The 57671-nt window shown below is 40.1% G+C and carries 49 protein-coding genes (2 of these 49 cut by a window edge); 20 read left to right on the forward strand and 29 right to left on the reverse strand.

Features of this window, described 5'->3' with window-relative positions:
* Both H6G41_RS04060 and ftsZ read left to right on the forward strand, forming a co-directional pair.
* Nucleotides 1-73, forward strand: partial view of an FtsQ-type POTRA domain-containing protein gene (locus tag H6G41_RS04060; protein WP_190743845.1) — the end only. 773 nt of this gene lie to the left of the window's left edge; 73 of the gene's 846 nt are visible here — the last part of the coding sequence; its start codon lies beyond the left edge, outside the window; it ends in the stop codon at nt 71-73.
* A 1351-nt stretch (nt 74-1424) separates the two neighbouring features.
* Nucleotides 1425-2717, forward strand: a complete 1293-nt coding sequence (gene ftsZ, locus H6G41_RS04065) for a cell division protein FtsZ (RefSeq protein ID WP_190743847.1) — start codon at nt 1425-1427, stop codon at nt 2715-2717.
* Between the two features lie 497 nt (nt 2718-3214).
* Here the strand turns inward: ftsZ and gshB are convergent, their stop codons facing one another.
* The 4 genes from gshB to hflX all read right to left on the reverse strand — a co-directional run bounded on the left by gshB (nt 3215) and on the right by hflX (nt 8397).
* Nucleotides 3215-4204 carry a glutathione synthase gene (gene gshB, locus H6G41_RS04070; protein ID WP_190743849.1) on the reverse strand — a complete coding sequence of 330 codons (990 nt, stop codon included), beginning with the start codon at nt 4202-4204 and terminating at the stop codon, nt 3215-3217.
* A 120-nt stretch (nt 4205-4324) separates the two neighbouring features.
* A complete protein-coding gene (grxC, locus tag H6G41_RS04075; RefSeq protein ID WP_190743851.1) occupies nt 4325-4597 on the reverse strand; it encodes a glutaredoxin 3 in 273 nt (90 codons plus the stop codon).
* 455 nt (nt 4598-5052) lie between these two features.
* The gene (locus H6G41_RS04080; RefSeq protein WP_190743853.1) at nt 5053-5883 is read right to left on the reverse strand and encodes an exosortase-dependent surface protein XDP2; all 831 of its coding nucleotides are present in this window, start codon (nt 5881-5883) and stop codon (nt 5053-5055) included.
* Between the two features lie 786 nt (nt 5884-6669).
* Nucleotides 6670-8397, reverse strand: coding sequence for a GTPase HflX (hflX, locus tag H6G41_RS04085; RefSeq protein WP_190744095.1), 1728 nt, complete (start codon nt 8395-8397; stop codon nt 6670-6672).
* A 191-nt stretch (nt 8398-8588) separates the two neighbouring features.
* Between hflX and H6G41_RS04090 the strand changes: the two genes are divergently transcribed.
* A complete protein-coding gene (locus H6G41_RS04090; protein WP_190743855.1) occupies nt 8589-8780 on the forward strand; it encodes a DDE transposase family protein in 192 nt (63 codons plus the stop codon).
* 19 nt (nt 8781-8799) lie between these two features.
* On the opposite strand, the gene ctpC is transcribed toward H6G41_RS04090, so the two are convergent.
* From ctpC to H6G41_RS34575, 3 genes are all read right to left on the reverse strand, one after another.
* A complete protein-coding gene (ctpC, locus tag H6G41_RS04095; protein ID WP_190743857.1) occupies nt 8800-10083 on the reverse strand; it encodes a carboxyl-terminal processing protease CtpC in 1284 nt (427 codons plus the stop codon).
* Between the two features lie 145 nt (nt 10084-10228).
* A complete protein-coding gene (ispG, locus tag H6G41_RS04100; RefSeq protein ID WP_190743859.1) occupies nt 10229-11455 on the reverse strand; it encodes a (E)-4-hydroxy-3-methylbut-2-enyl-diphosphate synthase in 1227 nt (408 codons plus the stop codon).
* Nucleotides 11456-12005: 550 nt separating this feature from the next.
* Nucleotides 12006-15137 (reverse strand): LamG-like jellyroll fold domain-containing protein, encoded by a 3132-nt coding sequence (locus H6G41_RS34575; protein WP_199316029.1) that lies wholly within the window; start codon nt 15135-15137, stop codon nt 12006-12008.
* A 430-nt stretch (nt 15138-15567) separates the two neighbouring features.
* Here H6G41_RS34575 and H6G41_RS04125 point away from each other — a divergent pair, with 430 nt between their 5' ends.
* Entirely contained in the window at nt 15568-16608 is a 1041-nt protein-coding gene (locus H6G41_RS04125; protein WP_190743861.1) for an isochorismatase, read from the forward strand.
* A 286-nt stretch (nt 16609-16894) separates the two neighbouring features.
* Here H6G41_RS04125 and H6G41_RS04130 read toward each other — a convergent pair whose 3' ends face one another.
* Nucleotides 16895-17773 carry a M23 family metallopeptidase gene (locus H6G41_RS04130; protein WP_190743863.1) on the reverse strand — a complete coding sequence of 293 codons (879 nt, stop codon included), beginning with the start codon at nt 17771-17773 and terminating at the stop codon, nt 16895-16897.
* A 239-nt stretch (nt 17774-18012) separates the two neighbouring features.
* On the opposite strand from H6G41_RS04130, the gene H6G41_RS04135 reads away from it, so the two are divergent.
* Entirely contained in the window at nt 18013-19221 is a 1209-nt protein-coding gene (locus tag H6G41_RS04135) for an HhoA/HhoB/HtrA family serine endopeptidase (RefSeq protein ID WP_190743865.1), read from the forward strand.
* 88 nt (nt 19222-19309) lie between these two features.
* Here H6G41_RS04135 and H6G41_RS04140 read toward each other — a convergent pair whose 3' ends face one another.
* The 3 genes from H6G41_RS04140 to ispD all read right to left on the reverse strand — a co-directional run bounded on the left by H6G41_RS04140 (nt 19310) and on the right by ispD (nt 21316).
* Nucleotides 19310-19654 carry a DUF760 domain-containing protein gene (locus H6G41_RS04140; RefSeq protein WP_096644047.1) on the reverse strand — a complete coding sequence of 115 codons (345 nt, stop codon included), beginning with the start codon at nt 19652-19654 and terminating at the stop codon, nt 19310-19312.
* A 207-nt stretch (nt 19655-19861) separates the two neighbouring features.
* Nucleotides 19862-20404: an SMC-Scp complex subunit ScpB gene (gene scpB, locus H6G41_RS04145; RefSeq protein WP_190743867.1), complete on the reverse strand. Its 543-nt coding sequence runs from the start codon at nt 20402-20404 to the stop codon at nt 19862-19864.
* 231 nt (nt 20405-20635) lie between these two features.
* Entirely contained in the window at nt 20636-21316 is a 681-nt protein-coding gene (ispD, locus tag H6G41_RS04150; RefSeq protein ID WP_190743869.1) for a 2-C-methyl-D-erythritol 4-phosphate cytidylyltransferase, read from the reverse strand.
* Nucleotides 21317-21385: 69 nt separating this feature from the next.
* On the opposite strand from ispD, the gene H6G41_RS04155 reads away from it, so the two are divergent.
* On the forward strand, nt 21386-22327 hold the full coding sequence (locus H6G41_RS04155; RefSeq protein ID WP_190743872.1) for a glycosyltransferase family 9 protein: 942 nt from the start codon (nt 21386-21388) through the stop codon (nt 22325-22327).
* Nucleotides 22328-22774: 447 nt separating this feature from the next.
* A complete protein-coding gene (locus tag H6G41_RS04160; RefSeq protein WP_190743874.1) occupies nt 22775-23536 on the forward strand; it encodes a hypothetical protein in 762 nt (253 codons plus the stop codon).
* A 105-nt stretch (nt 23537-23641) separates the two neighbouring features.
* On the opposite strand, the gene H6G41_RS04165 is transcribed toward H6G41_RS04160, so the two are convergent.
* The gene (locus H6G41_RS04165; protein ID WP_190744099.1) at nt 23642-24115 is read right to left on the reverse strand and encodes a CRR6 family NdhI maturation factor; all 474 of its coding nucleotides are present in this window, start codon (nt 24113-24115) and stop codon (nt 23642-23644) included.
* 1436 nt (nt 24116-25551) lie between these two features.
* On the opposite strand from H6G41_RS04165, the gene H6G41_RS04170 reads away from it, so the two are divergent.
* The 3 genes from H6G41_RS04170 to H6G41_RS04180 all read left to right on the forward strand — a co-directional run bounded on the left by H6G41_RS04170 (nt 25552) and on the right by H6G41_RS04180 (nt 28947).
* Complete coding sequence (locus H6G41_RS04170; protein ID WP_190743876.1) at nt 25552-25998, forward strand: Fur family transcriptional regulator; 447 nt, start codon at nt 25552-25554, stop codon at nt 25996-25998.
* A gap of 383 nt (nt 25999-26381) precedes the next feature.
* Entirely contained in the window at nt 26382-28190 is a 1809-nt protein-coding gene (locus tag H6G41_RS04175) for a DUF3685 domain-containing protein (RefSeq protein ID WP_190743878.1), read from the forward strand.
* Between the two features lie 31 nt (nt 28191-28221).
* On the forward strand, nt 28222-28947 hold the full coding sequence (locus H6G41_RS04180; RefSeq protein ID WP_190743880.1) for a diacylglycerol/polyprenol kinase family protein: 726 nt from the start codon (nt 28222-28224) through the stop codon (nt 28945-28947).
* Between the two features lie 2 nt (nt 28948-28949).
* On the opposite strand, the gene H6G41_RS04185 is transcribed toward H6G41_RS04180, so the two are convergent.
* The 5 genes from H6G41_RS04185 to H6G41_RS04205 all read right to left on the reverse strand — a co-directional run bounded on the left by H6G41_RS04185 (nt 28950) and on the right by H6G41_RS04205 (nt 33562).
* Nucleotides 28950-29504, reverse strand: a complete 555-nt coding sequence (locus H6G41_RS04185) for a hypothetical protein (protein ID WP_190743882.1) — start codon at nt 29502-29504, stop codon at nt 28950-28952.
* 136 nt (nt 29505-29640) lie between these two features.
* A complete protein-coding gene (locus H6G41_RS04190; protein WP_190744102.1) occupies nt 29641-31149 on the reverse strand; it encodes an NAD(P)/FAD-dependent oxidoreductase in 1509 nt (502 codons plus the stop codon).
* 142 nt (nt 31150-31291) lie between these two features.
* Nucleotides 31292-32371, reverse strand: a complete 1080-nt coding sequence (gene cobD / locus H6G41_RS04195) for a threonine-phosphate decarboxylase CobD (RefSeq protein WP_190743883.1) — start codon at nt 32369-32371, stop codon at nt 31292-31294.
* A gap of 26 nt (nt 32372-32397) precedes the next feature.
* Nucleotides 32398-32682: an HU family DNA-binding protein gene (locus H6G41_RS04200; protein WP_009457351.1), complete on the reverse strand. Its 285-nt coding sequence runs from the start codon at nt 32680-32682 to the stop codon at nt 32398-32400.
* Between the two features lie 385 nt (nt 32683-33067).
* The gene (locus tag H6G41_RS04205) at nt 33068-33562 is read right to left on the reverse strand and encodes a pentapeptide repeat-containing protein (protein ID WP_190743884.1); all 495 of its coding nucleotides are present in this window, start codon (nt 33560-33562) and stop codon (nt 33068-33070) included.
* A gap of 191 nt (nt 33563-33753) precedes the next feature.
* Here H6G41_RS04205 and gcvT point away from each other — a divergent pair, with 191 nt between their 5' ends.
* The 3 genes from gcvT (at nt 33754) to gcvP (ending at nt 38541) form a co-directional block, all read left to right on the forward strand.
* The gene (gcvT, locus tag H6G41_RS04210) at nt 33754-34893 is read left to right on the forward strand and encodes a glycine cleavage system aminomethyltransferase GcvT (protein WP_190743885.1); all 1140 of its coding nucleotides are present in this window, start codon (nt 33754-33756) and stop codon (nt 34891-34893) included.
* A gap of 145 nt (nt 34894-35038) precedes the next feature.
* On the forward strand, nt 35039-35428 hold the full coding sequence (gene gcvH, locus H6G41_RS04215) for a glycine cleavage system protein GcvH (protein ID WP_190743886.1): 390 nt from the start codon (nt 35039-35041) through the stop codon (nt 35426-35428).
* A 188-nt stretch (nt 35429-35616) separates the two neighbouring features.
* On the forward strand, nt 35617-38541 hold the full coding sequence (gene gcvP / locus H6G41_RS04220) for an aminomethyl-transferring glycine dehydrogenase (protein WP_190743887.1): 2925 nt from the start codon (nt 35617-35619) through the stop codon (nt 38539-38541).
* A gap of 63 nt (nt 38542-38604) precedes the next feature.
* Here the strand turns inward: gcvP and H6G41_RS04225 are convergent, their stop codons facing one another.
* Both H6G41_RS04225 and H6G41_RS04230 read right to left on the reverse strand, forming a co-directional pair.
* Nucleotides 38605-39474 (reverse strand): NAD(P)-dependent oxidoreductase, encoded by an 870-nt coding sequence (locus H6G41_RS04225; RefSeq protein ID WP_190743889.1) that lies wholly within the window; start codon nt 39472-39474, stop codon nt 38605-38607.
* A 345-nt stretch (nt 39475-39819) separates the two neighbouring features.
* The gene (locus H6G41_RS04230) at nt 39820-40563 is read right to left on the reverse strand and encodes a tetratricopeptide repeat protein (RefSeq protein WP_190743891.1); all 744 of its coding nucleotides are present in this window, start codon (nt 40561-40563) and stop codon (nt 39820-39822) included.
* Nucleotides 40564-41262: 699 nt separating this feature from the next.
* Between H6G41_RS04230 and H6G41_RS04235 the strand changes: the two genes are divergently transcribed.
* A complete protein-coding gene (locus tag H6G41_RS04235) occupies nt 41263-42615 on the forward strand; it encodes a pentapeptide repeat-containing protein (RefSeq protein WP_190743893.1) in 1353 nt (450 codons plus the stop codon).
* A gap of 213 nt (nt 42616-42828) precedes the next feature.
* Here H6G41_RS04235 and map read toward each other — a convergent pair whose 3' ends face one another.
* Nucleotides 42829-43602, reverse strand: a complete 774-nt coding sequence (map, locus tag H6G41_RS04240) for a type I methionyl aminopeptidase (RefSeq protein WP_190743895.1) — start codon at nt 43600-43602, stop codon at nt 42829-42831.
* A gap of 18 nt (nt 43603-43620) precedes the next feature.
* Nucleotides 43621-44625, reverse strand: a complete 1005-nt coding sequence (locus tag H6G41_RS04245) for a Gfo/Idh/MocA family protein (protein ID WP_190744104.1) — start codon at nt 44623-44625, stop codon at nt 43621-43623.
* Between the two features lie 542 nt (nt 44626-45167).
* On the opposite strand from H6G41_RS04245, the gene H6G41_RS04250 reads away from it, so the two are divergent.
* Entirely contained in the window at nt 45168-45461 is a 294-nt protein-coding gene (locus tag H6G41_RS04250; RefSeq protein ID WP_190743897.1) for a 2Fe-2S iron-sulfur cluster-binding protein, read from the forward strand.
* Between the two features lie 194 nt (nt 45462-45655).
* Here the strand turns inward: H6G41_RS04250 and H6G41_RS04255 are convergent, their stop codons facing one another.
* Entirely contained in the window at nt 45656-47323 is a 1668-nt protein-coding gene (locus H6G41_RS04255; protein WP_190744107.1) for a SpoIID/LytB domain-containing protein, read from the reverse strand.
* A gap of 110 nt (nt 47324-47433) precedes the next feature.
* Here H6G41_RS04255 and H6G41_RS04260 point away from each other — a divergent pair, with 110 nt between their 5' ends.
* The 4 genes from H6G41_RS04260 (at nt 47434) to H6G41_RS04275 (ending at nt 50039) form a co-directional block, all read left to right on the forward strand.
* Nucleotides 47434-47697, forward strand: coding sequence for a ParB N-terminal domain-containing protein (locus H6G41_RS04260; RefSeq protein ID WP_190743899.1), 264 nt, complete (start codon nt 47434-47436; stop codon nt 47695-47697).
* A 79-nt stretch (nt 47698-47776) separates the two neighbouring features.
* The gene (locus H6G41_RS04265) at nt 47777-48268 is read left to right on the forward strand and encodes a Dps family protein (RefSeq protein WP_190743901.1); all 492 of its coding nucleotides are present in this window, start codon (nt 47777-47779) and stop codon (nt 48266-48268) included.
* Between the two features lie 110 nt (nt 48269-48378).
* A complete protein-coding gene (gene grpE / locus H6G41_RS04270; protein ID WP_190743904.1) occupies nt 48379-49083 on the forward strand; it encodes a nucleotide exchange factor GrpE in 705 nt (234 codons plus the stop codon).
* 626 nt (nt 49084-49709) lie between these two features.
* Nucleotides 49710-50039, forward strand: a complete 330-nt coding sequence (locus H6G41_RS04275; RefSeq protein WP_190743906.1) for an STAS domain-containing protein — start codon at nt 49710-49712, stop codon at nt 50037-50039.
* Here the strand turns inward: H6G41_RS04275 and H6G41_RS04280 are convergent, their stop codons facing one another.
* From H6G41_RS04280 to H6G41_RS04305, 6 genes are all read right to left on the reverse strand, one after another.
* The gene (locus H6G41_RS04280) at nt 50040-51176 is read right to left on the reverse strand and encodes a PP2C family protein-serine/threonine phosphatase (protein ID WP_190743908.1); all 1137 of its coding nucleotides are present in this window, start codon (nt 51174-51176) and stop codon (nt 50040-50042) included.
* 153 nt (nt 51177-51329) lie between these two features.
* On the reverse strand, nt 51330-52097 hold the full coding sequence (locus H6G41_RS04285; RefSeq protein ID WP_190744109.1) for a DUF1350 family protein: 768 nt from the start codon (nt 52095-52097) through the stop codon (nt 51330-51332).
* 117 nt (nt 52098-52214) lie between these two features.
* Nucleotides 52215-53234 (reverse strand): UDP-N-acetylglucosamine--LPS N-acetylglucosamine transferase, encoded by a 1020-nt coding sequence (locus H6G41_RS04290; protein ID WP_190743910.1) that lies wholly within the window; start codon nt 53232-53234, stop codon nt 52215-52217.
* Nucleotides 53235-53703: 469 nt separating this feature from the next.
* A complete protein-coding gene (locus H6G41_RS04295) occupies nt 53704-54312 on the reverse strand; it encodes an FHA domain-containing protein (protein WP_190743912.1) in 609 nt (202 codons plus the stop codon).
* Between the two features lie 3 nt (nt 54313-54315).
* A complete protein-coding gene (locus H6G41_RS04300) occupies nt 54316-55005 on the reverse strand; it encodes a hypothetical protein (RefSeq protein WP_190743913.1) in 690 nt (229 codons plus the stop codon).
* A 9-nt stretch (nt 55006-55014) separates the two neighbouring features.
* Complete coding sequence (locus H6G41_RS04305) at nt 55015-55917, reverse strand: hypothetical protein (protein WP_190743914.1); 903 nt, start codon at nt 55915-55917, stop codon at nt 55015-55017.
* Nucleotides 55918-56131: 214 nt separating this feature from the next.
* Here H6G41_RS04305 and H6G41_RS04310 point away from each other — a divergent pair, with 214 nt between their 5' ends.
* Complete coding sequence (locus H6G41_RS04310; RefSeq protein ID WP_190743915.1) at nt 56132-57322, forward strand: glycosyltransferase family 4 protein; 1191 nt, start codon at nt 56132-56134, stop codon at nt 57320-57322.
* Here H6G41_RS04310 and H6G41_RS04315 read toward each other — a convergent pair.
* On the reverse strand, nt 57283-57671 hold the end of the coding sequence (locus H6G41_RS04315; protein WP_190743916.1) for a glycosyltransferase family 4 protein. The gene runs 775 nt beyond the window's last position; 389 of the gene's 1164 nt are visible here — the last part of the coding sequence; its start codon lies beyond the right edge, outside the window; its stop codon occupies nt 57283-57285. The genes H6G41_RS04310 and H6G41_RS04315 overlap by 40 nt on opposite strands.

A 57671-nucleotide genomic window follows, 5' to 3' on the forward strand; every position in this document is an offset into this window, starting at 1 on the left:
CATCCAAAATCCCGATAATCCTTTAGTACAATTGAACCATAAAAAGTTAAAAGTCAATTTCCGCACTCCTTAACAATATCTTCCAGACTGAATACACATCAGGTTCTGAAGTAATGAAAAATTTTATGGTGATTGATATATTTATTATTTTTTTAGATTCCCATACCGCACACAGCAATTGGGGTTAACGGCTCAATAACATGAGAGGGAAATTCACAAAACCTGCTTTAGTAAGTAAAAGCAACGCTGTTTTTAGCCTAACATTTAGTCATAAGGTAGAAAATTTTCGCAAGACTGATGGTGGATTCTGGCATGGATATGCTTTTTGCCTACGCAATTTTTCCAGATATCCAGGTTCTCCAACAGCACAATTTGTGAGTTTCTCATTAATATCTAACTTATAAAAACAGGATACGGGTGTAGATACTCAAATAATGGCTTACCGCAGAATCAACGCTGAGTAATGCTATAAATCATGGGTACAAACATATTTCCCAAGAGGGGTTGCAACTTCCTTGGTGTATCGAGAAACTGTGCTTTGGGTGTCGTCAGCTTTGTTTGGTGAAAACTTGGCGTAAATTTTCTCATTACCCTCAACTATCTGAAGTTTGACATATGTTTTGCGATATTTGTGCCAGCAACACCAGTAACGATTTCTATAAGGTAGAATATTTCTCCAACCAATGTCAGTTAACAAGCTAAACAGCTAATCAATTGGAGTTTGCTATCAATTGACAAGTAATCTAAACACAGGTTAAGTAGAGGGCAAATTTTGTGTAATCAGGTGCAATCATCGCCAATGGTGAAACCTATTAAAAATATTCTCAAATCAGACAAAATACCTGATGATGTGTCTTTACAAGTTGTGCTGTCTGAGTGTAATTTTGGGTGTAGAGCCACTTGTATTGTAAGTTCATGTATATTTAGATACTTACATATTTGTGAGTCAGTCAAATTTAATATTGGTAAGAATTTATTTAACCAGTATTTTTCTTTGAAAGGAGATTATAAAATATACAAAATTAACATTGTTAGGGTGGCGATCGCCAGAAAAAAAATCAATACTGTAAGTTGTAAAATTAGTGACCGATATAAATTATTAGTAATCACGGGGGAAAACCATTGGAAACAGCAAATTCAAACCAAGCTCAATTACCAACCTAACAGTGAAAATATTAATCATTGCCTGAAGTTATACAGATCATTTTTAAGTAAATATAGGTATACTTCTCTAGAACTAGTTGTGCGATCGGCTGCGTTCTTGGCTGATGCCGTAGCGAAATTTCGCACTGACAATCCTGTTAGGGTTGGAAGTAGTGAGAACAATAAAGAACACTGTCATGATTTATGGCAGTGTCAAACTATAGTTGACTCTTAGGTGAGTAACACCTGAAAAAGTCGTTTATCTACCTTTCACAAATCCAATGACACTTGATAATAACCAAGGGCTTACCTATAAAAATTCCCAATCAGTGGGACAGTCAGGGTTCTCACTGGCTGTTAACTCAACCAATCCTTTTAATCATTCAGGGCTAAACTTTGGACAGAATCATGACGGTAAAAAGATGACCGCTGAAAATAACCGCATTGGTGAAATTGTTCCAGGTAGAGTTGCCAACATCAAAGTGATTGGTGTGGGTGGCGGTGGTGGTAATGCTGTTAACCGTATGATTGAGTCTGATGTCAGTGGCGTGGAGTTTTGGTCAATTAATACAGATGCCCAAGCTCTTACCTTAGCTGGTGCTCCCAGCCGGTTGCAAATTGGGCAGAAACTGACTCGCGGTTTAGGTGCAGGCGGGAATCCTGCTATTGGTCAAAAAGCAGCAGAGGAGTCAAGGGACGAAATTGCTACAGCTCTAGAAGGAGCTGACTTAGTATTTATCACGGCTGGTATGGGAGGTGGTACGGGAACTGGTGCAGCGCCGATAGTTGCAGAAGTAGCTAAAGAAATGGGTGCGCTGACTGTTGGCGTAGTGACACGTCCCTTTGTCTTTGAAGGAAGACGCCGTACTAGTCAAGCAGAGCAAGGAATTGAAGGTCTCAAAAGTAGAGTGGATACCCTGATTATTATCCCTAACAATAAACTCTTAGAAGTGATCCCCGAACAAACACCCGTACAAGAAGCTTTCCGCTATGCAGATGATGTCCTGCGTCAAGGGGTACAAGGCATTTCCGATATCATTACGATCCCTGGCTTAGTCAACGTTGACTTTGCTGATGTCAGAGCAGTGATGGCAGATGCAGGCTCGGCATTGATGGGAATTGGAGTTAGTTCTGGGAAATCACGAGCTAGAGAAGCAGCGATCGCGGCTATTTCTTCGCCATTATTAGAATGTTCTATTGAAGGAGCTAGAGGAGTTGTTTTCAACATTACTGGTGGTAGTGACCTCACCTTGCATGAAGTCAATGCTGCGGCGGAAACAATTTATGAAGTAGTTGATCCCAACGCCAATATTATTTTTGGTGCAGTGATTGATGATAGGCTCCAAGGTGAAGTCCGGATTACTGTAATTGCAACCGGTTTTACAGGTGAACCACAAGCAGCACCACAACAAACAGTTGCCAATACAAGAGTCACAACACCTCCAGCTAGAAGACCTGTTTCACAACAGCCACCATCTGCTAGTCCGCCTGCGCCAATCCCAGAACCCAAAGAAAAACCTGTCTTAGATATTCCCGATTTTCTGCAACGGCGACGCAACCAACCAAAAAATTAAGCGATCGCTTAATTGTAAATTTGAGATGGAATTGGAATTCTCAGGTCGAACTCAAGACTGTATATAAAGGGTTAGGTGTCAAGTTTATTCCAGCCAAGGATAAGCTATTTCGCTTCTGGCACTAAAATTGCTCATTAGTGACGAAATTACTCAACCCTAAGCACAAACCTCATGAACATGGGCAGGAGTCTACTGGCTCAGGTGTCCTGAATCCTGTTTGGGATAAAACAGCGAAGATGTAAATTATCAACTAAGGTCTCTGCTGATTTTGATCCCATAAGTATTTGTCTGAAATTCGGGAAGACTAGCCCAACTTCAAATGCTCTCACTTGTATAAATTCTCGCTGTGAATCAGTAAATTACATAGGTATAGGCTTCCCGTAGAGTAGAAGGCAAAGAAACTAAAAACTAAAGAAACTAAATTATTTTTATTAATATTCAGTTTTCAGTTTTCATTAGTGATTTCTCTACGTCTTCATATCTCCCCACTCACTTTTTCATACTTGTGATGTCTGAAGTTGTAGAGTTTGTTCAACCCATTGAACTACTTGATGACCAAGGTTAGTACCATCTAGTCTGTCGATTTCGCGAACTCCAGTGGGACTAGTGACGTTAACTTCAGTTAGATAACCGCCAATAACATCAATACCTACAAAAATTAAGCCGTCTTGGCGTAACTTTTCTGCTACTTGTCTACAAATTTCTTGCTCTCTGGGGGTAATTTCAGTTTGAGCAACTGTACCCCCAGCAGCCATGTTATTGCGAAAGTCGCTACCACTAGACAAGCGATTGAGGGCTCCTATTGGTTCACCATTCAACAGAATTATTCTCTTATCTCCCTCTTTTGCTTGTGGTAAGTAGGTTTGCACCATAACTGGTACTCGACCTTGAAAAGTACTTAGTTCCACAATAGAGTTAAAATTGCGATCGCTTGGTTGTAAAAATAAAATCCCTTCCCCAGCTTTGTTACCTAGTGGTTTGAGCACAGCCGCGCCTTTTGTTTCCACAAATTCACGGATAACCTGCTTATCAGCACTGACAATAGTTTCGGGAATTACATCGGTAAACTGGAGGGCATACATTTTTTCGTTCGCACCTCGGATACCTTTGGGACTGTTAATAACTAAGGTTTTGTTTTGGTCGATGTAATCCAAAATGTAAGTTGCATAGAGGTAAGCATCATTTACTGGTGGATCTGTCCGCATAAAAACAGCATCCATTGTTTCCAAGCAAGTCAACAAGCTTTCTGCATTGCTCAACTTGTACCAAGGATTTGCTGCAAAATAGCGTCCTTCCACCAGTTGAACTGGAGTAATTTCTACGCGCTGTAAAATAGCCCAGGCTTTTCCCTCTACTACACTCAACAGATTAGCCTGCGTTATCCACACTTCATGTCCGAGTATTTGCGCTGCTTCCATTAAGGCAACACTAGTATCGTGACATGGATCGAGCTGATGGATGGGATCGATGATAAAAGCTAGTTTCACGCTTTTTGCCTCAAGCACCAGGAAATTTAAAGTTATTCAATTTACATTATCCCTTGATGTTCAGACTGATTTCCACTTACTGACGTGGTAAATAAAGCGTAATTTTCATAAATCATGGATCTATACGCTATTGGCAGAGGTAAGCAACTCATCAAGCTTGCCTTGACGTTCTAAAGCATGAATGTCATCACAACCACCAACATGATAGTCGTTAATGAAAATTTGAGGCAAAGAGCGTCTTCCATTTGCTCTTTCAGCCATTTTATCCCTTGCTTCCTCATCACCATCGATGCTGTATTCAGTAAATTCAACACCCTTTTTATTTAGCAAATTTTTAGCGCGGATACAAAATGGGCAAGTCCTCCAGGTATAAATTTCTACTTTTGCCGCCATAACTTCCTCGATTAGTTTTAATATTCTTAATTTTAGACCTTTGCTACTATATACTGCCCTTGAGTTACGTTAAAAGTCACAATAATTTTATTCCTACACAAATAAAGGTTAGTCAATAGTCGATAGATTGTTAGCTATAGACTCTTGACTAATTGCATCTTTGCACCAGGTTTATTAATAAATTGATGTTATTCCAGTTTAAATAGTTGTAGCCTCAGCAACTATACGGTGATTACTCAGCGATATTAATTCTATTTCAGTATTAACCGCTATCATCAATCTAGTTATCTAGTCGTAAAAGTTACGACAAAAGTTATGTTCCACTAAATGGTTAGTGATAAAATTGAAAATTTTAATTACCATTTGATTGTTAAAGCCCAGCAAAAAATAGATAGGCTGGGCTTTGTCCAGCCTGTAATTTTGAAAGCGTCTTTTTCTTACTCACAGAGTATAATTTAAACTTTTGCTAGGCGCTTCTTGTTCAAGACTTTGAGCGCACTCATTGCTACTACCGCCAGGGCAGCAGTTGTACTAGGTTCAGGTACACTTCTAGCGATGACTTTGAAATCAGGGCCGTTGTAAGTTGTTTTAGCACTTACTTGAATGCCTTTAATGCCTTTGATAGCTTGTTCATCGTTTAATCCTAGTTGCTTGAGGCTTACCCCCCAAGAACCAACATTTTGAGCCTCAGTAATTTCCATTGTGTCAATCTTGTAACCTGCATTTTGCTGATTCTGCTTCTGCTTCAGGTTCAGAAGATTCCCAAGTAAATTGCCATTTTCATCAATTGCTTGAATATCCAAATCACTGTTCATACCCCGTTCCCAAAAGAATAGGTTATCTAAACCAGAAGCATCTTGCCTAATAGTAGTGTCAAACCAAAGGTTCATTGTAAAAGCCCCTTTGTCTTCAGTATCAATAATGTTGTTGAGATTATTGTTACCTAAGTAAGCAGCAATTTGATCTGCCTTTGGATCTTCGGAGACTTGTATATTCTTGGGTGTAGAAGCATTATCACCTCTATCTGTACTGGCTGCACCACTATTACCACCGCTGTATGTAGTATTTTTCAGATCAGTAACCCTATTAACAAAGGTAAAATTAGAAAATGTCTGGTCTTTTCCTTGCTTATCTTTTTGAGTAATAGATTGTAACAAAATATTTGCTTTAGGGTCGTTAGATTGACTAACATTTGTTTTAAAATCTGCTGCCTGAGCAGATGGAACAAGCACTAAACTAGTGCCAAAAGATATCAGAATTAAAGTAGAGATGCGTTTAATATTCATAGGATTTGTTGTGCTTTTAAAGCCTTTAAATTTCAGGTTTTGTTTTCCAGAGCGTAAAATCTAATCATTTTACCTAAATTATCCAAAAAATTAGCAAATTATTACTATTTATTGCCGAGTTTTTGAATTTTTCGGGTTTTTACCAAATATCTGCGGCTAATGAGTGTTGAAAAATTACAATTAGGTGAGCGATAAATATAAATTGCCACACCTAATTCTCAATAGTCTATAGGTTTTGAAATTTTTATTAAAAATTTAATTTAGACATTTCTAACTATCGGTTTTTAGGGATAGTTTTCGATTTAAGTATGATTAACTAGTATTTTTTTATTTAAATAAATTAAGTAAATAAACAGATATCTTTTCCAGAAGGTTGCTACAATGGCAATATTTCGATATTTAAATCATTAGATTTAGTTACAGTCAGAATTCCTAAAAAGAAACTACTGGTAAAACTAAATTTCAGAAATTCGGAAAATACATAAAAGCAAGTTATTGAGTCGAAAATGATATAACTTACTTTTTACTATTTCCTGAAGTAATACGGTTTAGTTAGCGTCAAAAACCTTAGACCGTGTAGGTGAACGAAACTCAACATTTTTGACGCTGTGTTGGGTTAAACGACGTGAAACCCAACCTTGTATATGAAAAATAGTAGTAGACCCTACCTTGAGAAAAATTTAGCAGAAAACACCGGATACAGTGGGTGAAGTAATAAAAAATGCCGCAGTCAAATATAACTACGGCATTTTCACTAAAAAACAATATTTACTAGATTTTTAGTATTTAGCGAGAGTCAACGGCGTATTGAATCAGCTGGGTTAAACGATGCCGTAGGGTTTCCAATCCTAAGCGCTGGCTAGCAGAAATAAATACTGCTAGAGGAAACTCTTCTCGCGCTAAGGCTAGGGTTTCACTACTGACTCGATCGATTTTGTTAAAAGCCACTAATGCTGGGCCTGGAGTCACTGGCATTTGAGCTAGGATTTCTCTAACTGAGCGAATATGACTCAACCATGCTGGATGGGACAAATCGACTAGATGTAGTAAAGCATCAGCTTCTGTGACTTCTTCTAAAGTAGCGCGGAAAGCATCCATTAATGGGGCTGGCAATTCGTGTATAAATCCCACTGTATCGGTGACTAGAATCTCTTGAGTTTCACCTGTCTCAGCATGGGGAATTACTAGACGGCGCGTGGTCGGGTCAAGAGTCGCAAATAGCTGGTCTGCTGTGTACACTTCAGCATTAGTCAGGGCATTAAGCAAGGTGGATTTGCCAGCGTTGGTATAACCAACTAAAGCCACTGAGGGAACTTCTCGGTGCTGTCGGCGTTGGCGTAAACGGGAACGATGGGCTTGCAACTGGTTGACTTCTTGTTGCAATCGCGAAATCCGGCGCTGAATCGCACGGCGTTCAGTTTCCAGTTTGGTTTCACCAGGTCCTCGAGTACCAATACCACCACCTAAGCGAGACATGGCTTGCCCTCTACCAGTTAGGCGAGGCAGCATATACTCTAACTGTGCCAGTTCTACTTGTAATTTCCCAGCACGGGACTGAGCGCGTTGGGCAAATATATCCAAGATGACTTCGGTGCGATCGACTACCCGAACGCCAATTTGGGCTTCTAGGTTGCGGACTTGGGCGGGTGAGAGGTCACGGTCAAAGACGACGAGAGTGGCCCCTAAAGTTTGGGCAGTTAGGGCGACTTCTTGGACTTTACCTTCTCCGACTACTGTTTGGGGATGAATTCGCGATCGCTTTTGTTGCACTGTTTGTAAAACATCGCCTCCAGCTGTATCTACTAAGCGTGCCAATTCCGCTAGGGTATCGTGGAATTCTAGGTGACTCTTTTCATCTGTCATCACACCCACAATTAGCACGCGATCGTGGTCGATATCTACTTGCTGGGCAACAAATTCTCGCTGAAATTCAGCTTCTAGATTTTCTACTAAATCAAGAAAATCTTGCTGCGTCAGTTCATCCAAACTCAGAGGCGATGATAAACTCCATCTGGGAGATGGGACACCACTAGACCCAACTGCAAGCAAAGCCTGAGATTCTTGGGGTGTCAGGTGAGCTAAATAAGCTTCTTTGACGTATCCAGTAGCGCCTCCGCCTCTGCGGGTAAATCCCGTTCCCGTAATATTTAGTACTACTAGGGCATCTAACCTTTGCATAGCCATAGCAGTCAGCGCCGCTTCATTGGGCGGTTCTGGCTTCAAATGAGTGGCTATACAGCGAATACCGCTAAGTCGTTCTGCACCATAACGGGGCAATTCTAGCGGCGGGATTTGCGTTTGACGTGGCGTGCCTACCCCTACGCGAATCACTTGTCCGCGACGGTTGAGGTAGGCACAAATAGGCTGATTGATTTCTGTACTGATTGCTGCCAGTCGCTGGGAAAACTCGGACGTACTGATGCGATCGCCCGGTATGCGCTGGTGATACAGCCGCTGTAGTTGTTTCAGCTGGCTGGACTTTAAACCTTGGAGATTTCCGTAGATAGTCTCTATAGGCGTTTCTTACCAGTTAAATGGTACCCCGAATCCTTCTATTGTTTATTTTACAACATCCCAAAAACTGTAAACTCTATCTTCTGGCGTTTGCATTGTGCTTTAATGGCATCTAGTTTGGGTCTTAGGACTGGGGATGTGAGGCAGACAAGAGGTTAAAAAAGACAAATGCCGTATTAGAAATTATGTTTATGACTGAGTTAACTGAAGAAATCTGGTATATTGTCAAGCGTCCTGCTGGTTATTGCGAGATAGTCACCAATTTAGATGGTGGGGAAGATAAACCAGAAATTATTGAACAGTGGGGCCCCTTTACTTCTCAAGGAGAAGCGATCGCTCGTCGGGTAGGATTAATTAGGGCTGGCAAATGCCAACCCCAATAAAGTACAAAATTTACAATTTTTAATTTTTTCCAGTTGTAGTCGTACTCTGAGCGGTAATTTGCTTGCCTAATACTTCCACTGCTTTAGCAAATTGAGGATCTTCTTGTGTTGCCAGTTTATCTCGCTCGTTGAGCCATAACTCTTGTCTTTGAGCATCGCTCAACTCGACCTTAACATCAGGATCGATTCCATGCTTATTAATATCTTTACCGCTGGGAGTATGATATTTAGCAATTGTTACTGCTAATCCGGAGCCATCTTCGAGTGGACGGACTGATTGTACTAAGCCTTTACCAAAAGTTTGCGTTCCTACTAAAGTAGCGCGTTTGTTATCTTGCAAAGCACCAGAGAGAATTTCACTCGCACTAGCTGAACCTTTATCAACTAAAATTACCAACGGCTTATTTGTCAAAGCACGTCCGTTAGCAACTTCCCGTTCTTGTTCGCCTTGGCGGTCAATAGTGGAGACGATTGTACCTTTATCTAACCACATGCGGGCAATTTCTACACTGGAGAAGAGTAAGCCACCTGGATTACCACGTAGATCCAAGATGTAACCAACAACTTGTTTGGATTCTAAATTTTTGATGGCACTTTGCATTTCCTTGCCAGCATTAGCGCTGAATTGATTCAGCCGAATGTAACCAACATTGCCTGCTGGGGTTTGTTTTTCGGAGAATTTAACTGGATGGATTTCAATCCGTGCTCGTTGGATTTCAAACTCTTTGGTTTGTCCGCTGCGCCGAATCGTCAGTTTTACCTTGGTTCCGGCTTCACCGCGAATTAAGGATACAGCTTGGTTAGTATCCATTCCCTTAGTACTTTTGCCGTCAATTTGGAGAATTTCATCTTTGGCTAAAATCCCAGCTTTAAATGCTGGAGTATCCTCAATTGGGGCAATCACAACCAGCTGTTTGGTTTTTTCATCTTGACTAATTGTGATACCGATACCTGTGAGTTCTCCAGAGGTATCAACTTGCATATTTTTAAATTCTTCCGGGTCCATAAACCGGGTGTAGGGATCGTCTAGCTTCTTCAGCATTTCCCGGATGGACTTATATGCTTCCTTCTTACTACTGTAATTTTTATTTAAATACTCTTTGCGTACAGCTTGCCAATCTACTTGATTAAAAGTAGCGTCTACGTATTGGCGCTGAACTACTTGCCAAACCTCATCTATCAATTCCTTGGGACTGTTATTTAAAGCCTGACCTCGTGAGTGAATGCCAAGGCTTGTAATAGCAATAGTTGAGAGCGTCACTGCCGTAGCACCCAAAACCAGCCTACTTTTTGTAATCACCATAATGACAGCTGCGCCAGAGGAAAATTTTGTATAGTCAGTATGCTCAATCTAACACAGGGTATCACTGTAACAGAGGAGCATGTATTCTTATTACAGCAAAATACTTGGCAATCCGGCGACCATTGTGGTCGCCATTATTAAAATCTTAAGGATCTACCCAGCGTCCATCAGACTTGATGAGGTTAATTAATTCCTCTACACCCTGGTCTTCTGGGACTTTTTTAATTTCTTCTCTACCACGATATAAAGAAATATAACCGGGAGTTTTGCCTACATAGCCATAGTCCGCATCTGCCATTTCTCCAGGGCCATTTACAATACAACCCATCACTGCTATGTCCAACCCTGTTAAGTGCTTAGTTGCTTCTCGAACTTTGTGCAGTACTTCTTCGAGATTAAATAAGGTACGTCCACAGGAAGGACAAGCGACGTATTCCACCATTGTTTTCCGCAATCCCAAAGCTTGGAGAATGCTATAGCAGACGGGGATTTCTTTTTCTGGTGCTTCTGTTAGCGAGACACGGATTGTATCGCCAATGCCATCAGCGAGTAATGTGGCAATACCAGCAGTAGATTTAATCCGCCCATATTCTCCATCCCCTGCTTCTGTGACACCCAAATGTAGGGGATATTCCATACCAAACTCATCCATGCGCTTGGCCATGAGACGATAGGCAGCTACCATGACTGGTACGCGGGAGGCTTTCATGGAAATTACTAAATTGTGGAAATTTAGCGATTCACAAATGCGGATGAATTCTAAAGCTGATTCCACCATCCCCTCTGGGGTATCGCCGTAGGTAAATAACATTCTCTCTGCTAGAGAACCATGATTTACCCCGATGCGCATGGCTTTACCTTGATCTCTTAAGGAGACCACTAAAGGTTCTAAGGTTTCGCGGATTTTTTCGCCAATTTCATCAAATTCTGCTTTGGTATATTCACTTCTATTGGCATTTGGCTTTTCAAACACATACAAACCGGGATTAATGCGTACTTTCTCAATGTGCTTGGCAACTTCCAAAGCAATTTTCATACCGTTGTGATGCACATCAGCAACGATGGGTACGTCTTTGTAGGTTTTAATGAGTTTTTGTTTAATTTCCGCTAAAGCTTTGGCATGGGCCATACTGGGCACAGTAACGCGGACAATTTCGCAGCCAATCTCGTGTAGACGACGAATAGCTGCTACAGAACCATCGATGTCTAGCGTGTCTTCATTAATCATTGACTGGACTACTACAGGGTAGCCACCACCAATGGTGACATTTCCCACCTTTACCGGACGGGTTTTACGGCGCTTGATTGTTGTATCAAAGGTGAGTTCGCTAGATGTGGTGTTTACAGTTGTAACTGTGGGCAGAGTTTGCATAACCTCATTAGGTAAATTTGCTGTAGCGAAAATATCAAATTTCAAGTTCTCTGTTTTTCAGATTGCCACAGTTGGGGCGATTTTAGTCAACGCGGTAGTAAAAAAATAAGAAAGAGAGACAGAAGCAGAAATAAAGAAGATTTATCGATTTTTATCTCAACGGAAAATAGAGGATTTACCGAGCTTTTTTACTAGTTGGCGATCGCTCTGTTACTGAGTGATCAATGCTATCATTAATCGCAATTATTTTATCAAATCAGCTTTCATAAGCTTTATCTATGAGATGCATTAAGGCGCAGCTTTAATTACTACGGTATTTCTTGAGTATATAATTAACCAACTCGATCGCTAGAGTTTAAATCAGTGAATAAATATGATGAATTTTCAATAGTGAAGTTCCGATCGTTTAGTTGATTTAAAGATAAATTAATCATTAATTAAAAGAATACAAATATACTACTAAAAGTGGGAGAAAGAGAATCGTATATAAAAAGCGATCGCACTCACACATAATGCGATCGCCTGATAATTTCTGACCTATTTGCAGTATCTAACCAACACAGTAGTTGTAAGGAGCTTTTTCACCTGCTCGATCAACAATTGCCCAATGTTGCTCACTATTTATTTGATCGGCAATCAGCTCAAAAATCCAGCTAGTTTCGGTAGTTTCACCTCCTTCTAGCTCATGTCCCCTCTTTGCTGAGTACAAAATAATTTTGGCATTGGGTTGATTTACATAAGAACGCAACACTTCCATCGTTGTTGCTTTATCTGCATTCGGCGGTAAACCATCATAACCACCTGGATTGCCTAGCATTAAACTTAAAGGACTGCCGATATCATTCTCATCTTCAAGAAAGCTGCGGAGTGCTAGTTTTAAGGCTTCTGTAAATGTTACCTTACCACCCAAAGCAGTTTGTCTAATAATGGCACTGGGGCTAGCTTCAACAACTAATTGGGGTACGCCTAATTCAGCTTTAATACCGGCGATACTGTTAGTACCATAAGCCCAGGTAGAAACATTATTACCCTGAGCATCAAAAAGTTTGCCTTCATCCCCTGAATCTTTCCAAAGAGCTGTCGAACTACCAAAACTGAAACCACCTGATTCTGGGTGAACCTGATTGCTATAGACACGGAAACTCTTACCGGGCTGTAACAAAGTCCCTTTGCTAAAAGTGAACACTTGCTTATTGCTACCAGCAGAAGTGACTCGCCAACCTGACAAATCTGCTGGTGTAGTTCCTTTGTTGGTAATCTCGATATATTCGTCGTCTTGAGTTCGCTTAATCTTGCCTTTGTACAAAATCTGGGAAATGAATACATCACCTGTAGCCACAGCGGTTGGTTCTGGTTCTGTTTCTGTGTCCGCAGTTGGTGTTTGTGGTTGTGGTTGAGACGGAGTAGAGATTACCTGAACAGGTCGGCTATAAACCCCTAAACGAATTAATAAATCTTGCGGGCCGCCATGAGCACCGAAAAAGCCGATAATTTCATGACCCTCAGGCGCTTCTAAAACAAAGGGTTCGACTTCTTGCTTACCACTTCCGCCACCAAATACTTCAGACTTGACTCCTTTTTGGGTTTCAAACTGAAGAGTAATAATTTCTTCTTTGGGATACCCTGGTGCTTGTCTCCCCCAGCTACCCGTAATTTTAGTAATGTAATCTCCAGGTGCTAAGGATACTTGCACCTTGTTACCTCCACCACTACCGACAGAAGTTGTGCTGTAGATTTCTGCTGGACTAGAAGCGACATCTTCATATTCAACCTGGAGTGTACCAATAGCCCAAGCTACCATCATGGATACAGTTTTGATTCGCGATTTAGGAGAGTTATTTTTGGGCAGAAATTCAAAATCTTTGGCTGCGATTGAGCCGCCTTTTGGCCCTTGTTTTACCAGCGCTGCTTCTGCGTTCCCATTAGATATGACTTCTAGCATCCACTCGTTACCGATACCTGTGTGCCAAGTGGTGACACCCTGTGCTGTATCAGGACGATGTAAATAATCTCCTTTCCAAGATTTCAGCTTAATTTTGTTGTCGCCAATGAACTCGACAATCCACTCATTACCGATACCTGTATTCCAGGTGGTGACACCTTGTGCTGTGTCAGGACGATGTAGATAATCTCCTTTCCAGGACTTGAGTTTAATTTTGTTGTCGCCAATTAATTCTACAATCCACTCATTACCAATACCTGTATTCCAGCTAGTGACATCTTGTGCTGTGTCAGGGCGATGTAAATAATCTCCCTTCCAAGATTTCAGCTTGATTCTGCTATTCGTGAGTAGATTTATTGGTTGAGACGGTTTGATAGGGATTAGCTGTTGTTGCCAAGTGGCACTATGAATTGTACCGTTTTGACCGCAACCAGTTTTGTCAATAACTGTAGTACCAAAACCTTCATTTAAAGGCCAATAACCAACTAGACTAACTTCATTTCCTATGAGTCGGCTATGCATTTGCTGTTGAATTTGTTCTTGGCTGCGAGCAATATTCCAGACCCTAACTTCGGACATTTGACCATCAAAGTAACCATCATTTGACCAGTTACTTTTACCGATGTAGTTTTGTGTCCGGTTAATTGTCTCTGGAAGTTGTAGCTGTCCACTTTGGATTAATTGACCATTTTTGTAAAGTTTGCCAACCCCAGACTTATCAATAGTTGCAGCTAAGTGCATCCATTTCCCGGTTTCTAGCACTTCAGCGCTGGTCACTCGTTTTTCTCCAGCACTAGTTTTGACATCAATTGCTATTTGTTTGGTTGTGCCGGGATTAGCAAAAACAATATTATTTTTTCCGGCTCCATTGCCAAAATCAATGATTCTCGACCAATGTTTAAAGCTGTTGTATCGTACCCATGCTTCTACTGTAAATCCCTGAGAATAATCGATGTTTGTCCCTGGTAAAGAAACATAATCATCCTGACCATCAAAGTTGAGGATATGTTGCCGCAGTGCCGCAGGAAAATCATAAATGTCTTTGATATTTGCCTCAGACAATGGGCGATTATAAATCCGCACATCATCAATAACACCTTTGAAAAACTCAGTATTTGAGCCGTGTGCAGCACCAATTCGTAGTGTTAAGGAATTAGTTTTGATGGCTTCACTATTATGTTTTCCGGTACCATCAAGACGACCATCTAAATAAAATGTTGATACACCTTTAGAGAAAACTACGGCTACATGATGCCATTCATTTAAAGAAAATACAGTACTAGCAGAAACATTTTGCTGCCCTCCAGTGAGACGCAATTTTCTGCCAGTGCTGCCGTCATAGGTGTCGAAATTATAACCATCGTTCACACCAGCCGTTGTTTTATCAACCAGTCTGTATCCTCTTGATGTGTTGTCTTCTGCTTGTTTAATCCACAGAGAAATAGTGAAATTTTCAGTTAGGTTTAGTAGATCATTATGGGCAATTTCAATATAGTCATCAATCCCATCAAATTGATAAGCATTGTTAGGATTACCAAATCTATCGCTGGTGAGTGTAGCGCCGTAAACAGTTCCATGTAAGCTATGACCGCTGGTATCCTGTGCATTACCATTAAATGGATAATGAGCAATTAATCCTTGTTTGAGTAGTTCTCCTGCAAGTTGTTGAAACTCTGCATTACTCAATACCCATTCATCAGATTTACCTAGGATTTTGCTCTGATTTTCAGCTGCTTGCATATTATTTCTCTGATTTGTTGAGTTGAATAACCTATTGAGAATCAGTTATTGTTGCGATATTTTTGACAGTCTGACTCTCAAATATTAGTGAAAACTTATAGATTGCAATTTTCACTTACACGAGTTTATGCGCTGAATCATAAATATGTTTCAGTAAAATTACTGAGGATATCAATTTTTAGAAAAACTTAATATCACAAGGTTTTTAGCTGACTTAATCAAATTAAAAGCCTAAAATGAGAACAAAAATCATACAATAAATTTACTTGTATTTATACTGAGTTAAAATTTCTATACAATCAAAGTTAGTTAATCAAAGCTCGGTAAGTTAAAACAGCGATCGCTTTTGTTGTTGGAGATGTTGCGGCTAGTTTGTTTCACCATAGAAATAGGCCGCTTTCCAAAATTGTTACCTTAATCTCATCTCAATATGAATACTCAAACCACCAGCCTACTCCCAATTCCGCCACACTTTCACCCCGATAAAGTAGGCGAAGTTTGGCGTGTACCCTACCAAGAAATTGCAGCCCAAGCTGAAGTATGGGCAAAACAACATCAAATTTCCCCAGCATCTGTTGATAATCACCGGATTTGTTTACTTTTAATAGATGTTCAAAATACTTTTTGTATCCCTGAATTTGAATTATTTGTAGGTGGTGAATCCGGTAAAGGTGCAGTAGAAGATAATCGGCGTTTGTGTGAATTTATTTATCGGCATTTAGGGGTAATTACAACAATTACACCAACGATGGATACGCACACAGCAATGCAAATTTTTCATCCAATTTTCTGGATAAATTCATCTGGCGAACATCCAATAGCAGCAGCGACAAGTATTACCCCAAAAGATATAGAACAAGGTATTTGGCAAGTTAACCCCGCAGTTGCTAACAGTATTACTCGCGGCGATTATGAATTATTAGCAAAACATGCTTATCACTATGTTAAACAGCTTAGTCAAGATGGTAAATATCCCCTGACTGTGTGGCCTTATCATTCTATATTAGGGGGTATTGGTCATGCTTTAGTCTCCGCAGTAGAGGAAGCAATTTTCTTTCATTGTATTGCCCGTCAAAGTCAAACTCAATTTGAAATTAAGGGCGATAATCCCTTAACAGAAAATTATTCGATCTTACGTCCAGAAGTATTAATAGGTTTTGATAAAAATCCGCTGGCTCACAAAAATACAGCTTTAATTCAGCAACTGTTAGAGTTTGACGCTGTCATTATTGGTGGACAAGCTAAAAGTCATTGTGTTGCCTGGACAATTGACGATCTATTAACAGAAATTCAACAAGTAGATGTTAACTTAACTAAAAAAGTTTATCTGTTAGAAGATTGTACTTCTCCTGTGGTTGTTCCTGGGGTTATTGACTACACAGAAAAAGCTGATGCAGCCTTTAATCGGTTTGCCGCAGCCGGAATGCATGTTGTCAAATCTACCGAAGTTATGCAATTAATTCTGAATTAAATTAGTTAGATATTTATCTATGAATTAAGAGTTAGTAATAACTTTTAATTCTGTCTTTAATAGATAAATTATCTTGCAGGACACAACATTGTTGTGTCCCTATAACTCAATACGGTTCAGTTAAGGATAATTGTAGGTTGGGTTGAACGAAGTGAAACCCAACAAACTCCTGGAAATGTTGGGTTTCGTTCCTCAACCCAACCTACGCAGCTTAATATTTTTGGCGCTAACTGAACTGTATTGCCCTATAACTCTGTCGCAATTTTATTACAAATTGATATAAATCTTATTTCTTTAAATAAGCTTTTGGATCTTGAGCCACCCAACCAACAGATGAACTAGATCGCATTTCAAAATGTAGGTGAGGTTGTTTTGCGGTAGGTTGTCCAGTAGTACCAACGCTTCCTAACAAGTCTCCTTTGTTGACTTGCTGACCAGCAGTTACCTTGATACTGTCGAGATGGGCGTAACGGCTTTGGAGTCCGCCACTATGATTGATGATGACTAACTTGCCATAACTACCCTGTTCGCGGGCAAAGGCGACGGTTCCAGGTGCGATCGCTTGCACGGGTGTACCTACAGCTGCAAACAAGTCTATCCCACTATGGAAAAAGACTTCACCAGAATTAGGATTAATTTGCCAGCCATAAGGTAACGCCACAGTAGTAACGGCTGGTAAAGGATAGCCACTGATTTGGCTAGGCTGCTGATTCGATGGGGGAGGAGTAGTGAGAACGCGATTTGAGGAACCATTTACCCCAGGAACAAAGACAATTGTAGGATTTTGTTGACAACCATTAATTTCAAACATGGCGTCAGCACGAACTTTATACTTAGCTGCTACCTGTCGCCAAGTTTGACCTTGAGGCACTTCTACAACAATTCCATTGTATGGAGCAATCTGAAGTTCGCTACCAACAGTTACAGTGCCGTTTTTCACATTAGGATTCATACTGATAATAGTTGCCGGATTGAGATTATAGCGTTGGGCTATACTCTCTAGCGTTTCGCCACGAGCAACTACATGGCGCTGGAACCGAGATAGGGCAGGAGTCGGGCAACTCTCTACACCAGCCTTAGCACTTTGCCCGCCTGAGAGTATAAATCCTAGCCCCAAAGTGCTGATTAAACCACAGATAAACACTAGACGGTAGGGACGAGTCATGTATACCAGGAAAGAGAGGGTCAATTTTAAATTTTAAATTAGGTACTGGGGAGTAGAAGTGGATAGGGGGCTAGTAGTTCCCCATAACTTTGATGAAGGGCGATCGCGAGAAATTAAAATTACTTAATATCTACCGAGTCTTTCTTTACTGTTGTTTCAAGTTGATCTGTCCACTTGCTGTCTGCTTGACTAAACTTAGAAATTAGCAACTGCATTGCTGTCCTGAGAGTGAAATTATTATGAAGTTATCCGTAAAGCAACTGGCTGTCTATATATCTTTACTGTTAATTGGTGGTGGTGCAGGTTTGTTAGGTAGTCGTTATTTCCTGCCAAAACGTTACTCTTTTCAGGAATTAAAAAATGTTACAGCAGCTTTACCTCCAGAATCCGTAGCACCTAGTCCGGTTACAGGGTCAATAGGCGCGACTGGGGGCGATAATGTGAATTTTATTGCTACGGCTGTGCAAAAAGTCGGCCCGGCTGTGGTGCGAATTAATGCTACCCGTAAAGTCGCCAATCCGATTTCTGATGCTTTAAAAAATCCGCTACTACGGCGATTTTTTGGTGAAGATGAGCAACCAATGCCAGAAGAACGAATTGAACGCGGTACGGGGTCAGGATTTATCTTAAGTGCTAACGGCGAATTATTAACTAATGCTCACGTAGTGGCTGATACAGACACAGTACAAGTTACCCTCAAGGATGGTCGGACATTTGAGGGTAAGGTTTTAGGGGTTGATCCGGTAACTGATGTGGCTGTGGTGAAAATTCCTGCGAGTAAATTACCTACTGTCAAGCTAGGGACTTCGCAAAACTTGATTCCCGGTCAGTGGGCGATCGCAATTGGTAATCCTTTGGGTTTAGATAATACTGTGACAATTGGCATTATCAGCGCTACCGATCGCACTAGCGCTCAAGTTGGCGTTCCCGAAAAGCGAGTTAGCTTTATTCAAACTGACGCAGCAATTAACCCTGGTAACTCTGGCGGCCCTTTGCTCAACGCCCAAGGAGAGGTGATTGGTGTTAATACTGCGATTCGGGCTGATGCTCAAGGTCTTGGTTTTGCTATTCCCATTGAAACTGCTGCAAGGATTGCGAATGAACTTTTTACCAAAGGGCGTGTCGAACATCCTTTTTTGGGCGTGGAAATGACCGATTTAACTCCCACGAAAAAGCAGCAGATTAATCAAGAAAATCAGCTTAATATCCAGCAAGATGCTGGTGTTGTCATTAAAGGTACCCTAGACGATTCCCCTGCCAAACAAGCAGGACTACTTCCTGGCGACGTAATTCAAAAAATTAACGGCAAGCCAGTTAAAACCTCGGCCCAAGTGCAGAGGCTAGTCGAGTCGAGTTCCGTGGGCGACATCCTAGAAATCGAAGTCAACCGCAACGGCAAAACCCAAACATTCAAAGTGCAATCAGGGGCTTATCCTCAGAAAAAGTAACTAGGAGGATGTGAGAGGACAAGAGAGACACAATGTTGACAGTTAACAGTTAACAGTTAACTGTTGACAACTAACAACTGACTCTTGTCTATTGATTAGACAAATGATCTAACTGCATCCTCTGTTCCATCTGGCGTAGGAAATAGCCTGTCATCATTGCTGATGCTAAAAGACCCGCTAGGTTTTCCCGATCAGTTGTGATTTGCACGTTGAAATTTTCTGGGGGTAGCATTCCCACGAGTCCTTGGACGTTTTGCGAAATAATTTGCTTAATTTCGGGGCTTACGGACTGGGCAACGCGAGCTAAAACTTCAGGCGACTGATGCTGTAGGTATTTCAGCAGCTGATTGGGATTTTCCTCAAAGTAGTCGTTTAGAAGCTGATTGGCTTGTTCCTCAGAGTTGTCATTAAGAAAGTCAGGATTAAACTCCATTGGCAGTGTTTTGTAGCTTAGTTGCTGATTCTACTCTAAACCATAGTACAAGGGTAGTGCATTCCCCACGGGTATAAGCCCTCAGCTCTATCTTGGGGTAGGCTGAATTGGGCAGAGGAGCAGGGAGCAGGGGGAAAAAATTCAAAACTCAAAATCTCAGAAATGCCCAATGCCCAATGTCAAAAATATACCTCACAACCACACAAATTATTCTGCTACTGCCTCGGCTTCCAGTTCTAAATTTAGCTCTAATTGTTGTTCTTTTTGATTTGTGGCTAATATTTGAGGCAGTTGCTCGATTTGAAAATACTGATGAAATTTCGGCGTGACTTGTAACGAATAAGACCGAGAATCGCTGTCTCGGCGTTTTTTGACAAAACCAAGTTCCACTAGTTCGGGAACGTGTTGATATACTCCTGAACCACGCAGGTTAATTAAGTCGCTTTGCAGTATGGGGCTATTAAGGGCGATCGCGGCTAAAGTCCGCAATGCACCTAAGCCCAATTCTACAGGGATGAGAGTTTGTACTAAATCGTGAAAATCAGACCGCAATTGCAAACTATAACCATTTGCTGTCTCTACGACTTCTAAAGCGCTATCGCGGCGGGCATATTCGTCCATCAGTTCAATTATGCCTTCCTCGACTGTAGCGCGATCGCACGCGGCATACTCGGCGATTTCACCGAGCGACAAGGGCTTACCCTTCAAATAGAGAATTGCTTCTATCTTAGTCGCTGTGGCTGTAGTCATTAGTCCAGAGTCAATAGTCAATAGTCAATAGTCAATAGCAACTGACAAGTGACCAAAGAGGAGTTAGAAGTTTGAGGGATTATATCATTGACAATATGATTTGACAAGGGCATAGGGCATAGGGCATTGAAACAATTTTGGATTTTGGATTTTAGATTTGGAATCCAAAATCGCAAATCTAAAATCTAAAATTCCTTGTCCCCCTTGTCTTCCTTCCCTAGCCCCTAGCCCCTAGTCTCTGCTTTTGAGAATAAATTCTGCGATCGCTAAATCTTGGGGAGTAGTCACTTTCAAATTAGTCTCCTCACCTGGGACTATTCGCACTTCCATACCACACTTTTCAAATAAAGCTGCATCGTCAGTTACTTCCCAACCTTCGCGCACGCCTTGGGCGTGGCATTCTTTTAATAACTTCACATCAAATCCTTGAGGAGTTTGTGCCGCCCATAATTGGCTGCGGTCGGGGGTACTTTGGATTATGCCACGTTCATCTACAACTTTGATAGTATCTTTGACGGGAATAGCAGCAATTAAACCCGGACAGTGGCGAATTGCTTCAGCACAGGCATTAAGTAAATCTGGTGTGGCTAGACATCTCGCGCCATCGTGAATTAAAACTTGCTCTGCGGCGGCTGGTAGCGCCTGCAAGCCATTATAAACTGACTCTTGCCTGGTATAGCCTCCTTGAATGAATTCCACGGGTTTAGTCAGCTTTAAATCAGCGATAATTGCCCGAAAATCATCCCAATCAGTGGGTTGGGAGATAATCCCAATCCAAGTGATGCTAGTTGCCGCTTCGGCGGCTTTGAGAGTCCAAGTAATTAGCGGTTGCGATCGCACTTTGAGTAGGAGTTTATTGCGATCGCTCCCCATTCTTCGTCCTATACCCGCAGCTGGAATTAGTAAATACACAGAATTCTTCAATCTTTTGGCTATATATTTTCCCCTAAAATAGGGAGCGAGTAAGCGTCAATAAATATTATGCGAGTAGTAGCCCTTGTACCAGGCGGAATTGGCGAGCAAATTCTTTTGTTTCCGACTTTAGACGATCTGAAGCGTTCTTATCCCAATGCGCAGATCGATGTCGTAGTGGAACCCCGGTCAAAGGCTGCCTACCGGGTGAGCAAGTCAGTTAACGAAGTCATAAACTTTGATTTCAAAGATCGTAATAGTTTGGCAGATTGGAGCAACCTGGTGGGCATGATTCGCGATCGCGAGTACGATGTCGCCATTACTATAGGTAGAAGTTGGTTAGTCGGTCTTTTACTTTGGTTAACGGGAATTCCCACGAGAATTGGCTACCAAGGTAAAGGAGCGGTTTTTCTCACCAAAACTCTACCTTTCAACCCTTCTCAATATTTGCCAGAACTCTACCATCACTTGCTACAACCCTTGGGGATTCAGTCTTCTTGTCCAGAATTAACAGTGAATGTGCCAAAACCAGATATTGAGTGGGGACAAAAGGAACAACAGCGCTTAGGAGTTAATGAGACAGGTTATGTGTTAATTCATCCTGGTTCTAGCCAGTTATCGCCCATCTATCCTGCAAATAGCTGGCAGCAAATTATTCAAGAATTTCAACAAAAGCAGCCAGATTTGCCAATAGTCCTCGTGCAAACAGCGGAGGATGAACAGATTGTGCGATCGCTGTTGGAATCTTGTCATCATCTGAAGGTAACTGCCCCTGGTAATGTTGGTAAGCTGGCTGCGATCGTTGGTGGTGCTAGTTTGATGCTGACTACTGATAGCATAGCCCTGCAACTAAGTGTTGCAGTTCAAACCTATACTATCGCCTTATTTGCCGATATGGAGCCAGCACAGCTATTACCTAAGAGCGAGAAATTCTTGGGAATCAAATCTTCTACAGGTAAATTAGCAGATATTTCACCCAAAGTAATTTTAGAGAAAGTTTTGGGTGGCTAAACCAGCCTTTAGCCCCTAACTAATCATCTGTTGATGTTATAAAATCCGCTACAATGTAGCGGATTTAAGTTTATGTAGTAATATTTATTTTCGTTTATTCTCAAAAATCTGCTTACACATAAGGGAAAGCCAAAAAATAAATTATTCTGCTTTAAGTCGTTGGCTCTAAAAATTTATCAAACATCGTTAGCTTCGCCAAACTTTTGGGAAAGATAAAAATTGGATTCCTCCAATCCTCATATTTACGTTAAAACTAAAGACTAGCAACCTCAGCCTTAATCACTGAGGATACGTGGCTTTTGGGCGATCGCATTTTATCTCAAGCAACAAATTCGTTCAGCATATCAGTGAATCCAACGCCCTAAATTAGTGTTCCTTAGTCACTCTATGGTCTTTAGGTAGGTGCATGTACCACGACTTATGTTGATCTATCAAAAGGAAAAATAAATGGCGATTCGATTGCATGGCTTTCTTAGCAGTCCCAAGCGTTACATTCAGATTGAAAGTCAGCCACATCATATAACTGGAATTTTTAAACGAATTCTCCACTTTCAACGTTTGTATGGTTGCAAATTTTCTGACATTCATAATGCTTATTACGAATATGAAGCAGACGGAACTATAACTTTTTATCAAGCGCAAACAGACAAAACTTGTGAGTCAGGTATTTGGACGTATCTTGTATTTGAATGTTTAGAAGGTGAAGAAAAAATATTCCGCGATACTTTAATTGAGACCAACACCAGCCCTTTACAGCAAATCCTAGCAGGTCAAAAATTGACTCAAATTGCTGTAGATATTAACGAATACCTCAAATATAAAGATAATGAATGCGAATATTTGGATATTCAACTGCCTTATGACTGGAAGAATCAATTAGGTAATGAAATCGCCTATTTATTGCTAGAGGAAATTAAAGCTTTTAAATCTTCATCTGTATTTACAGAAGATGTAGGTAAAGAATATAGACAAGCAAGTTTAGATGGATTTATTCAAGCAGCACAAGAAATTTTAGCCAAAAATGGTACACTAGCAGATTTTGAATCTGCCCAATATGAAGTGCTAAATACAATTCAGACTTATGATATTGCTAACTTAATTATTGCATATAACGATTATCGGATATGGCAAGCTGCCTTACCCAGTAAATCGAAGGCAGTTGAATTTGCTTTTAATACGGCGTTAAGTTTGATATGTCGGATTAATTAAATATAGTCCATAGTAAAAATTACATGATATTGCATGTAAAGCAGTAGAGGCAAGGCAGTGCCTTGCCCTGAGAATTATCTGTACCTCACTGGCAATTTACTAGATTTAAAAAGCCTCAAAAAAAGCATCATCTAATTCATAACCAAGCATTTGCGCTAAAGATTTTAGTCGCGATTGCACGGGGAGATCTTGCTGTTTTAGCCAATCACTTAAAATAAAAATTTTGTGCATCAAAAATATTTCTAAGGCTTCAGGATTATACTGAATACCTTCTTTAGCGCTAAATTGATGGGGTACAAGCATGGCAGTATGGCGGGCAAACTCGCCTGCTTTCCAATCTAACAAAAAAGGTAGCCAGGGATATCTGGCGTCTAGACGGACAAACCACAGCCGCACCTCCGGAATCTCGGAAATTTCTCTGGGGTCTCCTGGCTCTAAATCGTATTTAATATCAAAGCGCAGTTGCTGTTCTTGGGATGCGATCGCGCCCTCTTGCAATAATTTTTCAATCACCGTTGAGGCGGGCGACAGATCCAGATGGTTAATGGAATCAGTATTGATGGCGATCGTGATTGTCATTGACTCAGCAGCTACTTTTTTTATACTCAACTGTAGGCTCGAGAATCCACAGTAGCAGCTTTTAGGTAGCGTTGCTACATTTGCCTCCATTTTTATGGGCAAAATTAAAGACGCGAAAAATATCGCGTCCTATAATGTCTTTGTCTATTTGCCGAAATTTAAAGAAAAATTCTTTGCTTAAGAGTTACTTGCATTCATTGTGCTTCTAGTCCTCCTGTGGGAAAGATAGTTAGTCTATAGCTCAAAACTAAATTTTGTTACCTTTGCTCTCTGTTCGCTCTTAGAATATGCCATTAACAATCACGCTTTAATTATTCATACTTCCAAGGTATAAACTCTGCGTGCATACATCTGTCCATTGTAATTTTTTTGATATAGTTAGTTACTCCATAAAAATTACACAGTAAATACTGAAAGCGCGGCTAACTGATTTATTAATAAGTTCAATTCCTGCTTTCTGTATTTACCTGTTAGACATTATGTAAATATGCGGAAGTTATGTTAATACGTGAATATGCGGAAATTTTGCGGATTTTGCCAATGGTTTCCGTGTTAATTACATTACGATTTTCGATTTGAGATGCTATGCCGAAAAAATTATTTTCTTTGTGTAGAGTAATTAGTTTATTTTCCGGAGAGTATCATGCAATTTGATTTTTAGGAAACTAATATCAAAATGTTTAGTACTAATACATGGTCAATAGTCAATAGTCAATAGCCAATGTTTAAGAAATTCTAGACTGTAGGATTTTGTACGGTTATTTTTAATTAAATATTAGGTATCTAAAATAACTTACTAATAATAATTACTGTATTTACCTTGGGTTGATTGTTAACTGCGCCGCACTGAAGCTCACTCGAAGTGTTAACCATCAACAGTCAACAATAGCAATGAAATATTTTTTGACTTGGAAGTCAATAACAGGCATATTCTTTGAGGCGAGGCTCCTATTCAGGACTTTAATCTTAACCAAAATGGTTAGAGCCGCTGAGGATAAATTCAAAGTTTTGATGTTTGTCATGCTTGCGTTAGTTCCTATGCAGAGACAGCAGCCGACAAGGCTATCTTATGTAGGTTGGTACGAGTATCCTATGTTTCCTATATTTGCCTGGTTACATGTTAGGGTTTGTTGGCATAGAGATTTCTAGCAGATCTCCTACTTAACAGATGTTTACTCTGCACGCGCAACACATCAGACCTTAGGTGGACATTACCAACCTATTTAAGCTAAAGTTGTAATGAGTTTGTTTTAGATTAGGAAGAGCAAAACGACCTCAACAAATAAACAATCTTCAGCTTGACTTGTAATTACCCCAGCGATTAACAGCAACTACACACTCAAGATCAAAAGTAGTAAAGTCCTCGCATATAAGTAAGAATAATCAATTTACCTTAAATGGGGAAAATTACCCCAACAGTTAACAAACTTAAAAATATGCCAAAACAAGCAGTAACTACAAAACCAATTCGTTCTTTAGAAGATGCTCTTGAGCAGTGTCAGTTGCTAGGAATGCGTGTTAGTCGCCAGCGTCGCTTTATTCTCGAATTGCTTTGGCAAGCTAACGAACATCTATCTGCTAGAGAAATTTACGATCGCCTGAACCAACAAGGTAAAGATATCGGGCATACTTCTGTCTATCAAAACTTAGAAGCGTTATCCAGTCAAGGTATCATTGAGTGTATTGAACGTTGTGACGGGCGTTTATACGGTAACATCAGTGATTCTCATAGTCATGTCAACTGTTTGGATACGAATCAAATTCTCGATGTTCATATAGAACTACCAGAAGAATTTATCCGTCAAGTTGAACAGCAAACTGGAGTGAGGATTACTGATTACAGTATTAATTTTTATGGTTACCGCAACACCCAAGCAAGTTGATTGTCACAATTGAGGTAAATGGCATCTTGAATTGTTGAGGTGTATTGGTGCGTTATGCTATGCGTTGACACAACGCTAGTCTGACGGTAGTTGCTACCCTATAAGTATTTTAGCTGTGGGAATTTTCATAAAAATCAGATAGACGTTTGTGTCCATAAAGAGAATTTAGGGAGATAAGCGTCATTTATTTTTTGCTGACTCGATTGTGGATTTGAGATTGATCCCTGACTTGAATGTATAGGGGTGAATCAGCAATTTTTAATTCTCTGTTTTGAATTTCCAATTGAAAATCAAAAATTTACAATCTCAAATTCGGTGACAATGAGGAGTGTCAAGGTTGTTGTCTAGCTGGGGAAGAACAGGTTTCTGTTTTTAAGCAAACTATGAGCGATCGCCCTCTGAGATTATTATTAGTTGATCAAGACCCAATTTTTCGTTTAGGGCTGCGGGTAGCATTGGTGGAAATGCCAAATTTGCTCATAGTAGCTGAAGTAGAAACAGATACCGCTGCTTTACAAGTTTTAGCAGAACTAGCCAAACAAGATCCAAACCAAGTAAATTTAGTGGTCTTGGAATTAGTTAATCATCGTTCCCCTAAGTTACAACAGCAAGGCTTACACCTTTGTGGACAACTCAAAACCTTGTATCCTTATCTGCCCATATTACTTTTAACGGCTGTTACAGAACCAGGGTTACTGTTAGCAGCAAAGGCGGCTGGTGTAGATGGTTACTGTCCTAAAGGTACTCCTGTAGCTGAATTAGTGGCGATTATGCAAGAAGTCGCTCAAGGTGGTTCTGCTTGGTTGGAAGCATTAGAAACTCAGGATTCAACAATCAAAAATCAAGATTTAGCAATCAGCAATCAGCAATCGGTACTCCCATTCGCTAAACTGCGAAATAATTTGCGTTTGTCAGGAATTACTTACATTGAAACCAGCCTCAGCGAGGTGACAGCAAAATTGCAAGTTCCTGGCTTAGCACTGATGGAGCAAGCAATTCTCGCTGGTAGGCGTAGAGAATTATTAGCAGCACGTTGGTTACTCAATCGGATGTCCGTTTCACAATCCGAAAGGGAACCAGAACAACAGCGATTTATGCCATCTTCTGTGCAATTACCATCAGCAGTTAATTCTGCAATTAGTGCCATTACTCCATTGGACGCAGAACAGTTACGAACTGTACCACCTTTACTTAGCCCCAGGGCATTGCAATCTAATTTATTTTCAGCTTGTATTAGTAAGTTGCAATTGCCTTTAGTCAATGTCACCGAGATTCCTTTAGAAATAGATATTTTGCGCGAAGATAAAAAGCGAGAATTACTTTATCTGATTTTACAAAAGCTGGCGCAACAATTAGATGACCTCAGGGCAGCGCAAATTTCCTATGATAAATTATATGATTTAAAGGAAACAATATTACGTGATTTATGGCAAGTGAGCCTGACAGATTTTTTTGGTAAATTTACGCGGGTGCAAATAGGCGATCGCTCTTTGGAAATTGTCAATTTTTTACTACAAAATATTGAAATTATTCAAAAAGAAATTCTCAATAAAATTCCTTTGATAATAGAGTTATTTGCCCATTTACTATTTCAAAATGATTTACAAATTGATAATAATTCTTACCCAGCAGGTAGCCCAGAAGCCCATTCACAAGCATTAATAATTGTAGAAAATTTGTTAATTCAGGTAGCTAATGGAGTAGTACAGCCGCTACTCAATTCTTTTGCAGATTTAGAAGTAGTTAAACAAGGATATTACGATCAGCGGTTGATTTCCACGAGAGAAATTGAAAGATTTAGGAATAATTTATCATGGAAATATCGATTAAATAATTATGTAAATGAGCCAAAGGCAATTTTTGAAAGCCGTTATGAAATATTTGTTTTCGCACCGCGTGGGATTGCAAAAACCTCAATTTATGCACCCCGCGCTCAAGAGTTAGCACAACTAGCAAATATCCCTTTGGTGGTAACTTTGGTATTAGAATTCCGTGATGCGATCGCACCTCAAATTCAATCACTCTTAGGTATTGTTGGCAGTGGAATTGTTTTTGTTCTCACTCAAGTTATTGGACGAGGGTTAGGTTTAATTGGTCGGGGAATTCTTCAAGGTATTGGGAGTGTTTCATTAACAGAAAAAGGCGTCAAGCGTAAAAGCGATAAAGGATCGAGAACAGGAAATAGGGGATGAGGAAATCAAAATAGAATCAGGGATACAGGAAATGAGTAATGACTGGATTGGCTATAGCGATTTTATTGGATTAGCAATATCTTATAGTTATGCGATCGCGCTACTTTTATTTGGTGAAGCACTGGGTAGACTGTTTCATGTCCCGCCAAATTTAACTCGTAAAATTATCCATGTTGGCGCAGGAATATGGGTATTTGGCGTACTCCTGCTGTTTAACCGCTGGGAAATGGGAATTATTCCCTTTGCTAGCTTTATTGGTGTCAATTACTTGCTTTACCGTTACCGGATTATCCGTGCAATGGATACTGACGATAGTTCACCAGGTACGGTATATTTTGCAATTTCTGTAACATTGTTGTTTGCGTTATTGTGGCGACCCTCTGGCCCTGTAGATTATGTCCCAATTGCGGTAGCTGGAGTTATGGCGATGACTTGGGGAGATGCGCTAGCAGCATTAATAGGGAGGCGCTTCGGTCAACATAAGTACCAAGTACTCAATTCTGTTCGTTCTTGGGAAGGTTCATTAACAATGTTTCTCGTCAGTACAACAGCGATTTTTTTAGTATTAATCTTACTACCTACCTCTTCGCTCAGTCCCCTAGCAGTAGCTTATGGAGTTGATAAAGCAGCCTTGGCGGCTTTAGTTAGCGGTGCTTTAGCTACATTAGCTGAGGGAGTGTCACCTCATGGTACAGATAACCTTAGCGTGCCTTTAGTGACAGCAGGTGTCATCTGGGTGATAATTAATAATTTGTAGTTTTATGCAAAAGGTTTTTCGGAAAAATTCACTTGAGACATAACTTGTGTACGTATTGAACTAGCAGCCTTCTCTGCAATTTCTTCCCTATCAGAATCATTCAGCAGTTTTGTAAGTAAGAATTTGAGAACTTCACGGTTAGAGATAAACTCTTCACCGTATAATTCATCTTGTAATAAAGTAGCTTCTAAGTAGGGTATTAGTTCAGATGAAGGAGATAGCAAACGCTGTTTAATGCAAGTCATTGCAGTTTCTGTTGCGGCTTTTGTACCTACACCTAAGTTCCAAGTTTCAATTATGAGTCTGATTTCTTTGTTCAGCGATATACGCAACTTTGATAAGCGCTCAAATAAAGATAAGTTGAAGATTAAAGGTGGTAGTGCATTAACCCAATTCAAACCAGCATTATCCAAACCAGCTCTAAGAGTGAAATTTTCTTCATCTTCAATCCAAACAGCTTCATTGAGCCATCCTTCACCAAAAAGCAAATTTACAGCTTCTTGAGTTGTGATTAACTGGTTTACCTCAGAATTATTATTTTGCTGTTTAGGATTCATGAATTTTTACCTTATCTGATTCTTAATGCACCTTAATAAAAATAAACTAATACCGATTAAATTAATTACTGTAACATCTGGATTATCTCAAATTAGGGGATAAATTCCCATAATATCCAATTTGGCTGGGCATTTATTAAATATTCCAATCCCGGCGGAAATGGAAGAAACTTTCTATAAATTCTTGTCTAGCAAGGTCACTATTTAACTTTTGCTTGTGCCATTCTTGTACAGATTGTTCGATAATTTCTGTAAAACTAGGATAGATAGGTGAAAAATTTTCTAGCTGCTGAATTTTCAAATTTTGAGACATTGCCAAAGCGATTATATTAATTAGTTCTCCTGCATCTGTACCAAATATTTCGGCTCCTAAGATTTCGCCGTTGCGGAATAAGATTAATTTACAAATACCTGTAGTTTTGTTATGAATTTGGGCTGCTGCTACTGCTTTAAAATATTGTCGTAAGACTAAAATTTCTTGATAATGATATTGCTGCTTTGCTTTTTTCTCTGTTAAGCCTACTCGTGCTAATCTCGGCTGAGAAAATATCGCTAAAGGTAAACAACGATAATTAACTCGTGAAATTGGCAGAAATAGAGCATTATTTAATGCTGTTCTGACTTCATATTTGGCAACATTAATAAAATCATAGCCCCCAATTACATCACCACAAGCATAAATTCGCGGATTGGTAGTTTGCAGTTTATTATTGACTACTAAATGACGCTGATACCATTTGACATTTACTGCTGCTAAATTGAGACCTTCCACATTTGCTTGCTGTCCAGTTGCTACTAAAATTTCATCAGTCTCAATAGCTTTATCTCCCGCTTGAATCCACTTTTTATCTTCAATTCGCCTCACCTGAGTTACTTGGGCTTGAGTGATAATACGTACACCGTCAATTTCTAATTGTGCCTGAAGTAACTTAGCGATTTCTGGATCAATACTCGGTAAAATTTGCGAACCCTTGACGACAAGTGTGACGTTGCAACCCAACCGTGCTAATGTTTGAGCGATTTCTATGCTTTGGGGTAAGCCACCAAGAATCACCCAATTTTTTGGTGGTGTTGGGGTGGGAGAATTGGGGCTGTATTTTCCTCGCCCGTACAGGAGGAATTGCCAAATGTTGGATAAGGTAAGGTAGCCGGTGGCTAACAATCCATCAATTTCTGGAATGCTTGGACGGGAACCAATGGCTAGTAAGTAGTTACGGGATCTTAGAAGGCGTTGGCTTAGCCCGGCGCTAGCATCGCCAATAGCAAATGCAAGATGGGGTGAAGATTGAAATTGACCATTGTCACAAATTACATCCACTCCTAAGGCAGCTAGGTTAGTGATAGAATGCTGTGCCTCTATATTGGAGGCGACACCTTGGGCATATAACATCGCCTCTGGCAAGACTACAGATATTGGCGATTTTTCTGGAGTTTCCCACTGTGAGCCAGGAATACTTAAACCAACTGATTCACGCAGATGTTGGGCTAGATTACCAATTTCGCTAATGGCTTGGTGATAGTAAAACCCATAATTAAGTTTGGGTTCCACCAAGGCAACTTTAGCGTGTAGTTGCTTAGCAACTAACGCTGCATAGCGTGCAGTCAGACTGCCACCAATAATTACAACGTCATATTCAATAGGCATGGGGCATTGGGCATGGGGCATTGGGCATTGGGTATTTGTCTCCGTCAATTAATTAGGAATTATGAATTACGAATTATTTAGTTAGTGGCCAGTTGAAAGTTAGAGGTAACTGGCCATTAACTGTTGATAACTGACGCAAAACTCAACACTCAGCAGTTATTACTGAGTTTAACGCTGTGAGTAGGCGTTGGTTATCGGCTTGAGTACGTACAGCAGTGCGGAAAAAGCGATCGCCCAGTTCTTTAAAACTTAAGCAATCGCGAATTAAAATTTGGTGATACGTCAGTAATTGCTGCTGCAACTGCGTAGTTGACTGATTTGACTCGATCAGCAAAAAGTTGGCAGCGCTATTTTTTGGTTGTAATCCTGGAATTGTCGCTAAACCTCCAAGGAGTTGAGTTCTTGCAGGTGGTAGCCATAACCAGGTTTGTTGTTGAAATTCCCTATCTTTGAGTGCAGCAATCGCCGCTGCTGCTGCCAATGTATTGACAGGCCAGGGGTCACGCCACAACTGCCATTTTGATAGGCGGTCGGGATGAGCGATCGCATATCCCAGTCTTAGCCCAGGCAGACTGTAAAATTTTGTGAGCGATCGCAACACTACTAAATTTTCATATTCCTGTACTAGCGCTATGAGACTTTGTTCCTCTTCAGGCGACAAGAAGTCCATAAACGCTTCATCTACCACTACTAAGGCAAATTGATCCAGGTAGGGAAGAATTGCTTCCCGTAAAAAAAGCTTTCCCGTTGGATTGTGGGGATTGTTGAGAAGTAATCCTTTGTCCCGAAAATTTTGATTTCCTTTGTCAAGGAAAGATGACAAATGAGCTTCCGATTCCCAAGAAACGGGAAACTCCAGTACTTGAGCGTTATATGCCGACAAAGTCCGGTAGTAGTCGCCAAAGGCTGGAGTTATTAAAACGGTTGCGGCTAATTGAGCTAATTCTCGGCCAACTAAAGTAAGTAATTCTGCTGAGCCATTACCCGGCAGAATCCACTCAAAAGGTAGTTGATGGAAGTGACTGAGAGCGAGCCTCAGTTCACTGTAATTAGGATCTGGATAGTGCCTAAGATTACCAATTTGGGATTGAATAGCCGCGATCGCGCTATTCGGAGGCCCCAACGGGCTAATACTGGCAGAAAAATCCAGAATAGCAGCAGGGGGACAGCCAGCCAGTGCTGCTGCCCAAGCTAAATTGCCCCCATGTGCTCTTTGCCGCATCAAATCAACGTTCCTAGAACTAGAACCTACGATTTTGGGGGTGCAACCTTTTCCCTAAACAACTTCCCAGCAGAGAAAGCCGGAACTTTGGTAGCGGGAATTTCCATCTTTTCGTTGGTTTTAGGGTTACGACCTTCACGGGCTTTGCGTTCCCGTGATTCAAAGGAACCAAAGCCTACCAGTGTTACCTTATCGCCAGAAGAGACAGCTTCAATGATAGTTTCCAAAGCCGCAGTCAGAACTGCATCGGCTTGCTTCTTGGTCACACTAGCCTTTTCAGCTACCGCATCAACTAATTCACCTTTGTTCATAAATCAAACTCCTTGAGGTTTTCTTGAGATTCAGTACAGATGCACCTTGAAGCATCCCTACGGAAATCTCTGTTTGTAGGAATACAAAAGTCATCCCTTGGGAGCATTTTTACTCAAAATGGCTGCAAATCCCATCGGCTCGACTTTTCAATGAATCATTCTAAGGTGTAGTAGCCTGATGTGGATATATGAAACCGTTAATTTATATAGATTTCAGGATTTTTTGTGTTTTGAGGGTGATTGTTTCCCGCGAAACCACCCCTTTTGTAGGAATAAATACTTAGTAAAAACCCTTGTGTCGGGGGCAGGGGGATGAGGGAAGGGAGATAGGGAGGACAAGAGAGATAAATTAAGAAATGCCCAATGCCCCATGCCCCATGCCCATTTACCTACAGCCTAACGATTCACGAGTATCTACGCCAGTTTTAGGATTAACGCCGCTAGCTTTAGCGCAAAGTTTCTTAACTTGGATTCCGTCTAAGACGGCGTTGGTAAAATCTGCGCCTGTGATGTTCACTTCGTCAAAGGTAGAACGCAACATCATGGCTTCTGTGAAAATCCCATCGCTTAAGTCCGCACCCCTAAACTTTGCTAAGTAGGCGATGCCATTACTAAAATCGACACCATGCAGACTGACTCCCTGCAAAACTGTACCGTTAAATACGACACCCCGGAGGTCAGCATTGCTAAAATTGGCATTTTCTAAATTGAGGTTGGTAAACTCTGTGCCAATGAGACTTTGCCCTGAGTAATCCTTACCTGTGAGTTCGTCGCCAGCAGAACGGGTAATACTGGAAGAACTTGCAGCTTGCGCTGATAAGGGAAATAAAAAAAGAACCATAGCTAAGACCAAACTAGCTAGTATTTGCCTATACTTCATAACTTTTGCTTAATAAATCTCAACACTTCTGCCATTAACTATTAAACCCTACTGGACAGAAGTATGAAAAACACCACATTCTTGCTGAAGCAGTTTTTCGTCATCGAGAAAAGTTACCAATGCTCAATACCTAATGCCCATCTCGTAGGATAGATAGATGTTGAAGTGCGATCGCAAACAAAAAAATAGCTGTGGCTAAACAAGAATCAGAAATCGCCTCATTTTTGGCGAGAACTCCTTTATATCAACTGGGTGTGGAACTGAAAGCACGGCTCACCAGTTTTGGTGGTTGGGAAATGCCGGTACAGTTTGCTGGCATTACCAGCGAACATGAGGCTGTCAGAAATGCAGCCGGAATGTTCGATATTTCCCACATGGGTAAATTTACTCTCAAAGGTGAAAACCCGATTTCTCAACTACAAGCTTTAGTTCCCTCAGATTTAAGTCGTCTCAAACTAGGTCAAGCACAATACACAGTATTGTTAAATCCTCAGGGCGGAATTATTGACGACATTATTGTTTATTACCAAGGTGAAGACAGCACTGGTAAACAACAAGTGGCAATTATTGTTAATGCTGCAACCACAGGTAAAGATAAAGCATGGCTATTGCAACACCTTGATTTGAAGACAGTGGAATTTCAAGACCTGTCACCAGATAAAGTTCTACTAGCTTTACAAGGGCCAAAAGCCGTTAGTTATCTCCAGCCTCTTGTAGAAGCAGATTTAAACCCCATTAAAGCTTTTGGGCACCTGCAAGCACCAATACTAGGAAAAACAGGCTTCCTCGCCCGTACAGGCTACACTGGCGAAGATGGATTTGAGATCATGGTTGATCCAGAAGTGGGGATAGAATTATGGCAACGTCTTTATGATGCTGGTGTAATTCCCTGCGGTTTGGGTGCTAGAGATACCCTCAGACTAGAAGCCGCGATGGCACTTTATGGACAAGATATTGATGACAACACTACCCCCCTAGAAGCAGGTTTAGGTTGGCTAGTGCACTTAGATACCAAAGGTGATTTTATTGGTCGTGCCGTTTTAGAACAGCAAAAAGCAGCAGGTGTGCAGCGTCGGTTGGTGGGTTTGCGAATGTCAGGCAGGAATATTGCCCGTCATGGTTACCAAGTATTATCTTCAGGTACAGTAGTAGGGGAAGTTACCAGTGGTACAGTCTCACCTACACTCGGTTATCCGATTGCTTTAGCTTATGTCCCTTCCCAGCTAGCCTCTGTGGGTCAGCAACTAGAAGTGGAAATTCGCGGTAAAGCTTACCCAACATCTGTAGTGAAACGACCTTTTTACCGTTCAAAAAATAAATCGCGTGACTAACTAAGCTAACGCGCCAAAGCCGAACCAAAAAAATCTCAAATTGGCAATCTAAAATTTAAAATTGCCAGTCAAAGTATGGTTAATTACCCAATATGCCTTGGATTAATCTTGAGGCAATAATTTTTTGATGTGATGAGGGAAATCTATGTCTTTTGAATATCCTCAGGATTTAAAATACCTGGATACTCATGAATACGTGCGGTTAGAAGGTGAAATTGCTACCATTGGCATTACCGAATTTGCCGTAGATCAATTAGGCGATATCGTGTTCTTAGAATTACCTGAAATTGGCGATGCGATTACTAAGGGAGATACCTTTGGTTCAATTGAATCAGTCAAAGCCGTTGAAGACCTGAATGCGCCTGTTACCGGCACAGTTATTGAACGTAATGATGAATTGATCGAAACTCCAGAACAAGTTTCAGAAGACCCTTACGGTGAGGCGTGGTTCCTCAAAGTTCGCGTCAATGACCCCGATGAAATCAACGATGCTTTGAGCGCAGACGAGTATCGCGCCCAGGTGGAAGGAGAATAGGAAAAATAGGGGTAGGGGGTAGGGAGGACAAGGAATTTTAGATTTTAGATTTTAGATTTTAGATTTTAGATTCAAACCCAATCCAAAATTGCAAATCCAAAATCGAATTGCCCAATGCCCCATACCCAATACCCAATTCCCTCAGACTTATTGCAAAATATTAAATAGTTCCATCGGGAGAGCAATTTGTGGTAAAAGCCCCTATTCCCAAGTCTAGCGATCGCCAAATCTTAGACCAAAGGAAGCAAAAGTTAGATAATTTTATACAAAGGCATATCGGGCCGAACTCTGATGACATCAAGCAAATGCTCGGTGTATTGGGTATTTCCAGCCTAGATGCGTTAATCGATCAAACTGTACCTCAAGGAATTCGCCTCAATGGAGTATTAAAATTACCAGAGGCTCAATCTGAGTACACAGCTTTAAGTCAATTAAAAAAAATTGCTGAGAAAAATCAAATTTTCCGTTCCTTTATTGGCATGGGTTATTACGACTGCATCACCCCACCAGTGATTGGGCGGAATATTCTGGAAAACCCTGGTTGGTATACAGCTTACACTCCCTATCAGCCAGAAATTGCCCAAGGACGCTTGGAAGCGCTGTTAAATTTCCAGACACTAATTATCGATTTAACAGGTTTGGAAATTGCGAATGCTTCACTACTTGATGAAGCAACCGCCGCCGCCGAAGCTATGAGTTTGAGTTACGGCGTTTGTAAAAATAAAGCAAACGCCTATTTTGTTTCCAGTGATTGTCATCCCCAAACTATTGATGTGCTGCAAACCAGGGCTAAACCTCTGGGGATAAATATTATTATTGGTGACCATCAAATCTTTGATTTTGAGCAACCAATTTTTGGGGCAGTTCTGCAATACCCTGCTAGTGATGGCACAGTTTACGACTACCGCGCTTTTATCGAAAAAGCCCATGCTAAGGGTGCATTGGTGACGGTAGCAGCAGATCCCTTAAGCTTAACTTTACTCACCCCTCCTGGTGAATTTGGGGCTGATATTGCCATTGGCAGTACGCAGCGTTTCGGCATTCCTTTGGGCTTTGGCGGGCCTCATGCAGCATACTTTGCTACTAAGGAAGAGTATAAGCGTCAGGTTCCAGGGCGAATTGTTGGTGTATCTAAAGATGCCCAAGGTAAACCTGCATTACGTCTAGCTTTACAAACCCGCGAACAACACATTCGTCGGGAAAAAGCTACAAGTAATATTTGTACTGCTCAAGTACTATTGGCTGTGATGGCGAGTATGTATGCTGTCTATCATGGCCCAGATGGGTTGAAGAATATTGCCGAGAATATCCATCAGCTAACTTTAATTTTGGCGGCGGGATTAAAGCGTCTGGGTTACAGCATCAGTTCGGAACCGTTTTTTGATACTTTGCGGGTAGAACTGGGAAGACGCAATTTAGAGACAATTCTCGCAGATTGCCAAGCACGTAATATTAATTTACGCATTTTTGCTGAGACTGCGGTGGGTATTTCTTTAGATGAGACAACCACAGTCGATGATGTGATAGAACTATGGCAGATTTTTGCTAATAGCGATCGCCTAGATTTTGATTTTGCCGAAATAGCAGATGCGATCGCCACACAGCGACCATCACCTTTACAAAACTCCACTTTTGCCCGTACCAGCAATTACCTAATTCACCATGTATTTAACCGCTATCACTCCGAAACCGAGTTACTGCGTTATCTACATCAACTAGAAACTAAAGACTTATCTTTAACTACATCAATGATTCCTTTAGGATCTTGCACGATGAAGTTAAACGCCACTGCGGAGATGATACCCGTTACCTGGGCGGAATTTGGCAAAATTCATCCCTTTGCACCGCCATCTCAAACCCTGGGTTATCAAATCCTGTTTCAGCAACTAGAATCATGGTTAGCTGAGATTACAGGATTTGCAGGAATTTCTTTACAACCTAATGCTGGTTCTCAAGGTGAATACGCCGGGTTGTTGGTGATTCACGAATATCATCAAAGCCGAGGCGAAGCACACCGTAACGTCTGCTTGATTCCTACCTCAGCACATGGAACTAACCCAGCTAGTGCGGTAATGTGTGGAATGAAGGTTGTCGCTGTCGCCTGTGACTCACAAGGTAATATTGACGTTAATGACCTCAAAGCCAAAGCTGAAAAACACAGTCACGAACTAGCGGCGTTAATGGTGACATATCCCTCAACTCATGGCGTTTTTGAGGAAGCCATTCAAGAAATCTGTGCTGTAGTTCACGAACATGGCGGACAGGTTTACATGGATGGGGCGAATATGAACGCCCAAGTGGGAATTTGTCGCCCTGGCGATATTGGCGCGGATGTTTGTCACCTCAACCTACACAAAACCTTCTGTATTCCGCATGGCGGCGGTGGCCCTGGTATGGGGCCGATTGGCGTGGCTTCCCATCTGGTAGAATTTCTCCCAGGACACCCATTAGTCAAAATGGGCGGTACGTTAGGGGCGGTAGCAGCTGCGCCTTGGGGTAGTGCTAGCATCCTGGTAATTTCTTGGATGTATATTGCCATGATGGGTGCGGCTGGTTTAACCCAAGCAACTAAAGTCGCAATTTTGAATGCTAACTATATCGCCAAGCGACTTGAACAGTATTATCCCGTATTGTATCAAGGGAAAAATGGACTAGTTGCCCATGAATGTATTTTAGATTTGCGATCGCTCAAAAAATCGGCGGGTATCGAAATCGATGATGTCGCCAAACGGCTGATGGATTACGGCTTTCACGCGCCAACAGTCTCCTGGCCTGTGGCTGGTACAATCATGGTAGAACCTACAGAAAGCGAATCTCTAGAAGAATTAGATCGTTTCTGTGAGGCTTTAATTGCTATTCGCCAAGAAATCGCCGAAATTGAATCAGGTAAGGTGGATGTGCAGGATAACGTTTTGAAAAATGCGCCCCACACAGCCGAAAGCTTAATTACTGGCGAATGGAATCATCCCTATTCTCGCGAACAAGCAGCCTACCCCGCACCTTGGACGCGCCAACATAAATTCTGGCCGAGTGTTGGTAGAATTGATGCAGCTTTTGGCGATAGGAATTTTGTCTGTTCTTGTCTCCCAATGGAAGCTTATTCCCAGGAATAAGTACTGGTAAAATATAACTATTAAAAATCACGCTAAGGTGTAAAGCCTTAGCGCGATTTTTTATTAATTAACTAACGCTGCTAACTCTTCTTTTATAGATAAAGGTTTATATCCTAACGCAAAGGCTTTAGAACTATCTAAAGAAACATCTGCCGGTCTTGGTGCTGCCATTTTTACATCTTTTTGATAACAGCCTTTAATTTTTGCATCAGTAATTTGAAATACCTCTACCAATAATTGACCAAAATCGTAACGGGAAATTCTTTCTTTACCGCCTAAGTGAATCAATCCTTGCACTTTTTCTAAGGCTAATAACAAACCTTTAGCAGCAGTTGTACCACTTGCAGGTGTGCGGAATTCATCGATAAATAAATTCAGTTCTTTTCCTGCTTTTAATGTTTCCATAAATGGTTGAATAAAGCTATTTGCAGTTGGCGTACCTATACCAAACATTAATGGCATCCGACAGACTGCGGTATTAGGATATCTTTCCAAAATACCTATTTCAGCTTTTACTTTTTGTTCACCATAAATACTCACAGGAGATACTATATCTGTTTCTTGATAGGGAGCATTTAAGCCATTAAATACTAAGTCTGTTGATGTAAATGCACAAGGAATAGCATAATCTGCACAAAGTCCAGCTATATTACATGATGCTGTAACATTAATTTTATAGGATTCTTCAGGATGATTTTGGCAAAAGTTAGGTTGAGAAAGTGCTGCTGTATGAATAACTGCGGTTGGATTAATTTTATTAAATATATCTTTTAATTCTTGAAATTCTGTTAAGTTAATTTTTAACATTTTGACATCAGGTATTTCTATGGTATGGGAAAAATAAGTACCATAAACTTCCCATTCTGTTTTAGCTAATTGACAAATATGCCATCCTAAAAAGCCACTAACGCCAGTAATCAATAATTTTTTCATATTTTTTTGGAAAATAATCTAACTATAAATAAGTCGAACAGAGCAAATAATTAAATGCAGTGATGACTAAAGTTATCAAATAATGACTTCAGTCATTACTACAAAAACAATTTCAATCTTTTGATAATTATTAATATAGTTAAGTTTATTCAATATCATATTCTATATAAATCCGATGTAATTATCGAAAAACTATCAGTAGGCTGTGTAGTCGCCAAGCACTACACCGCGTTTTACAGTAGATTACGAATACTGACACTACATATAAAGATAAGGATACAACAATGTTGTACCCTTATCTTTATCTATGTTATGTATATTTCCAAAAACTAAAAATTTTATATATTATTGAATCAATCTTAGCAATCTTTTATCGCTACGTATTTTATTGAAATCTGGATCGGTTTTTGCCAAGTTCTTATATTTAGCAGGAGCCAGCTTGATAGCTTTTTCTAGGTTTGTAACTGCTAATTCTACATTGGATTGTAAAGCATAAGAACAAGCTTTGTTGTAATAAGCTTCATGCTTACCTGGCTTAATTGCGATCGCCTTATCGTAGGATTTTAATGCTTCTGGGTATTTTTGCAGTTCTGTCAGTGCAATCCCTCGGTTAATCCACGCTTCAGCTTTTTTGGGGTTGAGGGCGATCGCTTTATCATAAGCAGCGATCGCTTCTTGATAGCTTTTTAAGGATGTTAAGGCATTACCGCGATTAAACCAAGTTATATCCTTGTCAGGCTTGATGGTAATTGCTCGATCATAGGAGGCGATCGCTTCTTTGTAGCGTTGTAAAGATGTTAAAGCATTACCTCTGTTTATCCAAGCTTCAGCTTGTTTGGGATTGAGGGCGATCGCTTTATCATAAGCAGCGATCGCTTCTTGATAACGATGACGATCTAACAGGTTATTAGCTTGATTCAAAAAATCCTCAGTTTTTGGCGAAGATTTTGCTTTAATTAGCAGTTGGGAAACATTACTTTCCTGTACAACTTGCTTGGTGTTTTCTGCCGTTGAATTTGCCCAATCACTACAGCCAATTGTTGAGAAAGTGATAAAGCTAGAGGCAATCAAGCAGCGCCGTAAGACCATGCTCTACCTACAGAACTCATAATTATGATGCTAGAACTTGTTTATCTAAAAAAATAGTATCAAACTACACTATTTTTATCAATTATTGCTTTATTTTACCTCTTTTAAGCTATCTGTTTTTATACGCAAAGATAATAAAACAATACCATAAAATATTCCCTAAAATCAAAGTTTTATGTAAATTAAATATCAATTTTCTGTAAACCTGGCTCGTTTTCTAAACACGCTAAATCATTGTATTTCAAAAAACACTCGTCTTATTAAAGAGTTCAGGCATTTAAAGCCTACACAATTTTATTTATTTACGAAATATTTTTATTTATTTTAAACATAGCTTTAATACAAATATTTCATCTTAAAACTATCGATTATATATAAATTTAAATTAACATAAAAAACGAATTATATTTTTTGTCGCTAGATAATTCATCCAAAGTTATTTGTCCACCAAGCAAGCATTTGAAAACAAAAAATAGAAATAAATTAAAACTTAATTACTGACGAAGGTGGAAAATCTAACCAAAACAGATTTATAAGAATTAGAATTTGGAAATTGAACTTTTGAATTTCTAAATAGGCTAACTCATGCCTAAATTCTGTCGGAATCAGGAATTAGCTGAGTCATATTGCCCTACCCTACCCTCAACCAGTTAATATAAAACAGCTGTGATTTGAGTATGCTGGGGCACAATAGAAAGAATGACGATTGAATCCAACTCCTCCAATTCACCAACCCCAGATCCCATTTCCGAACACGACTTGCAACCTGATGATTTTGATGGTGGGACAGGTGAGCATAACCTGTCACCAGATGGCTTGGCTACACAACAAGCCTTAGCGGCGATCGCGTCTTTGCAATCTCCGCAACATACAGCGGCTTTGCAGCAAGCCCGTTCTTCTTTTCAGCCACAGACAAGCAATCTATTTACAGTCAAGCCGAGAGCATTGCTAATTAGTTTATTAGCGATCGCCATTACTATCATCGGAATAGCTGTGAATAACTGGCTAATTGGCATTTTTGGTACTCTAGTGACTTTAATGCTGTCTGTAGCGATGTTATTACCTTGGCTGCAAAACATAATCCGACAATGGTTTTCACCCCAAGATAGAACACTATTGATCGCTTTCTTCGGACTAGTAGTAGCGATTATCGGCTTAGTGAAATTCTCCGGACTTGGCGATCGCTTGTTAGCTTGGGGACGTAAGGTTAATTGGGAAGCTTCTGGTACATTGGCGGAGTGGTTTGGTGCTTTGGGACAAATTCTCATTGCCATCATCGCTGTTTACGTAGCTTGGCGACAATATATTATTTCTAAAGATCTAACAATTCAGCAAAACCTGCTGACAGTACAACAAAATATTATTACTCAGCAGCAAACAATCGATTCCTATTTCCAAGGGATCTCAGATTTAGTATTAGATGAAGAAGGATTATTAGAAGACTGGCCCCAAGAAAGGTCAATAGCAGAAGGACGCACAGCCGCAATTTTAAGTAGTGTGGATGGTAGCGGGAAAGCTAAGATTCTTCGCTTTCTTTCCCGTTCCAAATTACTTACACCCCTCAAACGCGATCGCCGTTTAGGAAGAGCTATTCTTAATGGTGTCGGCGGTTATGCTGAAGACCGGATTGAAGGTGTACGTGTCATCGATTTAGGTGTCATGTTAGCTGGTGCAGACTTAGCGGGTACCGATTTACGTTGGACAGATCTCAGCGAAGCTAATCTTGTCCGCGCCAATCTCAGTAGTTGCGACTTAGTAAAAGCCAACCTCTCCCGCGCTATCCTGTATGATGCCAAACTCCGTAACGCTGATCTTAATGGCGTGCGTCTATTTTATGGTTCTGTAGAAAATGCGTCACCGCGCAGTCGTACTGTACCCCCGAATTATCAAACGGGAGAACATACGGGTGCTGTCATTGAAAATGCTGACTTTACTGATGTACAACGAATGTCAGATGCAGCACGTTACTACTGCTGTGCTTGGGGTGGCGAACAAACTAGAGGTACTATTCCTGGCGGTTGTGAAGGTATTCCTAATAAATTAGGGCGGTAATAAATTTTAGATTTTAGATTTTGGATGATAAAATTAAAGTTTTTTCTTTGTAGTCAGGACTTCAATCTTGATTTTTTTTAATTTCAATATCGCTGGGTATTATTAATCAAGCCAGAACGAGAAATAAACTATGTTGTGGAAACGCATAAATAAAAATACCCACCATATTAATATGTTGGTGGGCATTAAATAATTTTATTTACGAATTACGAATTACGAATTATCTTCCACTTGAGTAAGAATTTCTACCCCATCTTCAGTGACAGCAATAGTGTGCTCAAATTGCGCTGAGAGTTTGCGATCGCGTGTTACCGCTGTCCATTTATCGCTGAGAACTTCTACTTCCCAAGTACCTTCATTAATCATTGGCTCAATTGTAAATACCATTCCCGGACGGAGACGCTTACCTTTACCGCGCGTACCATAGTGAGGGATATCTGGTGCAGTATGGAATATGTTGCTGATTCCATGTCCTACAAAGTCTCGCACTACAGAAAAGCCTTGAGCTTCAGCATACTCTTGAATAGCTGCACCAATATCGCCAATTTTCGCGCCTGGCTTCACCTCAGCAATTCCTAAGCGCAGACATTCCTCTGTTACCTCTACTAATTTTTTCACTTTTGGTGAAGGGTTACCAACTAAAAAGGTTCTGGAAGTATCACCATGATAGCCATCAAGAATGGGCGTAACATCGATATTGATAATGTCTCCATCCTTGAGAATTTGTTTAGGATTCGGAATTCCGTGACAAATGACCTCATTCACACTAGTGCAAATCGATTTAGGAAACCCTTTATAACCCAGTGGTGCGCTTTTAGCACCATGCGCTTGCGTCCAACGTTCGGCTTCATCATTGAGTTGCTGAGTAGTTACGCCTGGCTTAACCATTGCTTCTAGATGCTTGAGGAGTTGGGCGGCTAAACGTCCTGCCCTACGCATCTTTTCTATTTCTCGTTGGGATAAAATAACAATCGTTTCGGTTTTCATCAACTGTAATTTCTCTGTCTAAATATCTTTCATAAATATAGTTAAGCCTGTTTCAGCCGCCCTTTTTGCCGCTTCACCAACCTTTAATGTATATAAACTAGCTTCTGGGGTGACATAGAGAGGTTTACCATCAAAGATACGATCTAACACCATAGTAGTGTCTTTAGCAAATAAACCCCGACGGCTACCAACTTCTATTGGTTTTGTTTCACCGCCTTGAATCAAAAATCCTTGGTCGCCATCAAAAACTAAGCCGCCTTGGTCACCATGCACTTCAAACTTTCGTTCTTGTTGCCAAAGAGTTTCACCTTTGCCATATACTACCTGTGCTAATAGTCCGCTAGTAAAGCACAATTGAGTCAGACACAAGCCGGTTTGATAGTAGTCTGGTTCAATTTGCCAAAATCGCTGGTGACAGTTAACTGTAAATACTTCACCAAACAAATCTGTCAGACGATGCAATCGGGAAAGCGCACCTATTAAAGGGAAGCCGAACAACTCATGATTATAAGTCCACTTGCGGGGTGCGGGATGCTTTGGTGTAATTGTGCTGTAGCGGACATAAAAAATATGACCTACTTTCTCTATGTGTTGTTTTAAAGTTTGATGCAATCCGCCCAACAGTTCAATATGTTCCACATGTAGAAGTTTATTTTTAGCTTTGGCTAAGGCAATAATTTCTTGTGCTTCCACTACATCCAAAGCCAGGGGATATTCCACAATTACATGTTTACCATGTGTGAGTGCAGCTCGAGCGATCGCACCATGATCGCGATTAATTGTCGATATGATTACTAGATCTATATCTTCCCGCTCTACTAGCTGTTGCCACGACCTCATAGCCTCAGCTTGGTACTCTTGAGCGAAGGCTTGGGTATTTTCTAATTGATGTCCAGCGATCGCTAATAAATGCGATCGCCCATCTTGCAGCAATGCTTCCGCCCGCAACTTTGCCGCATATCCAGTACCAACCAACCCCACCCGCACTTTTGCTGTTGTTAAATAGGCCTCGGAATTATCCATGAGCGTTACTAGTTCTGTTTGTAGATTTTCTGTATGGGCAAAGCTCATTGCTTTTACTGTACAGCCCTCTGCTCAAGCTGTAGATGCCACCAGCGACACTTACTACCCTACTACTTTATGTACGAAATATTCCTATCAGAAGGCTATTAAGTGGGCATTGGGCATTGGGCATTATTTATTTCTCTGCTTCACCGCATCTCCCCTGCTCCCTGCTTCATCCTCCTTGTTGCCTATTTCCTCTAGCTCCCAAGCCCCTAGCCACAAATCAATTTCATTGAACTTTTTCAAACCTATCTATAATTTTTTCCAATATTAGAGTGAATCAGCCCTTAAATACATAAGTTAATCTTATTAGTATTAAATAACTAAATTTCATTACTAATCGCGGCCAATTTCGAGTTACATATTTTAATTTTTCTCGTAGTATCAGAATTGAAGCAAATTTAAACAGCGGCTCATCCCATAAGAGCAGCCGTAGGCTTTGCCTAGGTTTGCTTTAGGATAACTTATACTGCCGTTCGCAAAAAGAGAGGATTACGGAAATGGCAACTTACAAAGTCACACTAAAGACTCCCGATGGAGAACAAGTAATTGATGTTCCTGAAGATGAATATATTCTAGACGCTGCGGAAGAAGCTGGCTATGATTTGCCTTACTCTTGCCGCGCTGGTGCTTGTTCTACCTGTGCAGGTAAACTGGTATCGGGTACTGTTGACCAATCTGACCAGTCTTTCTTAGATGACGATCAAATCGAAGCTGGATATGTACTGACTTGCGTCGCTTATCCTACCTCTGACGTAACCATCGAAACTCACAAAGAAGAAGAACTCTACTAAGAATTAGGCACCTCAATCATAAAATCTCTAGCGAGGTTAATGATGGTGCAGAGGTCACAGTAGCACAGTTAAGGAACAATGTTTTCCTTTACTGTGTATTCTTGAGAGTTCGTAGTAAGGACTTTAGTCCTTATTTTCTGCACTGAAGTGCTTACTACGTACTTGGGAAATTCCCGATTCTCTAAGTCTTTGAGTTAAAACTTAATTTCGTTACTCAGAATTTTAAGTTGAGTACCAGGATAGTAAAATTGCAAAATTTTTGCACTTGACCAACCTAGCTTGGCTAAGTTTTGCGCCCCGGTTTGACTCAACCCAACTCCATGTCCGAATCCCCCACCAATAAAGGCGTACCCCCACAAATTAGATTGACCTTTATTTAGCGGTTGGATGTAAAATAGCGTGCTAATGGGAGCAGCAAAAGCGCTACGAACTTCATCTTTGTGTAAAGTAAAAACACCAATATCGGTTTTTACCGCGAGTTCCAGAATGCGCCCACTATCAGATCGCTTAGTTACGGACATAGCTTCAACAGTTTTAAATTTACTGTAGGGGCTTTTTTTCACCTGCAAGAATTTCTGTAAGCCCTTAGTAATATCCTCTATCTTGGTTTCTCGCCGCCAACGAAACAGATCCCATTCGCTTTCGTTAAAACCTTTTTCTAAATTAATAAACTGCTGAAAGTTTTTTTCATCTGCTAAGTTCTGTCTGGACAAGTCCCAAATATTTATCGGCGCATCGACTATGGGCTGAAGATAGGGACGATCTTCACCATTCCAGATATCGCTGAAAGAAGCAGTTACACCGCCAGTAGTAGAGGAATAAAGCGCATCTACTAACTGATTTTGATAAGTTAATACCATACCTTTAGTGGCGGCGATCGCTTTATCTGTAGTTGGAGCAACACCATTGAGTCCATAATAAACCTGGCAATGAGTATCAGCACATAACTGATATTCATCTATGGCAAATCTCCGTAAATTCCGTAGTACATAAGTGCGAGCGAGTATCGCTTGTGCCTCTAAAGAAGCTGTTGGGGCACTCGTCCCAATTTCATAAGGCACCACGCCCCGTAAATAAGTTTCCAAGGGCACTTCATTGACCAGAGTATAATTCCCATAAGCATTTGGCTGCAATTTCATCTGACCAGCGTAAAGACGGGCATTCTCTGGTTTAGCAGTTTTATTGACTCGAATTAAGTTTTTACCAGTGCTTATTTTGACATTATTTCGACTATAACGAGTACCATTAATTACCCAACTCACTAATGGTACTTTTGATAAAACTTTGGTATCTAGGTGTGCGGTATTTTGCTGAGAGTCTGGCAAACTCTGCAATAACAGTCTTCTTAATAAAGGAGTGTTATAAACGTCTCGTTTTGCCCAAACTTGCCAACGATCTGGCTGAGCTATTTCTACCTCAATTCCGCGATCGCGCCATTTTTGGGCACTATCTTCCGCAGTTTCAAAGGTGCGGTAAGTACCTAAAACAACCACCTCCTTCACTGCTGGTTGAGATAGGGGTTGCATTACTGTTTCTATCTGGACGGGATCTTGGGTAATCAGTGTTTGCTCAGAGTTAGCTGTCTTAAATCTCAGCTTGAGGCGATCGCCTTTGGTCGGTTGCAATTGCAGCTTGGCTGTGGGTTCTTCCCCAAATCTTTGGACAATCCCTATTTTCAAGACTACATCATTATTTTTGCTCCCGGTACCTGATGCCGCAGTTAGTCCTAATAAACAAAATGCTATCAGTAGAGTACGGGAAACATTCCAGTACGACTTTTTCTTTCTAACTTGATTTTGCCCCTCTGCTTGGCGTTGAGGCAGATTGTCCAATTGCTTTCTAGCGTAGTGGTTTTGTCGCATGAGCGCTCCAATGATACCATTACCAGTTTTGTCCCAATAGTTGCAAAATAAAGTCATAACGACTATGATTTATTCATGGTCAACAAAGGGAATTAGTTAGGAAAACCCTGATGGTTAGAATCCAAGAAATTCCACTGAATCAGATTAAGCGGCCTTTGCCCCGGACAAACGATCCGCATAAAGTACAAGCCTTGATGGAATCGATTGCGGCGATCGGGCAACAAGAACCCATAGATGTCCTAGAAGTAGATGGACTGTATTATGGCTTTTCTGGTTGCCATCGCTATGAAGCTTGTCAACGTCTAGGCAAAGAAACAATCTTAGCTAGAGTCCGCAAAGCTCCCCGTAGCGTTCTCAAGATGCATCTAGCATGAGAAATTGTCAATGGTATGTGCAAAAAAAAGCAACAATATACAACAGACAATTAATTACATAACCGATTAGGAGAAAATTATGCCATCTAAACCAGAAACTGTAGCTTTGAATATCGGTATTGATGATGCCAGTAGAGCAAAAATTGCTGAGGGCTTGTCTCGGTTATTGGCTGATACCTACACCCTGTATCTGAAAACGCATAATTTTCATTGGAATGTGACCGGGCCAATGTTCCAAACCTTGCATTTGATGTTCGAGACCCAGTATACAGAACTAGCCTTAGCAGTGGATTTGATTGCAGAACGAATTAGAGCGCTAGGCTATCCCGCACCAGGAACCTACAGCGAATATGCTAAACTCAGTTCCATTCCCGAAACCCCAGGCGTGCCCAAAGCCAAGGATATGATCCGCTTACTAGTGGAAGGACAAGAAGCTGTAGTCAGAACTGCACGTTCTGTTTTTCCTGTGGTAGATGAAGTCAACGATGAACCCACTGCTGACTTGTTAACTCAACGGATGCAAGTACATGAAAAAACAGCTTGGATGTTGAGAAGTTTATTGGAAGAATAGGGGCATGGGGGAGCCACTGCGTTAGGACGGGTATCCCGGCTTAAAGCAAGTGGCGTCATGGGGCATGGGAAACTATTTATTATTGATCAATGACTAATGACTGTTGACCAATGACAACTGACACGTTCACCCACTTGTTGCAGGATTTAATGCAGCAAGTGGGTATTTCCAGTTTTAAAGCGCTGAGTCGTGCTGCTGGTGTTTCTGAGCGGCAAATTTTGCGCTTGCGACAGGGTAAGGTGGCGCAGATGCGCGTATATATACTTCTTAAATTGTCACAAGTACTACAGATAAATTTGGATGAATTAGTAGTAAGGTTTTCGGAACTGGCTCCTGATAGTATTTTAAGTCAGGATAATCAGGAAATAAAGCGGCATTCTGTGCCGACTAATACTGAGCAAGAATTATTACAAAAAATTTCTGAGTTAAAAAATGAGTATGAGCGATCGCAGTTGGCGCTACAACAACAGCGAGAGACATTACTCAAAGAGTTTCAGCAGCAGAGTTTACAACATTTAGAATCTTTATTATTGCAATGGCCGACGGCGGCGCAAAAAGCGGCAGAAAATCCTCAGCTAGCAGCAATTAAAATAGTACCCTTGGTGCAAAAGCCTTTAGAAAAACTTTTACAACAGTGGGGAATAGAAGCGATCGCAACTGTAGGCACAGAAATCCCATACGATCCTCAATGGCACCAATCGATGGCTGGAAATCTCCAAGCAGGTGAGCTAGTCAAGGTACGTTACACTGGTTATCGTCAAGGAGACAGGCTACTTTATCGAGCTAAAGTTAGCCCTATCAACAATTTCCAGTAAAAGTGTTAAAAAAATTCGCAAATTTGGGAATTCTAATAATTAGAGGCACTCTGGAAAGAGAATGCTAGTTGTTGCACTCATCCGCCATTGGAGGCTGAGATAGTTTGATCGCAAGCGAGAGAAAACCTAATCCTACAAGGGGTGGCGAGGTTATTCTCTCCATCGCCGTCATTTGTTAGTTATCAGGGGTCGTTGGTCGGTTGTCTTTGCTACTTACTACTGAATTCGGATGCGAAATTCCGCCTTTTCTAGGGGGTGGGATTGGCAGACAACTCTTTGAAGTCCTGCTATGGGAGGATGTGCCTAAAGCTAAAGGCAGATTTGATGATTGAGTAGTCAAAACTAAGGTGACTGCAAAGTCCACTGACTTCAGCCTTGACTGCGACGAGCTAATTCACCTTTGAGAACTAAATCACATGAACCATAAGTTAGTTAATAGTTAAGAATTGGTAATTATCGATTCAGATTTTCCTGATATTCATCATCGATAATTTACGGTGCAGCATTCAGTATTAGTAGTTCATGAACTTCTCCCCTGTTATGGTTTATCAAATAAAATATGTGTGATATATAATACTTAAATTCATTGCAACATAAGCTTTTTTAGAAAATCAGGATAAAATTTTATGACACAATCAGAAGTACAAGTTATTAAGCTCAGCGGAATTATCAATTCAGCCACATCTCAAGAATTACGTCAAAGGCTGAATGATTTAACCGAAAAAGGTGCAAAAATTGTGTTAGTAGATTTCCAAGATGTGACGTTTATGGATAGTTCTGGTTTGGGAGCTTTGGTATTAGCTTTCAAAACCTTAAGAGCAGCAAATAGACAGTTGGCACTTTGTTCGATTAATGAGCAAGTAAGAATATTATTTGAATTAACTAGTATGGATAAAGTGTTTGACATCTTTCCCAGTCAAGATGAATTTCATCAAGCTGTCCTCTCAAAAACTTAATTAATCAAATTGAACTTCAATAATCGATAAATCATCCTCAAAAGCTTCTTGAGAACGCAAAGCCATTAAATAATTCAAGACTTGTTCTAGATGAGGTTCAATGTTATGCCTCAAGCTACTGAGGAGGTGAATAAATGCATCCAAACTCCAAAGTTTGCCATCTATTTTTGTGATTTCGTAAGCGCCGTCACTAAAAATATAAAGAGTGCTACCTGTTTTAATTTCGCAACAACCATCAGTATATTGTGCTTCTGGGAACATCCCAACCGGCATACCGGGGGTTCTTAAAAGTTCAACTTCAACGTTATGGGATTTTTCACCAGATAATAATATTGCTGGTGGATGTCCGGCGCTCGCATAAATTAACTGTCGCTTAACTCTGTTATATACGCCATACCAGATAGTAAAGTATTTATCATTTTGATAACTAATTTGAAAAGTGTCATTTAATGCTTTTAAGACATGACTGGGTTGATAGTAATTTAAATTGCCAACTGAATGCGATCGCAGAAAATTTAACACGGAAATAGAAGGGAGAGTAGCCTTCAATCCATGTCCAGCAGTATCTAGTAGGTAAATTATTAAACAATCTCGATCGAGCCAGTAGTAATCAAAGCAATCGCCACCGAGTTGGCGGGAGGGAAGAAAGCGGTAATTGATGCGCAAAGGTTCAGTAATGGGAAGAGGTAAAAGCGATCGCACATAGTCTGCGGCTTCGGTTAATTCTGCTTCTAAAAGTTGCTTTTGGGTTTGCAAATCCCGGCTCAAAATATGCAATCTCAATCCGGCTCTTACCCTTGCTTGCAATTCGTTCTGTTCGATGGGTTTAGAGATAAAATCGTCAGCACCAGCATCTAAACCTTTGACGCGATCTGCAACAGAATCTAAAGAAGTTAATAAAATAAAAAATATAGTAGATAATTTGGAATCTGTTTTAATGCGATTACAGACTTCCAAACCATCTAAACCAGGCATAATCCAATCACAAATAATTAGTGCGGGATGAAAAGCTAGTACTTGATTAATCCCTTCTTCACCATTACTCGCAGTGATTACTTCGTAACCCTGTTTTTCTAATATTCTTTTTAGGAGTATTAAAATTGAAGTATCATCATCAATTACTAATATTTTAAACATAGAAAAAGGCGATAAAAAATAGTGCATAAAGTGCTAGGAATTAGTAATAAAAATTTACTTATTAGCACTAATGGGTTAGTAAGCTTGCGCCAGCAATCTTACTAACCCATTTCTCAGATCCAGACTTGATTACTTTGTCAGAGCCATACATAATTATGGCGGTGAAAGAGGGTTTAACCACAAGAGCATAGCATTTTTTAGTTGGTTCAAGTCACGGTATGCTTCTTGTTTAAACCATTGTCCTAAAGCATCAAAAGGCGTAAAAGATGCTCCTGGTTGCCATTTTATATCTTGCCCTAAAGGTGTAGTATGAGTTCCTGGTAAAATTTGAACTGTCACCATTTCTGGAAAGCGTTCTTGTAAAATTTGGCTTAAAGCTTTTGATTGGTCAAGGGTATCATTGCTAAATTTAATTAATAAGTTGCGCCGGATATTATAGCGTTCTTGTACCAGCTTGTTAGTTTCTAGGGGTGTGGGGGTAAACTCAATTGCTAAAGCCGAATTCAACTGCTCTACTAAGGGGATAGCATCTTTAGCAGCATAATTATTAAAAGAGATGAGAATATTACCTGCACGTTCTACATCAAAGACGCTACCGGTGAGGAGGTGGAGTTTACAACCCATGCTATGTCCAATTCCGTAGATGGGAAGGTAGGCTTTGCGTAATGCTGAAGAGTCTTGGAGACGTTCGAGAGTGCGCTCAAAATTCAGCAGTACAGATTTAGCGATCGCAATATGATCTAGGGTATTGACAAAAGGCGTCGCAATAATTAGATAACCTTTAGCAGCTAGTTGTTCTAGTAGCCAACGGTAAGTGAGATGGGGTGCAGTTGCAACAAAAGCACCTCCTAAAAAATGGATGATACCGATAGGATTTCGGGGAATTAGCACCCAATTACCTCGAATTTCTTTCCAGTCCATGCGGATAGGTGATCGCTTAATTAACATATCTTTATGTTAGAGCAGCGATCGCAGCACTGGAAGATTTTACCTGAAAGTTGTTGATGGTTGACTGTTGACTGTTGTCTGGGAATTACTCTATTTGGTTTGCTCAATGCGATCTACAGCTTGTACTGCACCATTAATATAAAAAGGTACAGATGAATTTTTGACTGACTTTGCTTGCTCTAGGAGAAAATTAACAGTTTTTTTGATGTGTAGTAGCTGGTTGTCGAGTTTCATATTCTCAATATTGTGGATGCAATAACTGTTGCAAGCTCTTTTATTTTGGCGATCGTATAATCGCTCTAAGGCTAAGGCGACTAAAGGTACACCGACAGCAGCACATTCATAAACTGTGTTGTAACCCCCTCCACCAACGACAACATCAGCTGCGGCTAAACATTCAATTCCTGGATGGTGGGATATCCACAAATTTTCTGGACATTCTTGTGGACAATTAGCAGCTAAAATTCTGACTGCACAATCAGGGAAATTTTGCTGTAAATGTATAGCTAATTTACCAAATAAAGCTAACTCTGATGTTTTACCAGATGCACAAACCAGGATAGTTTTGACAGATGGATCGACTCGCAGAATATGCGATCGCGTGGTTACTCTATCTGGTAATTCCCAAGAGTTACGAATTAACCAGGGTTCTGTATGTTGGACTATAGGTAGATCGCAAAATGCTAAATCTTTACCTTCACCAGGGACAATAACTTTATCAAAGTTTTCTCGCACAAAACTCCGTAAGTTTTTGGCTGCTACATAGCGTGAGTTAATATCCCGATGAATCAAAATCCGGGGAACATGATCCAATTGAGGTAATATATCTGCTAACTCACCGCCTAATCCTCTGGGGAATGTATCAATAATTAAGCGATCGTAGGCAGTGTTATACAATATATCTCTGACTTGTAAGCAAGTCTGTGAAGCACCTGTATTTTCAGGAATTAAATAGATAAAACAGCCTTCATCATCTATTTGTTTAGCATAGGGACTATTGGTAATAATTTTGACATTTCTTTGTGTTGTGGCTATTCTCCCCAAAGATAAAGCACGAGTCAAATGTCCCCAACCGCCACCCAAAGCGTAAATCAGCCAAGTCTCCGTCAAGATTAAGTTACCTTACTCTCACTAAAAATTAAGATATAAAATTATCGACATTGCATAAATGTAGGATGAATTAAAATGTGATAGCCAGACTAAAGGTTGATTTTTCAGGTGTTTACGCCCAAAATGTCAAAATTCCTATGCTTTGTGTCTAGCAGGGAAAAAATTTCATCACATCAATGAGCAACACCAATTTTTATACCAATTAACACAATTTTAGCGGCAGATATACCTTTAAATAGTCAACTGAGGTATATCATATATGTCGCTTTATCGGCTCAAATTTATAAAATTTAGCACTTAAAATTATAATCTATTACTTATTTATTGAGTATATTCAAAACTGAAAAGCATATAAATGCAGATAAAAACCGATAAATACAGATAAATTGCTGGTTAAATACAAACACTGAAAGTAGAGATACAGGGGAGGTGGGGAGGCGCAGAAATGATCAATCACAACGGATAAATTTCAACTTGCTCCCATATCGCTTTCAAAATCAGCATCTTGCTCTGTTTCTAAACTTACAGCATCCGCTTCCGTAAAGTCTACATTACCAGTCTCAGGGTCGTAGGAATAGCGATCGCGGTCTTCATAATAATCTCTACCCCAACCTGAGCGATAATTACCATATTCGGAATAATAGGCGTAGTCATCCTCGTAAGTTTGGTTACAATCAGGACAGCCTGTCCTATCAGTACGACCACAGCGACGCTTAAATAAGAAGCCTACCATGCGATCGCACTCCCAAACTTGAGTTGTAAAAATTACCACGATTTCACAAGCACCAATGGAAATGCGATCGCCATTTTTTAGAATACCACCAATCACCTGTACGCCATTAATTTTGATGCCATTACTGGTATTTTGATCAGTAATTACTAATTCTTGATTTTGCCAATCAATTAAAGCATGGTAATCTGCAATTAAGTCATCTTCAATGGCTATTCTTGAAACTCTTTGTTCATTAATTTGTTGTGGCATTTCTGAAAAAGATCGCCCAATAGCTACTGGAGTTTCTAATAATGGTTCTCGCTGTTCTTCGCTATTGGGATCTAGCCAACTTAACTGAACTTGCAAAGTTTATTTTCCTCCTGTTAAATTGACAGCATAAGCTAAACCAGCTTGCTGCTCGCGGGTGAGAACATCAAAGCCAAAGCAGGTAAATGCTATTGGCGATAATTGAGATTTTGTGGAAAAAATTGTTTTTGATGGTGCTTTAATTAACGAAGTTTTATCATTTTTTACTTTTATTTGATAAACCAAATTTTTATTCGGTGTTACTATCTCAAAACCATTATTACGTGACTGAATCAGATAAACTGCTTTTTTCGCTCCATCTTCTAACTGATACTCGCTGTTATTCTGTTTTCTCAAAATATATAAATCTTGTTTTTGATTAGCATCTTTCAGCTTCCAACCGCCTTGTTCGCTGACTACATAACCTAATACTGTCTCCGATACATTTTTGATTTTAATTTTTCCTTGTTTATCAGCTTTAATCCTGGCTAATTCTTTATTCTTCCCATCAACTAATTTTGCACCATCTGCTTCTGGCTTCATCGTAAATAATTCTGTACCACCCTCAGTCTTAAATTTAATTTTCTCCTGAGTTGCAGCTACATTAGTAGCCACTGGTGGAGTTTGAGAACTGCTATTCTTACTGTTATTACTATTACTCGCTACTTCATTACCAGATTTAGCACTACCACAACTAACGATAGTAGTGACTAATAATAATGCTAAAAAACTTCTCAGAATTATGATTTTCATAATTTTATATTATTTAGAAAGTACTTTCGCTAAATTTAATACTTGATAAAGGCTAAGAAACATCATTGTAATTGTTTCATATATTTCTTTACTATTACCTGCTACCTGGGGAGCCATCCTCACATTCAGATGTACAGCCTTGTCTGTCAATTTGACATTCCGTAAATGAGATAAGTAAGGTAACTTTACCGCATTACTGACTTCATTTTGCAAAATTTTAACTGCTCCGTAACGGCGTTGAGGATAATTTAAGCTGAGAACTATATCTAACCCTATATCGGTACTTTTCGTTTTATATTTGCTTTTACCACTGCTACCACGTTTCCAACCATATTGAGTTTTTGCAGCTTCAGTAGCAGTTAATAAAAACCTAGTTTTATCCAAAAACTGTCCTGTTAATTTCAACCATTCATTTTGATATTTATCTATTTTCCAGTCACTCTTAGTGGGATGAGGTACAGTTTCTACTATATTTTCTTTAATTCTCGTCTTTTTAAACGATAATTGGATTTCTATTTCGCTAGCTGCATCCATATCTCGCGCTAGCATTTCCACAAGTCGCTGTGTAACTTCATAGCGAGAATTAATAATATTTAACTTTCGCAGCTTGAATTTTTTAAACAATTCATAGATTATTGCAAATATTAAACCGATAATTCCTAAAAACAGCGCCAATATTAATAAAGATACGGCTGGAAACTGAGGCATTAATAAAAATAATATAAAACCTAAAACAACGCAGCCAATTATGCCGTAAAAATAATTTAGCGCTCGTTGAGCATATTTACTCTGCTGTAGTTCTGCTAATTGATCTATACCTGCTATTTCTTGCAAATCAGCAATGATTGTACTAATATTTGCTTTTGCCGTATAAATTTGGTTTTGTCTAAATTTTAGAAATTCAATCGGCATTTTCTTAAAACTCCATTTATTAAATTAAAAATACTTTTATTAAGTTTATTGACAAAATATATAAAATTTTACTTTTTTAGCGCTGTTCTTTGTATGTCATCAAGAAAAGTAATTTAGGTAAACAAATATAATTACTATATATTAGCAATATATACAATGTGGCTGTCAGTATATCAAACAGAAAATTAGGTGTCAACGGAATTTCTATACATTAATGAATAGATCAAAAATTGCTTATATTGCCTTTGATACAGTTCCTGCGCCTAAAGGTGCAGCTATTCATATACAAGCTTTTTATATTGCTTTAGCCACAGCTTTTGAAGATATTCATCTAATCACAGTTTCTCCCACAGTAACAGGTATAGATGCTCAAAAAATCTATCCGCAAGTTAGACAAACTACATTTACAGCAATAGGAGAGACTTTAATTCACAGAGTTTTATATTTTCGGCATTTACTTCTAAATTGGTTACAAGGAAAGAGATTTGACTGTATACATATACGTTCAATTTACGAAGGTTTTCCTATCGCTAGGAATAAACAAAAATATTGCGATCGCCTAATTTTTGAAGTTAACGGTTTACCATCAATTGAGTTAAAATATCGCTATCCTGCCGTAGCTGAAGATAGAGAGTTACTACATAAATTGCATTCTCAAGAGCAAATTTGTTTAGAAGCTGCCGATTTAATTATCACTCCTAGCAAGATTACCAGCGAATATCTACAAAATCGTGGCATTTCTGTAGATAAAATCCGTGTAATTCCCAACGGCGTAGATTTAAAAATATTTACAAATAACCAAGGACACATAACAAATGACAAACTAGAAATTATCTACTTTGGTACACTTTCACCTTGGCAAGGGGTAAATCTAGCCGTTGAAGCATTAGCCTTAATTAATCGAGAATTTCCTGTCAGTTTGAAAATTATTGGACAAGCCAGAGAATATCAAATTAAAGCATTAAAACAGCTAGCATTAAAACTGGGAGTGGCAGATAAATTAACTATTTTAGAACCAACTTCTCAAACTCAATTGGTGAAACATATTCACACCAGTGATGTAATTTTCGCTCCTTTAATGCCAAGCGATCGCAATTTAGTCCAAGGTTGTTGTCCTTTAAAGATTTTAGAAGGGATGGCGACGGGAATACCTGTAATTGCTAGCGATTTACCAGTAGTTAGGGAATTAGGAGAAGATGGAGTACATTTTTTATTAGTTAAGCCAGGTTCAGCCAAATCTTTAAAAGATGCCGTGTTACGCTGGCAAAATGAGCCAGAATTAGGGCAAAAACTAGCGATAAATGCCCGTCAGCGAATAGAAGATAATTATACTTGGCAACATGCTGGCGCAGCTTTAATTAAAGCTTATACAGAATTGGGAATTAAACGAGCGATTAAAGTTTGAAGTTGCAACTTTTCCTGAGCTAGGGAATATTCAGTTAAAATGCGATCGCGTGCAGCTTGGCTAATTTTATTTTTCTCTTCATCTGTTAACGTCAAATATTCCAACACCGCCTCACCTAGCTTGTGCAACTGCGAACGAGGTAGCAAAAAGCCATCTTTACCATGTGTAATCACCTCCGGAATCCCACCCGCATCACTGGCGATACAACCACAACCACAAGCCATTGCTTCTAACAACGCATTTGGCATACCTTCCCACAGTGAAGGCTGAAGATAAACATCACACAAGCGTAGATATTCAGCCACCGCCTCCGGATTTGGTAAATGTCCTGTGATAATTATTCTTTGGG

Source organism: Tolypothrix sp. FACHB-123, assembly GCF_014697075.1.
Classification (GTDB): Bacteria; Cyanobacteriota; Cyanobacteriia; order Cyanobacteriales; family Nostocaceae; genus Aulosira.

Excerpts from the sequence above, each read along its gene's own strand:
- grxC (WP_190743851.1), bottom strand. The coding sequence starts at position 4,597 with ATGGCGGCAAAAGTAGAAATTTATACCTGGAGGACTTGCCCATTTTGT.
- H6G41_RS04285 (WP_190744109.1), bottom strand. The coding sequence starts at position 52,097 with ATGGACTGGAAAGAAATTCGAGGTAATTGGGTGCTAATTCCCCGAAAT.
- H6G41_RS04155 (WP_190743872.1), top strand. The coding sequence starts at position 21,386 with ATGCGAGTAGTAGCCCTTGTACCAGGCGGAATTGGCGAGCAAATTCTT.
- H6G41_RS04130 (WP_190743863.1), bottom strand. The coding sequence starts at position 17,773 with ATGACTCGTCCCTACCGTCTAGTGTTTATCTGTGGTTTAATCAGCACT.
- H6G41_RS04175 (WP_190743878.1), top strand. The coding sequence starts at position 26,382 with ATGAGCGATCGCCCTCTGAGATTATTATTAGTTGATCAAGACCCAATT.
- ispG (WP_190743859.1), bottom strand. The coding sequence starts at position 11,455 with ATGCAAACTCTGCCCACAGTTACAACTGTAAACACCACATCTAGCGAA.
- ctpC (WP_190743857.1), bottom strand. The coding sequence starts at position 10,083 with ATGGTGATTACAAAAAGTAGGCTGGTTTTGGGTGCTACGGCAGTGACG.
- H6G41_RS04245 (WP_190744104.1), bottom strand. The coding sequence starts at position 44,625 with ATGGATAATTCCGAGGCCTATTTAACAACAGCAAAAGTGCGGGTGGGG.
- H6G41_RS04275 (WP_190743906.1), top strand. The coding sequence starts at position 49,710 with ATGACACAATCAGAAGTACAAGTTATTAAGCTCAGCGGAATTATCAAT.
- H6G41_RS04080 (WP_190743853.1), bottom strand. The coding sequence starts at position 5,883 with ATGAATATTAAACGCATCTCTACTTTAATTCTGATATCTTTTGGCACT.
- H6G41_RS04280 (WP_190743908.1), bottom strand. The coding sequence starts at position 51,176 with ATGTTTAAAATATTAGTAATTGATGATGATACTTCAATTTTAATACTC.
- H6G41_RS04170 (WP_190743876.1), top strand. The coding sequence starts at position 25,552 with ATGCCAAAACAAGCAGTAACTACAAAACCAATTCGTTCTTTAGAAGAT.
- grpE (WP_190743904.1), top strand. The coding sequence starts at position 48,379 with ATGACAACTGACACGTTCACCCACTTGTTGCAGGATTTAATGCAGCAA.
- H6G41_RS04160 (WP_190743874.1), top strand. The coding sequence starts at position 22,775 with ATGGCGATTCGATTGCATGGCTTTCTTAGCAGTCCCAAGCGTTACATT.
- H6G41_RS04140 (WP_096644047.1), bottom strand. The coding sequence starts at position 19,654 with ATGGAGTTTAATCCTGACTTTCTTAATGACAACTCTGAGGAACAAGCC.
- gcvH (WP_190743886.1), top strand. The coding sequence starts at position 35,039 with ATGTCTTTTGAATATCCTCAGGATTTAAAATACCTGGATACTCATGAA.
- scpB (WP_190743867.1), bottom strand. The coding sequence starts at position 20,404 with ATGACTACAGCCACAGCGACTAAGATAGAAGCAATTCTCTATTTGAAG.
- H6G41_RS04205 (WP_190743884.1), bottom strand. The coding sequence starts at position 33,562 with ATGAAGTATAGGCAAATACTAGCTAGTTTGGTCTTAGCTATGGTTCTT.
- H6G41_RS04250 (WP_190743897.1), top strand. The coding sequence starts at position 45,168 with ATGGCAACTTACAAAGTCACACTAAAGACTCCCGATGGAGAACAAGTA.
- H6G41_RS04260 (WP_190743899.1), top strand. The coding sequence starts at position 47,434 with ATGGTTAGAATCCAAGAAATTCCACTGAATCAGATTAAGCGGCCTTTG.
- H6G41_RS04135 (WP_190743865.1), top strand. The coding sequence starts at position 18,013 with ATGAAGTTATCCGTAAAGCAACTGGCTGTCTATATATCTTTACTGTTA.
- H6G41_RS34575 (WP_199316029.1), bottom strand. The coding sequence starts at position 15,137 with ATGCAAGCAGCTGAAAATCAGAGCAAAATCCTAGGTAAATCTGATGAA.
- H6G41_RS04190 (WP_190744102.1), bottom strand. The coding sequence starts at position 31,149 with ATGCCTATTGAATATGACGTTGTAATTATTGGTGGCAGTCTGACTGCA.
- H6G41_RS04265 (WP_190743901.1), top strand. The coding sequence starts at position 47,777 with ATGCCATCTAAACCAGAAACTGTAGCTTTGAATATCGGTATTGATGAT.
- H6G41_RS04090 (WP_190743855.1), top strand. The coding sequence starts at position 8,589 with ATGACTGAGTTAACTGAAGAAATCTGGTATATTGTCAAGCGTCCTGCT.
- H6G41_RS04255 (WP_190744107.1), bottom strand. The coding sequence starts at position 47,323 with ATGCGACAAAACCACTACGCTAGAAAGCAATTGGACAATCTGCCTCAA.
- H6G41_RS04305 (WP_190743914.1), bottom strand. The coding sequence starts at position 55,917 with ATGCCGATTGAATTTCTAAAATTTAGACAAAACCAAATTTATACGGCA.
- cobD (WP_190743883.1), bottom strand. The coding sequence starts at position 32,371 with ATGCGGCAAAGAGCACATGGGGGCAATTTAGCTTGGGCAGCAGCACTG.
- H6G41_RS04225 (WP_190743889.1), bottom strand. The coding sequence starts at position 39,474 with ATGAAAAAATTATTGATTACTGGCGTTAGTGGCTTTTTAGGATGGCAT.
- H6G41_RS04230 (WP_190743891.1), bottom strand. The coding sequence starts at position 40,563 with ATGGTCTTACGGCGCTGCTTGATTGCCTCTAGCTTTATCACTTTCTCA.
- H6G41_RS04165 (WP_190744099.1), bottom strand. The coding sequence starts at position 24,115 with ATGACAATCACGATCGCCATCAATACTGATTCCATTAACCATCTGGAT.
- H6G41_RS04310 (WP_190743915.1), top strand. The coding sequence starts at position 56,132 with ATGAATAGATCAAAAATTGCTTATATTGCCTTTGATACAGTTCCTGCG.
- ftsZ (WP_190743847.1), top strand. The coding sequence starts at position 1,425 with ATGACACTTGATAATAACCAAGGGCTTACCTATAAAAATTCCCAATCA.
- H6G41_RS04180 (WP_190743880.1), top strand. The coding sequence starts at position 28,222 with ATGAGTAATGACTGGATTGGCTATAGCGATTTTATTGGATTAGCAATA.
- H6G41_RS04300 (WP_190743913.1), bottom strand. The coding sequence starts at position 55,005 with ATGAAAATCATAATTCTGAGAAGTTTTTTAGCATTATTATTAGTCACT.
- map (WP_190743895.1), bottom strand. The coding sequence starts at position 43,602 with ATGAAAACCGAAACGATTGTTATTTTATCCCAACGAGAAATAGAAAAG.
- H6G41_RS04185 (WP_190743882.1), bottom strand. The coding sequence starts at position 29,504 with ATGAATCCTAAACAGCAAAATAATAATTCTGAGGTAAACCAGTTAATC.
- H6G41_RS04235 (WP_190743893.1), top strand. The coding sequence starts at position 41,263 with ATGACGATTGAATCCAACTCCTCCAATTCACCAACCCCAGATCCCATT.
- H6G41_RS04125 (WP_190743861.1), top strand. The coding sequence starts at position 15,568 with ATGAATACTCAAACCACCAGCCTACTCCCAATTCCGCCACACTTTCAC.
- H6G41_RS04200 (WP_009457351.1), bottom strand. The coding sequence starts at position 32,682 with ATGAACAAAGGTGAATTAGTTGATGCGGTAGCTGAAAAGGCTAGTGTG.